The organism is Bacillus sp. FSL R10-2780 (assembly GCF_038006125.1).
Taxonomy (GTDB): domain Bacteria; phylum Bacillota; class Bacilli; order Bacillales; family Bacillaceae_G; genus Bacillus_A; species Bacillus_A cereus_U.
Genome location: NZ_JBBOUQ010000004.1, coordinates 1 through 57,671, shown reverse-complemented (window position 1 = coordinate 57,671; position 57,671 = coordinate 1). Strand labels below are relative to the sequence as shown.

The window sequence follows — 57,671 nt, the reverse complement described above, 5'->3', positions numbered from 1 at the left end:
TTATCTAGATGCATTTTAAAAAAAGGTGCTCAAAAAGCCAGCATAACTGACTTTTTTGAGCACCTTCTTTTTTATTATTCAATTTCAAAATCAACAATTAAGTAAGCGAGTATAACGACGAAGAAAATACTAACGGACGGCGCTGTTAATACGTGGCCGGACATAAAGCCGATTCCGAGTGATAGTACAACGGTGCTAGCTAATAGCATATATTTCACAGTTAATATTTTCTTGAAGTTTGTGATGATGCGAATGAATAATTTAATACCGAAGTATAGAAGTGGTATTAAGTAAATAAGGAAACCGACGATTCCGAATGCAAAGAATAGGTCGTGGAAGTCCATTTCGATTAATTTAATTTTAACCGTATAGTTACCAGCATAGCCCATTCCGAATAATTTTTGTGATAGTGGTGCGTCTTTATAGTATTGTTTGTATACTTTTAAAAACTTATCGCGATCACTGTAAATTAAACTTTTGACCTCAGAGTCTGTTAGCTCACCTTTTGCATGTTTTTTTGCTTCGCCGGGGTCTTCTTTAATTACTTTTCCTTCTTTTCTATCCTTTTCTTCTTGTACTGATTTTTTGTATTCGTATATTTGCATGTGGATGCCCATATTTTTCGCGATAGGAGTATGTGGTGTAAGTACAATTAAACCTCCTAGTACAATAGCGGCAACAACTGTATTTACGAGATATGTGAATCCTTTTCCTTCTTTTTTGCGATGAATCATATATTCAATGAATGAGAATAACAGTGCCACGCCAAGCGTTAGAACAATTGCACCATATCCTACTTTCGTTCCGACCATAATACTTGCATACATCGCAAGTATTGTTGGAATCCAGTAATAGATTTTCGAGAAAGAAGTTGTTTTATGAATCGAATAGAGCACTACGATTGGGAACATAATTGCAAAAATAGAACTTAAATCATTTCCAGCAAAGAACCAACCTCTTGAGCCAATCTTTGAGTAAGGGTAGCTTGGGAAATCTGTACCAGTTTGCATTGCAACAATCAGTGTGATGCTTAAAATTAAAGTTGTATATAAGAAATATGTAATGATTTTATGCAACGTATATTCTTTATTTTTCAACTCTTTAAAGACGATAATATATCCAAACAGTAGCACAATTGGATATATGCTCTTTAAAATAAATTTCACTTCTTCGCCAAATGAAACTGGAGATTTAATCATCATATTATTTGCAAGACCAATTGCTAGTACGATCCCGAGTAGGCATAAATAGAGAATGTACTTTTTCGCTCCAGGTTGTTCTCTATGAAGAAGTAGATAACCTAATGCAAGAAGCATAAAGGCGAAACGGACTACGATTCCAACTGTTGCGCTCATGTGTAATACATAGATTGAAAAAGACGTTAATAGATCTAAAATTGGTTGAAACACAATGAATAGCAATAGGAAATGCGGGAAGTAGTTATCCGTTTGTTTCAACTTATTAACCATATATTCCTCCATGTCTTCATTCCTTTAGTTCAATACCCAAGAGATGGGGATAAAAGCCTTATTTACATAATAAGGCGAATGAATTTCAATATTTGTTTTTTTGCATCAAACTTAAGAATACACCATTTCATTGTAATGGTAAATAGATGAAAAGCATTGATAAACCGACTTTAATTTCTATATTTTTTAACGAAATTGTATGTTTTATACGGAGATATATACAAATTACGAGAAAATTAGACAGAAAATTAAGAAAAAAGAAGGATTTTTAATATGCTTTCTATAATTATATAAGTATAATCTTTATGTGGAAAAGAGGGGTATATAATGGAAGTAACAAGTAAAACAGAATCTGTTGTTGTGAAATATGAAGGGCGCGTAGCAACGGTTATGGTCAATCGTCCAGAGGTTTTAAATGCATTAGATGAACCAACGTTAAAAGAGTTATTACAAAAGTTGAAAGAAGTGGCGGAAAGTTCTGTTCACGTTGTTGTTTTATGCGGAAGTGGCCGTGGTTTTTCTGCGGGTGGAGATATTAAATCAATGCTTTCAAGTAATGATGAAAGTAAGTTTGAAGGCATCATGAATACAATTTCTGAAATCGTTGTGACGTTATATACGATGCCGAAGCTTGTTATTAGTGCAATTCATGGGCCGACTGCTGGGCTTGGATTAAGTATTGCATTAACAGCTGATTATGTCATGGCAGATATATCATCAGTTATTGCGATGAACTTTATTGGAATCGCTTTAATTCCAGATGGTGGTGGCCATTTCTTCCTTCAAAAGCGCGTCGGTGAAAATATGACGAAGAAGATCATTTGGGAAGGGAAGAAATTATCAGCGACAGAAGCGCTAGATATCGGTTTAATTGATGAAGTAATCGGTGAGGATTTCCAAACGGCTGTGGAGCAAAAAATTAATGAATGGTTACAAAAACCGATTAAGGCGATGATCCAAACGAAACAAATTTTATGTGAAGTGAATCGCTCTAATTTAGAACAAACGCTGCAGCTTGAAAAACGCGGTCAATATGCGATGAGACAAACAGCGGATCATAAAGAAGGTATTGCTGCTTTTCTAGAAAAACGTTTACCAGCATTTAAAGGGGAATAAAGTGAAACTTTAATCCGTGGGTATTTGTTTATCCCCCGCGGATTATTAGTCTTACTGCTTGTTAATTCGAGATAAAGGGAAGAAAGTGCTAACACATTTTAGTATAATTGTGTTAGCACTTTTTTTAGGAGTAATAAATGAAGAAAATTATCGGTGTTATCGTTATGATTTTACTTACATATTATGCTTTGCATAGTACACCATCTCTTGCGGTACGGACTGCATTATTCTTTGAAGGACATCCAACTGTTGCTTTCTCTGGTGAAGTGAAGAAAGAACGGGATGTGAAAAAAGAGGCGATTCCTGATGAGTATCAAACCTTATACGGCGATAAGAAAGAAGAACCAGAGCATTACTTCTTTCCGGTAGTAAGGGCGCACGGATCAGGAATTGATATGTTAAGTGCTTGTGTGAAAAAAGAGTGGTTTTTCTATAAAGCAGAGCTTGGGTGTTATTAAAAGTGGGAGGAAAAGTGATGTCAACTTATAACAGATTAGTAAGAGATCGTGTCCCGGAGAAAATTTTAATGTCTGGAAAAACATATACAGCACAAAAATTAACAGGACAAGCTTACATACAAGCGTTAGCGAAAATTGGTACAGAAGAAATTCGTGAATTTGCTTCGATGAAAGAGCGTGAACATGCGCTAGATTCACTTGCAGATGCACTTGAAGTTATTGTTTCATTAGCGCGCGCAGAAGGTGCAACAATTGAAGATATAGAGCGTATTCGTAAGCAGAAAGAAGAAGAGCGCGGCGGATTTACAAGAGGGATTTATTTGATGGACGTTTCGGAAGAGTAGTTTTATAGTAAAAGCACAGCGTTAATGCTGTGCTTTTTTGTCATTAAGATTAGGGTAAAGTGAATTTTATTGCAATTTAGAAAATTAAACTATATTAGTAGAGGTTTTATAGTAATTTCTGTATACTAAATAGTAGAAAAAGCGAGGGGGAAACGACAGTGGCACATCATGCGAAAGAAACGATGGAATTGATTAAAGAGCTTGTCTCTATTCCGAGTCCATCTGGGAATACGACGAAAATTATTAATTTTATTGAAAACTATGTAAGTGAGTGGAATGTAGAGACGAAGCGTAATAATAAAGGCGCTCTTATTTTAACGGTTAAAGGGAAGAATGATGAGCAGCATCGTTTATTAACTGCACACGTTGATACGTTAGGTGCAATGGTGAAAGAAATTAAGCCTGATGGCCGTCTTAGTCTATCTATGATTGGTGGATTTCGCTGGAACTCTGTAGAAGGGGAATATTGCGAAATTGAAACGTCAAGCGGTAAGACGTATACAGGTACAATTTTAATGCATCAAACTTCTGTCCACGTGTACAAAGATGCAGGGGAAGCGAAGCGCGATGAGAAAAACATTGAAGTTCGTATCGATGAGCGTGTGTTTTCAGCAGATGAAGTACGTGGGTTAGGAATAGAAGTAGGAGACTTCGTTTCATTTGATCCACGCGTTCAAATTACAAAGAGTGGATACATAAAATCACGTCATTTAGACGATAAGGTAAGTGTAGCAATTCTATTAAAACTAATTAAAAGATTGCAAGATGAAAAGGTAACATTGCCATATACAACACATTTCTTAATTTCTAATAATGAAGAAATTGGGTACGGTGGAAACTCAAATATTCCAGAAGAAACGGTAGAATATTTAGCAGTTGATATGGGAGCGTTAGGTGATGGACAAGCATCTGATGAATATACAGTATCCATTTGTGCGAAAGACTCTAGCGGTCCATACCATTACGCTTTACGTAAACATTTAGTTGAATTGGCGAAAGCGAACGCTATTGAATATAAAGTGGATATTTATCCATATTACGGATCAGATGCATCAGCTGCGATTCGCGCCGGATTTGATGTGAAACATGCGTTAATTGGAGCTGGTATTGATTCTTCTCACGCATTTGAGCGTACGCACGAAAGCTCGATTGCACATACAGAAGCGCTTGTTTATGCATATGTAATGTCTAATTTAATTGGAGAATAATTTCATAGCAAATAGAGAGGGCTGATTGAAAATATTATTTTTAATCAGCTTTTCATTTTGGGGACAAGATGAAGAAACTATTGATAGGCAGTATCGTTGTAAGTTTAGCGTTAAGTGGATGTTCTCAAGAAAGTTCAGGGGGAATTTTTTATATTCATAAAGGGAAAGTACTCGAAGTGAAAATTGGCGAAGGTGATCTAGGTATTGCAGGAACTTGTTTTAAAGCTTTAGATAAAGGGAAGTTTCTTATTGGAAATTAGGATAACGGAGAAGGAATACGGTACTTTTCGACTTTCCAAACAAATCTTGAGACGGGAAAAGCAGAAAGGATCGATCAGATAAAGCTTCCTTTGGAGGAAGGGAATATATATGTTAAAGAAAATTTTAAATAATACATTAGGAAAAGCGATTAGAGTAATATGTACTAATCGCTTTTTTATATACATTCATTATCAGTTATATATATGCGGTTTTTGTTATGTGAAGGGAAAACGTATTTACTATACATATATAATGTTATAAACTATGAAAGGATTAATTATTAGTTAATATTTTATAGTTAGTTTCGTGGGAATAATTGTATAAATATGAAGTTTCGAGAGGAGATTTATTTTTCATGAAGTACAAAGCAATAGTCGCAGGTATATTAGCAGCAAATTTACTAGCACATCCAATTAGTAGTTTAGCAGAAACGAAGAAATTTCCCGATGTTTCAGACAATGCGTGGTCAAAAGACGCAATTTATTATTTAGTAGAGAGAAATGTAATTAATGGTATGCCAGATGGTAACTTTATGCCACAAGGAAATTTAACACGTGCTCAGGCGGCAAAGATTATCGCAACAGCAATTGGCGTTAAAGTGGATCCAAACGTGAAGCCATCTTTTAATGATTCAAAAAATCATTGGGCAGCTCAATATATTGCAGCGATTGAAAAGAAGGATATTATTAAAGGACGAGGACCAGGAGTATTTGATCCTGAAGGGCAAGTAACTCGCGCTGAAATGGCGGCTATGCTTGTAAGGGCATATGAATTGAAAAGCCAAGTAACAGGACCAGTTCCCACAAAATTCGCTGATTTAGAAAATCATTGGGGTAAAGAAGAAGTAAATATTTTAGTAGAATTAAAACTTTCTTTAGGTACAGGTGACGGCTGGAAACCAGATAATTCTATTACGCGTGAACAGGCAGCTCAGCTTACTGCTCAAACAGATAAATTTGGAAAGAATAGTAATCGTCCAGTAGAAACAAAGAAAATATATATGGATAGAAAATTCATTACATATCACGGACCATCATTAACATCTGGGATTAGTGCAAATCAGCATGATCCACAAATGGTTGAAGTAAAAGAAGAGCGAGATGGATGGATCAAAATTGCAACAAGTAACGGTGATAAATGGACACCTTTAGTAGAGAAAACAGAAGCTATTAATGAAGGATTCACTACATATGCAGGGGCTTCCCATACTTCTAAAGTACTAGGTACATATGGAGCACAACAAGTAACTGTTATTGAAGAAAGCGGTAGCTGGATTCGCATTCGTACAAATAGTGGTTTCCAATGGGTTGATAAAAATCAATTGAACCCAGTGAAACAAGGGAACTTCTTAGAAGGAAAAGCGATTATTATTGATCCGGGGCATGGCGGGGTTGATCCAGGGCATTCTGGTGTGAAAATGGATGAAAGTGCTATCGTATTAGATACATCTTTACGCGTACAAAAACTATTTGAACAAAAGACACCATTTACTGTTTTATTAACACGTGATGATGATACACGTCCAGGAAATACCCCTGGTGAATCTTTGAAAAAACGTATAGAATTTGCGCAAGAAAATAAAGGTGATATTTTTGTAAGTATTCATGCGAACGGATTTAATGAACAAGTAGAAGGAACGGAAACATTCTACTACAAATCAGCAACAAATCCAAACTCAGAAGAGAGCCGTGTACTAGCAGAAAAAGTACAAAAACGTTTAGTACAAGCACTTCAATCAAATGATAGAGGTGTAAAAACAGAAGACTTCTATGTAGTGAAATACAATACAATGCCTGCTATTTTAGCTGAACTAGGTTTCATCGATGCTAAAGGCGAAGGTGAAAAACTAGCTACTGAAAAATGGAGACAACGTGCAGCAGAAGCTATTTACGCTGGTATTCTAGATTACTACGAAGCGATGGGTAATGACGTATCTTCTTACCGTTAATAAATAGAGAGAATGATAGAAGAGATTGCTGAGAGGCAGTCTCTTTTATTTATTAAATGAATTATAAAGGTTTCTCTTTATTTCGGGCATGTGATATCATTTAATTTTATATAAATAGTATTCGAGTAATTGTAATCATAACAATTTAAAATGATAAAGGATGATCATAGATTGAATAATCATAGTAAAACACCTGCATGTATATATACGTATGCGTTTCGCGAAGAGGAGCGTGCTTTATGTTACTTGGAAATGCGCTCGTTCTTTGGGATGGAGTCTCACGTTAATATTTTGAAAAGTGAAGTCAAGATTGCTCCGAGTAGAAGTCCGTTTATTAAAGAGCGCGTTGAGGTTATGTATGAAGGAGACGACTTAGAAAGCATCTTGAAACAAGTGGAACAAATTGACTTGGCGGGAGCGACGTTCAAAGTCATCTTCGTTAAAATTAATGACCTTGTTGGAGAAAATAAAATTGAATATGGGGACAGACGCCTTATTGAACGAGACCTTGGCATGCATATTGAAGGAGAAGCGGATGTTCGTAATCCAGAGCGTGTATTCGGGATTGTTCCTCTTGGAGGACGCTGGTACTTCGGACACTATGTAGAAAGTGATCCGGTTTGGTATCATCATATAAAAAAACCGCATAGCTATTCGACATCACTGAGCACACGTGTTGCTAGAGCTGTCGCAAATATCGCTGTGCCAAACCCAGATGGAGTGCGAGCAATTGACCCGTGCTGCGGTATTGGAACAGTAGTAGTAGAAGCACTTTCTATGGGGATTAACATCGTTGGTAGAGATATAAATCCACTTGTAGTTCTTGGAACGAGAAAAAACATCGCACATTTCGGGTTTGAAGGAACAGTAACAAAAGGCCCAATTGAAGAAATTACTGAGAACTACGACGTCGCAATTATCGATATGCCGTACGACCTATTTACGCACGCAACACCAGAAGATCAACTCTCGATTCTTTCAAGTGCGCGCCGCATTGCAAAAAAAGTAGTCGTTGTCACGATGGAAACAATGGACGACATGATTCATGAAGCGGGATTTGAAATTACAGACCGCTGTATCACAAGAAAAGGATCATTTTCTAGACAAATTCTTGTTTGTGAATAGGAAAGGTCACCCGTTTATTAAATTAATAAATTACAGGATAGTTAGTCCATTATGAGGCTGATTATCCTTTTTTATTTACATAATGAATGAAATAAATAAAGGATGTGGAAAGACGAGAAACTAAATGCATTGGACAACCCTTACTGGACGTGTCGTGCTAAGGGTAATTGTCCATTAGCAGTAGAGCCCCCTTGCTTTACAACAAACGACGGAAAACCTTGTTTTGACTTAGCAGTTGGTATGACAAGATTTGATGTAAAAAAATATGAGCTGCATATAGAAAGTGCAACCAAAATGATTGAAGCTTCAAAGGAATATGGTCGCCAAGATATGGTCGAAGCAAACGAAAAGAACTTAGAAAGATACAAAAACATTTACGAAACGATTAAAAACGGAAATGTCATTTTTGGACGTTTTGAACGTGTGAAGAGACAGTTAGAGGGCAAGAAAAGGAAAGGTGTTAAACATGGATAATTTTAATCGTGAAGAGCAATTGAGGCAGCTACACGAAAAAAGAAATCAAACAACTAAAATTAAAGTTGAGGAAGCTATTAAACGCTTATTTAACAACAAATACAAAAACTCCATTTTGAATAAAGATTGATCAAAATGGAGTTACTCTTTTTAGCTAAGTATGAGATTTTTATAAAAAAGTTTGATTATTTTACTGAGCCTTAATGAATAATATTTCAAGAATACCAATAAAAAGCATAATCAGTCATAACTGAAGAATCACCCAACTGATGTAACATAGCTGAAATATTCCCTCTATGATAGGTTCCATGATTCACAACGTGTAAGACCATTTCAGATATACTTGTTTCTCTTAATCCTGCCCATGGATTATCCAACATTATTCTCTTTTCCATATCTTCCTGTCTGTTCAAAAAGGTTTTAAACCGGGATGTTAAAGTGTGAAATTCCGTTTCTAAGTCTTCAATGGGCAGTTTCTCAATCTTTTCTTGAATTTGAAATGAAGATTGCATTGCTTCGTTCATACTCTGACCCTCGAGGGTATTAAGCCATCCATATTCCACCAAATAGAGATGCGATAAAACCTTTGAAACAGAAGAAAAGACACTTTTCATTTCCTTTTGATATTTCTCAGGAGAAAGTGTCTTAAGATGATCAATAATCCGTTGATTTGCCCATACATGATAGCTATATAGATTTTCTACATGATTGGCCATACAATCGCCTCCTTATCATCACGTTTTTTAATGTTATTTATCAGAATGAATTATTCCTTTAAATATTATTACTTATCTGATGAGATCTTCAACTAACCTGCCCCGTTAGTTGAAGTACATTTCTTCACAATGTTTATCGTTAGATTAAAATAAATATCCAACAAGAAAACATCAAACTTTATTATAAATAATCAATCTTTTTTACAAAGCTACACTTGTGACAAAAAAGCTTATTTTATCGTTTTGGGGTAATTCTGAATTCTTAAGTTGATGGGCATGCCTGTTTGGGTGACCTTTTTTTAGTTTGTATCAATGTGTGATTAGTTGGTAGTTTAGATGGGTGATTTGCCGGGATTTGTTGAATAGACGATATATCTCGAGAGTAATTTTGTTAGTAAATTACTCTTCTTTCGTTGTCTCTTGTTGTGCGATTAATAAATTGCGTAATACGTGTGCGCGGTAACTTTCTAGTTTTCGTCCTTCATGATAGCGAACACCTAATTTTTTAAGCTCAGCTACGTACCAGCCCTTTGTTCCGTAATACATTGGATCACTTCCTTTTTTCTTTTGAACAGTATATGTGGCGAGGTAAGAGAATTTTCTTTTTTTATTCATGAAATTTGCGAAAACGAACATTGAATATTCAGTCTTATTGTATTATGATTAACTTATTATCGGATGACAGTGATTAGCCTCTCTGTAAGCCCGGGTTTACTTTTGTTCAATTGAATAGCGGAGCTTCTTTCCACTTGAACTTCCTTAGCAGGAGGACGAGCCATACGGATAGAGACAGTAAAATCCAATGTAAATGTGTACATTGTTTTTCTGGCTCTTTTTATTTTTTAGTCAAAGTAGGAGGGGATTTTTAGAAAGCGTTGTCAATGGAGTATGGTGCACGTTCACGCTAATGGAGGGGCTGGTGAATTGTTTGGCTAAAGAGAAAAAGGAGTTACAGAAGGATTTAAAAACTCGGCATATAACAATGATTTCAATCGGCGGGGTTATCGGTGGTGGTTTGTTTGTAGGAAGTGGAACGATTATTCAATCGACGGGTCCAGCAGCGATTTTGTCCTATATTATCGGCGCTTTAATGGTTGTGCTCGTGATGCGGATGTTAGGAGAGATGGCAGCGGAAAATCCTGATAGCGGTTCTTTTGCAACGTATGCGAACAAAGCAATTGGGCCGTGGGCAGGGTATACGATTGGGTGGTTATATTGGTTTAACTGGGTCATTATTATCGCAATTGAAGCGGTGCTTTTAGGCGTGATGATTAACAATTGGTTCCCGTCGGTTCCAGCATGGCTGGCGAGTTTATGTATGGTCCTTTTAATGACGATGACGAATGTATATTCAGTAAAACTCTACGGTGAGTTTGAATATTGGTTAGCGTTTATTAAAGTTGTGGCGATTGTTGCGTTTTTAATTTTAGGAGTTTCGATGTTTTTTGGATTTGTTCCAGGAGTGGAGAGACCGAGTCTCGCTATGGTTACGGAAAATGGAGGCTTCTTCCCGAATGGAATTGTTCCTGTCTTACTGAGCGTTGTATTTATTTCTTTCTCTTTATCGGGAAGCGAAGTCGCCGCGATTGCAGCCGGGGAATCGGAAAATCCAGAGAAGAATGTTATACGAGCTATTAATAGTGTAGTATGGCGCCTTATGCTTTTCTTCGTAGGTTCGGTAACGATTTTAGTTATGTTTATTCCGTGGACGGATAAGGAGTTATTAAAACTTCCGTATGCAAGTTTATTTAATATGGCAGGGGTACCTGCAGCCGCAGAAATTATGAACGGTGTTGTATTTTTATCACTACTTTCCGTTATGAACTCAGGTATATATACGAGTTCGCGTATGTTATTTTCACTTGCTAAAAAAGGCGATGCTCCGGCTAGTTTCTCACGGTTAAATAGTAGAGGGACACCGGTTGTAGCGATCTATGCAAGTATCGTATTTGCATTTATTTGCGCGATGTTGAAATTTATATCTCCTGATAAACTGTTTGCGTTTTTAGCGAATAGTTCAGGCGGGGTAACGATGCTTATGTATATGTTCGTTGCCGTTTCACATGTCAAGTTAAGACGAGAAAGGGAAAGAGAAGGGGCTGGAAAGCTGAAAGTGAAAATGTGGTTATTCCCTTATCTCACATATGCAACGCTTTTAATGATTATTACGATATTTGTTTCACAAGCATTTATAGAAGATATGCGTATGCAGTTTTACATGACATTATTAGCTACGATTCTAGTAATAATAAGTTATTTTTTAAGAGTTAGAAAGTTCGATAAGCAAAAGTTGAATGATTTTACGATTATAAAAGATTCGGAAGTTAGCATAGAAAAAGAATAAGAAAAGGGGTAATGTTCCATGTTGAAAGAGAAGAAAGATATTACAACTACAAAATCTAGCATATTACATGAAAGAAGAAAAAATGCGGTGCCAGAAGGGCCTTACAATATTACAGAGTTGTATGTGCAATCAGCAAAAGGAGCGATTATTACTGATATAGATGGTAATGAGTTAATCGATTTTGCGGGCGGAATTGGTATGCAAAACGTCGGGCATTGTCATCCGAAAGTAGTAAAGGCGATTCAAGATCAAGTGGAATCTTCTATTCATAGTTGTTTTCACGTAGCGCCTTATGAAAGTTATATTGCATTAGCTGAAAGACTGAATGAGTTAACGCCAGGTGATTTTAAGAAAAAAACGATGTTTGCGAATAGTGGTGCAGAAGCAGTAGAAAATGCGGTGAAGATTGCGAGAAAAGCTACTGGAAGAAGCGCGATTGTTTCGTTTGAGCGTGCATATCACGGACGTACACTTTTGACGATGTCACTGACAAGTAAAGTGAAACCGTACAAGCATGGATTTGGGCCGTTTGTATCAGAAGTATACAAATTACCATATCCGTACTATTACCGCGCTGAAGAAGGAATGACACCAGAAGAAGTAGACGCGCAAATTTTAGCGTATTTCGAACGCTTTATGTTAGAGGAAGTAGCAAGTGATAATATCGCTGCGATTATTTTGGAACCGCTTCAAGGAGAAGGTGGATTTATCGTTCCGACGACTACGTTCATGCAAGGTGTTCGAAATATTTGTGATAAATATGGAATTATTATGATTGCGGATGAAATTCAAACTGGTTTCGCTCGTACGGGTAGCTTATTTGCAATGGATCATTTCGGCGTAGCTCCTGATTTAATGACTTTTTCAAAATCAATCGCTGCTGGAATGCCGCTGAGCGCGATAACAGGAAGAGCGGATTTGATGGATGCACCTGGGCCAGGTCAATTAGGTGGTACTTTCTCAGGAAGTCCGGCTGCTTGCACGGCTGCATTAGCTGTTTTAGATGTAATCGAAGAAGAGAATTTAGTAAATCGTGCTGTAGAAATTGGCGAGCGCATGATGGAAGTGTTTAATAGCTGGAAAGATAAATACGAACTAATTGGTGATGTCAGAGGCCTTGGTGCTATGACTGCAATTGAGCTTGTAAAAGATAAAGAGACGAAAGAGCCAGCAGCAGAAGAGGTTAAAGCGATTATGAAGGAAACGCATAGTAAAGGGGTCATTACGATAAGCGCTGGTATTTATAGTAATGTACTTCGCTTCTTGCCGCCTCTCGTTATAACAGATGAACAGCTTGAAGAAGGGCTTACTATTTTAGAAGCTGCTATTGCGAAACTATCAAAATAAAAACGGTGGGGGCAGGGGAATGAGGTTTTTCAATTATATAAACGGTGAGTGGAGAGAACCTTCTACGAATGCATACGTGAAAAATTATAATCCGCATAACGGGGAAGTACTAGGTGAATTCCCGTTTAGTTCAGTAGAAGATACACGAGTAGCAATCGCATCAGCGAAAGAAGCGTTTCATAAATGGCAAAAGTTATCGTTTCAAGAAAGAGCGAGCTATTTATGGAAAGCGGCAGCTATTTTAAAAGAAAAGGTAAATGAAGTTGGCCGGGATGTAACAAGCGAAGAAGGAAAGACGATTGCGGAAGGAATAGGAGAGACGAAGCGGGCGATTAGCATTCTTGAATATTATGCAGGGGAAGCAAATCAGCCGATCGGAGAGCTCATCCCGTCTGCTAATGAAAGTACAATGCTCTATAGTAAACGTGTAGCAGTAGGACCAGTCGGATTAATTACGCCGTGGAACTTTCCGATTGCAATTCCAGCGTGGAAAATGGCGCCGGCACTTATTTACGGAAATACGATTGTCATTAAGCCGGCCGAAGTTACGCCAAAATCGGTGTACCATCTTGTAAACGCCTTTCATGAGGCAGGCATTCCAGCAGGCGTTATAAATTGTGTATTCGGAAAAGGCTCTGAAGTTGGAGCAGAATTAACGGGAAATCCGGATATAAAAGCGGTATCCTTTACTGGTTCTAATTACGTTGGAAACATCATTCAAAAAGCAGCGGTTGAAACTCAGAAAAAAGTACAATTAGAAATGGGCGGAAAAAATCCGTTAGTTGTATTAAAAGATGCCGATATTGAAAAGGCGGTAAGTATTGCGATAAAAGGTGCGTTTATGTCAACAGGGCAAAAATGTACTGCAACAAGTAGAGTAATAGTCGAAGAGGACATTTATGAAGCGTTCAAGGGTCGACTGTTGCAGCGCACGGAAGCTCTTACAGTTGGGAACCCGCTAGAACCGGATACATTTATGGGCCCATGTGTTTCCAAGGGGCAGCAGCAATCTATTTTATCGATGATTGAAGTAGGAAAAGGAGAGGCTTCTTTACTGTATGGAGGCAGCGTGCCAGGCGAATCTGAACTGCAGCGAGGCTGTTATGTTTTACCGACTATTTTTGAAAATGTCGATAAAGATGCACGCATTGCGAGAGAAGAAATTTTCGGTCCAGTTATATGTTTATTTAAAGTGAATAGTTATGAAGAAGCAGTTTCTTTAGCGAATGATACAGAATACGGACTAAGTGCATCGATTTGCACGAATAATTTAAGTTTATCGCAAAGGTTTATTGATGATATGGAAGTCGGAATGGTACACGTGAATTCAGAAACTGCAGGAGCAGAACCACAAGTTCCGTTTGGCGGAATGAAAAACTCTAGTGCTGGACCGCGTGAACAAGGAAAAGCGGCGAAAGAATTTTATACAAGAATAAAGACAGTATACGTAGATCAAGTATAAGCGATAAAAAACATAGTAACGGAGGATGAAATATGCGTAAAGGGACATTTTTTATGGCAGGACATTCGAGACTTCCGAAAGGGATGGCTGTTCGCAGTATGTACGAGACACTAACAATTACAATTGAGGCAGATCATAAATATCATGTCATTATTGAAGCGTCATGTACGCTTGCGACAGAGCATGGTAGAGACTTCGTCGCTCAAATGTTGAGAGGACATAGTTTGCAAGATGGTATTGAAGAAATCGTTCAAGATATTATGGACCATTATCAAGGAAAAGCGCAAAATGCTATCGTTAGTGCGGTAAAGGATTTACATCGCCAATACGTAAGTTATGTAAATGATGAACAGCCCAGAGGAGAGTACGAGGAAACAACACCATAAAAACTGTCTAGTTTATCCCGCATTAACGCGCAGTAAGATCCCCACCTCACAAACGTAGCTGGAGATCAACTGCCCGTAAATGCCCGATTGGTGAAACTAATAATCAGTGAGGATGAACTACGTCCCCACTGATCAAAGTTTCACTTTATCACCGTAAACGAGAGCCAGTTGTATTTCCGTTAACGCGGGATACGACTGGCTTTTTATATTGAGGAGGCAAGGAATATGAAAAAGTTAAATGAAGTTCAAGTTGTAAAACAAGAGACGAAAAAAAGAGGATGTGCGGAAAGTAAGAGGATTTGTAAAATGTGTAAAGTATGTCGAGAAAATAATAAAAAACGAATTGACAGTTAGAATATTATGAATTATTATTTAATTAATAAGATCCATACGAGAAATTAGCCTTCTCTATATTCGATCTTGCTTTCCTGTTTTACAAATATTTTCATACAAACTGTCTATTATTATTGTACTTTAAGAGATTAAAGAACACTCGTAATTATGAGCCAGTTGTACGTTTCTACGATTTTATGTCGTGGATGCGTATGACTGGCTTTTTCGATGTTAGGGCAGTAAGACCGAATCTCAGCATAAGAAGATAAGGATAACTGTCTGTAAAAAACGTCAATAAGTTCTTCATATTTAAATTAGGGAGGAATTGAAATGTCGATTATTACAGAACAAAGTACGAAGATGAAATTTGCAAAGAAATATGAGGGATATGAGATTGTTCCTCATCCAGAGCATAAGCGTTTATACCATATTGTGTTAAATCAGCAATTGCTTAAGCAGTTTTTTGAAGAGGTAAAAGAGCATTCAGAGCAGTCATTACAATACATTCCTTATTCTCGGTTTAATCTTGCTGATGGAATGAGAAAGATTTTTGGGCAATCATTTATGGATAACATTCGCGGCATTGTTCATGACCGTGAAACGGGCGGATTTACAATTGGGGTACAAGGTGAAACGGCAGATCCAGCAGACTACGTGAAATTTGCAACAGCGTTAACACATTTAATCGGGGAGCCAAACTTTGATGCAATGACAGGAACGTATTATGCTAGATTTAATGTGAAAGATACAGATAGCAGTGATTCTTACCTTCGTCAAGCATACCGATTGTTTACACTTCATACAGACGGTACATTCGTTGATGAACCGACAGATTGGCTTCTTATGATGAAAATTGAAGAGCAAAATGCAGTAGGAGGGGAATCCCGTTTACTACATTTAGACGATTGGGAAGATCTTCAGAAATTTAGAAATCATTCGCTCGCATCTGTTAAAGTTACGTATAAAGCACCACCAAGTAAAAATGCGCAAGAAATCGTCTATCGTGAAACGTTTTTTGATGTGAATAACGCACCATGTATTTGCTTTATTGATCAGTTCGCTTATCCAGATAATATTGAACAAGCAAACTATCTGAAAGACTTATCATATTCTGTTGAAAACTCACCAGCAACACATGCATTGAAATTACCAATTGGTGACTTAGTTCTGTTAAACAATTTATTTTGGATGCACGGAAGAGCTGCGTTTGAGAAAAATAAAGATTTATATAGAGAACTAATGCGTCAACGTGGTTGTTTTTCTAAATAATATGTACGGCGGGTCTCTCAAGGAGACCTGCCTTTTATACTATTAAGGGGGAAGTAGGATGTATGACTTTATAATTATTGGCGGAGGAATTGTTGGGCTTTCAACTGGAATGGCTTTAACGAAAAAATTCCCTCGTGCGAAAATCGCGATCATTGAAAAAGAAAAGGAACTTGCACATCATCAAACTGGACATAATAGCGGAGTAATTCACTCTGGAATTTACTATAAACCAGGGAGTTATAAAGCGAAGTTTGCCAAAGAAGGAAATGCAGCTATGGTTCAATTTTGTAAAGAAAATGACATCGCTTATGACATGTGCGGAAAAGTAATTGTCGCTACAGAAAAGGACGAACTTCCTCTTTTACATAACTTATATGAAAGAGGCTTACAAAACGATTTACATATTGAAAAAATAGGTAAGGAAGAATTAGCTGAAATTGAACCTCATGTAAAGGGACTTGGCGCAATCCGTGTTCCTTCTTGCGGGATTGCTGACTATAGAGGAGTAAGTTATGCATTTGCCCGCTTGATTCAAGAAAGCGGTGGGGAAGTACATTTTGGAACAACCGCAGAGCGTATTACTGAGAAGAAAGACGCTGTAACAATTGAGACGAATCAAGGTGTATTTAAAGCGAAATTTCTCATTAACTGCGCTGGATTACATAGCGATCGTATTGCGAAAAAGACAGGAATATTAACGGATATGAAAATTGTTCCGTTTCGTGGTGAATATTACGAACTTGTCCCAGAAAAACGCCATCTTGTAAAACATTTAATCTATCCAGTTCCAAATCCAGAATTCCCATTTCTAGGTGTTCATTTCACAAGAATGATAAACGGAGACGTACATGCAGGACCAAATGCAGTATTAAGCTTTAAGCGAGAAGGCTATACGAAAACGGACTTTGATATTAAAGACTTCATGGAAACAATGACATACACAGGCTTTTGGAAAATGGCGATGCCAAATATGAAAGAAGGCATAAAAGAAATGGTGCGCTCATTTAGTAAACAATCATTCCTAAAAAGCTTGCAGCACCTAATACCAGAACTTACAGAGAAAGATATCGTGCCAACCCATGCAGGTGTAAGGGCACAGGCTATATTATCAAACGGAAATATGGTTGATGATTTCTGCATTATCCCTGGCATCAATTCTTTGCATATTTGCAACGCACCATCTCCGGCCGCAACGGCTAGTATAAAGATTGGTGAGGAAATTGCTAAGCAAGTGCCGGATGTGGTGGCGGTTAGGGTTTGATGGATCCCCCGGGTTTCGGGGGATTTTTTTGTTGGGGTTAGGTGTGTGGGTTTGAAATAAAGTTACGATGTTGCTAAAAAAGATGCAAAAAACAAATAGAGCTACATCACTTTGTTAAGTTAAATTAAGTAGTCGCCCTTATAATAGAGAAGTCCGCGCTATTATAAGGACGAATTAGTGCATTCTTATTTCCTTCCACTCAAAATCATTGCATTTCCTAATACTTTTTTGTTCAATAAGAGTTTTGGTAACTCCATTTCTTCAGCAAGCTTGTAGCTATTCAATTCAGATACACCATGTTTCTTTAAGACATTTAAGAGCTCTTTTTCATCTCCAAATATTTTTTCATCCATAAATAAATCTAAGAAAACAAACTCGCCACCAGGTTTTAATACTCTTAATGCCTCATTAATTACTTCAGTTTTATTTTCTCTATCTTTTACTTCATGAAATGTTAGACAGCTTACAATTATATCAAATTCATCATCAGTAAAAGGGAGTTCTGCAGCACTTGCTTTCAGAAAATCAATTCTATCAGAGACCCCTTCTATTTTCAGCATTCTGTTGGCATTGGGATTTGGAATATTCCCAATTTCCGCCCCAATAATCAATTCCAGTTAGAAAGGACTTAGGAAAAGTCTTTGCCAGTTTAATAATCAGTGAACCACTACCGGTTCCTATATCTAGTATTTTTCCTTTTTCATCCCAATTCACTTTGGCAACAATTAAATCATGTATTTTTGACTGATAATTCCCCCCAACTGCTGCAAATTGGTAAACTGAATAAGAAAGTATAAATGCTATATAAATAAAAGGTAACGCAAAAATACCTGACAGGATTCGCAAATATAAATTAACAGGTAATAATGTTACTAAGAGAAGAATGAGTGAAATAACCAAAAAAATAATTAGTTTGTAAATTCGTATCCAAGTTTGATATTTCGTTTTTGCTTTCAACATATTAGCCATCCTTAAATAACCTATCTTTTGTTTGCTATAATTATATAGGAAAGCAATAATCCTGTCTTATAGTTTTAAGTACATTACTTCATAATGTTCATCTGTTTTAACATTAATATCCAATTATTTCAGAAGAGATCCTCCACAATCTGGCCCGTTTGTTGCAAAAGAAAAGGAGGTGCTACAGCACCTCCCAAGAACGAATATGTGGCTTGAATTCCACAATGAATCTTATGCACTATGAATAAATGACTTTTTTATTGGCTTATGAACACATACACTACTGATTAACGCTCTACTTCATAAGTAATCCCATACTTTTTCAGCTTCTTATATAAGTTAGCCCGGGACATGCCTAACTTTTTCGCAGCGATGCTTTTGTTTCCGTACGTGTCTTCGAGAGCTTGTATAATTCTGGTTTTTTCTAAGTTCTTTTTCTCATCAGTGAGTGAACGCTCTGTATGATGAACAGATTTTTGCGAAGGCAATAGCTGCAAAATATTTGCTTCCCGTATTTCTTTCCCGTCATGAAGGACAATTAATCTTTCTATTATATTGCGTAGTTCGCGAATATTACCCGGCCAAAAATATGTATGTAGCCTGTTCATTGCTTCTTGATGAACGAATGGAGCGGGCTTGTTATATTTAAAAGAAAATTCCTTTAAGAAATGATGAGTTAAAAAGGAAATATCGTCTGTTCGCTCTCGCAGCGGCGGGATGTGCGCCGTAAAAACATTTAATCTATAAAACAAATCAGATCGAAACGTTCCGCTGAGCACCATGTCTTCTAAAATACGATTCGTTGCAGCAATAATTCTTACGTTTATTTTTTTCGGCGTTTGCCCACCAATTCGGTAAATTTCTTTTTCTTGTAAAGCGCGAAGTAGCTTCACTTGCATATCAAGCGGGAGCTCGCCTACTTCATCTAAAAATAAAGTACCGCCATTTGCTAATTCTAACTTTCCTGCCTTTCCGCCCTTAGCGGCTCCAGTATATGCTCCGGATTCATAACCAAATAACTCACTTTCAAATAGGGCGGCAGGAATAGCGCCGCAATTAATCGGGATAAAAGATTGCTTACTTCTCAGGCTTGCTTCGTGAATAGCCTGGGCAAATAGCTCCTTCCCAACACCGCTTTCTCCTGTAATTAAAATCGTCGCATCGGTTTTCGCTACCTTTTTCATGTTGTGGATTATGTGCTGAAGTGTTGCGTTACTTCCTTTAATCGTGCTGAAGGGGTCATCTTGTTGATGCTGAATCATTTGCTTTAATTGTTGTAATTCTTCAGAAGTAGAGGATAATTTTTCATTTAACTTAATCGTTACGGTAATATCTCTTTCTACAGACATAGAACCAACTAATTCGTTGTCGTCGTTATAAATAGGAGTCGTACTAATTAATACGTGCTTATCTGGCCGAGGAAGATGATAAATATCCCGGACCGGTTGCCCGCTCTTAAGAACTTTTAAATTCATAATATCTTCTTTTGAAAAAAACTCTTGCACATTCTTTCCGATAATATCTTCCTTTTTAATGTCATACATTTTTTCTGCTGCCTCATTCCAGTACAACATAACGCCCTTCGTATTTACGATAGAAATCGCTTCTTCCACGTAAGAGAGGAGTGTATGCAACGTTGGAACTGCAAAGTTATCGAATTGTTTCATAACGTGGCCTCCAAAAGAATTTATCCCGTAATAATGAGTAGGGGATTTATAAAAAAGTAGACAGTGGTATACAGATTTGTTGCCAAAAGGATACACCTTTTTCTGAAAAATGTAAACAAATTAACGCTCTACACTTTGGCATGATAATTGCAATAAAAATAGTATCAATATATAGAGGAGAGATAGAAATGAAGATTAGTAAAATATACACAACAATTGATGCTCACGTAGCTGGGGAACCACTTCGAATTATTACGGGCGGAGTGCCAGTGATAAAGGGAGAAACACAACTAGAAAGACGCGCCTACTGCATGGAACATTTGGATCATCTTCGTGAGATTCTTATGTATGAACCGAGAGGACATCACGGAATGTACGGTTGTATCATTACTCCGCCTGCAAGTGCTCATGCTGATTTTGGCGTTTTATTTATGCACAATGAAGGCTGGAGTACGATGTGTGGTCACGGCATTATTGCTGTTATTACAGTTGGAATTGAAACAGGTATGTTTGAAGTGACAGGTGAAAAACAAAAATTCATTATTGATAGCCCTGCTGGGGAAGTTATTGCGTACGCAAAATATAACGGAAGCGAAGTTGAGTCAGTATCATTCGAAAACGTTCCTTCGTTCGTATATAAAAAAGACGTTCCTATCAAAATAGATGACTATGAATTTCAAGTAGATATTGCATTTGGCGGCGCATTTTATGCGGTAGTAGATAGTAAAGAATTTGGGTTGAAAGTTGATTTCAAAGATTTATCTGCCATTCAAACGTGGGGCGGTAAAATTAAGCACTATATCGAGAGCCAAATGGAAGTAAAACATCCACTTGAAGAAGGTTTAAAAGGAATATATGGCGTTATTTTTTCAGATGAACCGAAAGGAAAAGACGCTACTTTACGAAATGTAACGATCTTCGCTGATGGGCAAGTAGACCGTTCCCCTTGCGGCACAGGAACTTCCGCAAGAATCGCGACTCTTTTTGAAAAAGATGCCTTACAAAAAGGAGAGATTTTCATCCACGAATGCATTACTGACGGCCAATTTGAGGGAGAAGTATTGTCGGTAACAGAAGTAGATAAATATGAAGCTGTCGTTCCGAAAGTAACGGGGAATGCATTTATTACAGGATTCCATCAGTTTGTTGTAGATCCGAGGGATGATTTGAATCGGGGGTTTTTGTTAGCTTAATGTTTTCTTAAGGGGAGGGACCTTTGGATGAAGTGGTGGCGAAAACAAAATTTACCTGTGAAAATTTTGATAGGGGCATTAATCGGTATTGCTTTAGGGATAGCATTTGGACCGAAAGTAGCTGTTTTAAAGCCGATTGGGGATATATTTATTCGTTTATTACAAATGATTATTGTTCCTTTAACTTTTTTAAGTATCGTCTCAGGTATCGCGCAACTTGAAAATCCGAAAATGTTACGAGCGATTGGCGGCAGAATTTTTATTTACTATGCAGTTACAGCGGTATTAGCGACAAGCATTGGCGTAGTGATCGCTTTTATTATCAACCCTGGTAAAGGAGTAGAAGGTCTTCTTGCGAATGGGCAGAACTTTAAAGAAGAGAAGTTTAGTTTTGTAGATAATATCGTGCAATGGTTTCCTTCTAACGTCATTCAAGCAGCCTCAGAAACGAGTATGCTTCAAATTATTATCTTTGCTATTTTTGTCGGGGTGGCACTTATTCTTCTTGGGGATCAAGCGAAAGGAATTCGTAAATTAGTGCATGAAGGATCAGGAGTCATGATTAAAATTGCAGAGCTCGTTATCGGATTTGCCCCATACGGAATTATGGCGTTAATTGCTCATGTAGTTGGCACATTTGGAGCTGACATGCTTACTGCGGTCGTTAGCTATGTAGTAGCTGATTATTTATCATTGCTACTCATTGTGTTCATTATGTACCCAATTGTACTGAAAGTTTTCGGGAAGATAAGCCCAATTCATTTCTACAAACAAGTGAGTCCAGCTATGCTCGTAGCTGCTAGTACGACATCAAGTAGCGCAACGCTTCCAGTAACGATGGAAGTTGCGCAAAAAAGACTTCGTATACCTGAATCGGTAGCTGGTTTCACCATTCCACTTGGAGCTACTGTTAATATGAACGGACTATCAGCAGCGCTCGGTGTTTTAGCGGTCTTCGCATTAAACGTATATGGTATTCCAATTACATTTGGGCTTATTATGCAAACTGTATTTTTAGGAATCGTCCTTGCGGCGGGCTGTGCTGGTGTAAAAGGTGCGGACGTTATTACCGCGACTATTTTACTTTCTACACTAGGGCTCCCGCTAACAATTATCCCGATTATTGCGGCGGTTTCTCCGCTCGTTGATATGGGCCACACAGTTGTAAATATTACGGGTGATTTAGTAGGGGCGCAGGTCGTGAATGAAAATATCACATCTAGTGAAGAAAAGAATTTAGAAAAGGGTGAACAAATATGCTAGTCATAAGCGCGAACGAACAAAAAAACTTAGTAAATATGAATGAAGTTATTGAATACGCGGCGCTTGCTTTAAAAGAATTTTCAGCAGAAAGAACGATTACACCAATTCGCGGCTCATTACCATTTGCGAACGAGCAAAATACCGCATTAATTATGCCTTCAGTAGCGGAAGGACTTGAAGCACTCGGCTTAAAAGTAGTAACGGTAGCTCCTCATAATAAAAAGATAGGAAAGAAAACGATAAACGGGATCGTTATGCTATCAGACTTTCAAACGGGAGAACCGCTCGCACTTTTAGAAGGATCCTACTTAACGATGATTCGAACAGGCGCCTTATCAGGTGTAGCGACAAAGCATTTAGCTCGTCATAATGCAAAAAACTTGTGCATCATCGGTACAGGGGAACAAGCGAAAGGAATTGCGGAAGCTGTACTCGCTGTTAGGGATATCGAAAAAATCATACTGTATAACCGAACGGAAGAAAAAGCCTATGCATTCGCGCAATATATACAAGAGAAATTTAACAAACCGGCTTACGTCTACAGAGATCCAAATGAAGCAATAAGCGAAGCAGATATTATCGTCACAACAACGAATGCATCCACACCAGTCTTCTCAGAAAAATTACAAAAGGGCGTCCACATAAACGCCGTCGGTTCATTCAGACCGAGCATGCAAGAACTACCATCTCACGCCATCGCTAACGCAAACAAAGTAGTAGTCGAATCAAAAGAAGCAGCGCTAGAAGAAACCGGTGACCTCCAAGTACCGATAAAAGAAGGTCTATTCGAAGCTAGCAATCTCCACGCCGAACTTGGTCAAATTATAAACGGGGAAAAAGCTGGTAGAGAGAACGATGAAGAGATTACTATTTTCAAATCAGTTGGTTTGGCGGTAGTAGATATTATCGTTGCGAAGTATTTGTATGAAAAAGCGGTGGAGCGTGGAGTTGGTACTACGATTCAGTTGTGAGGCTGCCTTTTGGTGGTCTTTTTTTGTTTGAATTTGTTGCTAGTTTTAGTGGTAGTTTCTGCGGAATTTGTCGTAAGAAAGTTACAAGTTCCTTGTTAAATATTTATATATAAATTATAAAAAGCAGTATATAATCGATAAGGATGAAAACGGTTTATGAAAACAATTAAGAAAGGAATATAAAGTATGGAGGAATGGATAGCGAGTCAGAAAGAAACCACCCATCATAAAATAGCGATAACATTATTTCCTATCATTCTATTTTTAGGGTATATCCATCCAGGATTATTTGGTTTTGGACTATTTTTATTTTTTATTATTACATCATTTAAGTTATTGAAGAAAATGTTATTTTTCATGATCATATTAGGCATAATAGCGGCAATTCTTCCATTTTTAGCACCAATTATTTTTATTGTTATGCTCGTTCTCTTTTTTATGAGAATTCAGTTTGTGCTAAAAAATTGGAGGCCTTTCTTAGCTGGATTGCTTGTATATGGAATCGCGGCTATTTTATTAGCCAGAATGAGTTTCGATCCTACTAGTGCGTCTTTAGCCTACGATTCTTCACCTAGTAAAGTAATGGAGTCTATTATCGTTTCGGTGTTAGGCTTTATTGGTATAAGAGCAACGTTAATTTGGTTGTATGGACATAGTTATAGTAGTTATGCAGCTCTTGGAATTATGGGAAGTGTACCTCTTATTATTATTTCTTTCATTTTGCCATTTTTAAAAATGCATGTTGGTGGAGATGTTTATGTCGCAGAACCTGGAGTGGTTGATGGGCACGCTGTGACAGGAGAAACAGTTGTACATTCTTCAGAGGCGCATATAGCTAAGGGAACGAATGTGCAACCATATGTAAGAACAGCGCCAGACGGAGATGTAACGAATAACTTATCGTATCACGGTCCAGATGCAAAGCCAGTCAATCCAGAAATGGTAGCGGTGAAAGCTCATGTAAGAACGGCGCCAGACGGAGACGTAACGAATAACTTATCGTATCACGGTCCAGATGCAAAGCCAGTCAATCCAGAAATGGTAGCGGTGAAAGGCCATGTAAGAACGGCACCAGACGGAGATGTAACGAATAACTTATCGTATCATGGTCCAGATGCAAATCTTGTAAATGTAGAAGCGCAAGGAAATGATCATGTAAAAGTTACTTCAGATACTAAAGGTTCTTCACAATGGGGAAGCATGACTCCAGAACAAAAAGAAACCGCTTTGAATGTATTTAGTGGAACATTAGTTGGACAAGGCATGATAGATAAATTGTTAAAACGTGTGGATCCGAAGAAAGGACGGAATCGTTTTTGTGGACATTGTGGTAAGGAAAGGTCTGGGAACGAACGATTTTGTGTCTCATGTGGAGGTAGCCTGGAAGAGGATGAACAAGCTACAAAACAAATGGATAATAGGAAGAAAGGGAACTTTATTCTATTCAGCATTATCGGAGCAATCATTGTCATAACAGCGATACTTATGATGAAAAATTCATTTTTCTCAGAGGATGATAAAGTAGCAACTTCGGTAGAAACTAGTGAATATAGCGAAGAAGAAAACACACAACTAAGCACCGCATCATTATCAGATATAGATGGTTATTGGGTAGATAAAAGTGATCCAAGTTATGTCGGGATTCATGTAATTGATGATAAAAAGGGCGAAATAACACTCTATAACGGCGAAGAAAACGTTACATACTTATTTAAAGAACAAGATATTGATGAGAAGAAAATTAGCTTACGCATCTATGAAGTGGAATCTAATTTAGAAACATTCACACGGTTTAATGTTCGTGTAAATGTAATAGATGACGAAGAGATTGAGTTAATCAGGCTAGGGCATGAAGAAGAGAACCTTTCACTTACACGAATGACGAAGGAAGAGTTTATGAATTACTATGAGCCTGTTGATGAGAAAAAAGCGTATACAGGACAAAGTGATAAACGTGAACAATCTATTCGTACGAATACAACGATACCATTCAGACAGGTAGAAGGCGATTGGATTAATACTACCGGTGGATATAATATAGCTTTTGTATTAGATGAAGGAGATAAAAGCGGTGAATTAATTATCGAAAGGGAACAGCCAGGCGGCCGTCTTCCGCAACATAAATTCTATATAAGTTCTGAACCGAAGAGTGGAGATAATACATATATTATCTCGGTCAAACAAAATTCAGGTGAATACCAAAACGTAGAATTAACACTGACGGAGGATCGATTGCGAATGAAGATGGATGGACAGGAGAGTTTTTATCGGAGAGGATAGATGCGATGTTGTCTCAAAAGGTGTAAATTAGTTTTTACTATCATATATATAAGAGAATCGTCCCTTTATTTAATTTGGTTGTGGTGATTCTTATATGTACAACGAAATTCAAAAAGCTGCACCTCTAACAATTAGAGGTGCAACTTTTTTACCATTCTCGCCATTCTTCTGTGATGTCTTCTTCGGATTCTAAGCCAGCTATCCGTGCTGCTGTATCGATAAATTCATAGAGATCTTCTCTTTCCATTGTTTCGATAAAATAGTCATGTTCGACATTTAATTCATTTATTTTAATAACTACCTCTTTAACGACTTGCATTATTTCGACTTCGGTTGGGTTCTCTCCCAATTGCTCTAAATTGTTAATGTAAGTGTCGAGCACTTTATTTGTTGCACTTATATTTTCTTCGGTGAAAAACTCCCCATCTTCATCATTCTCAATCCATGGGGTTGTTGGTTTGTTTTTTTTCAATTCATCAAATGTCATGATAACCTCCTAAAAATGTTTTTTTATCTTTAATCTCATTCTACATTTTCAATTATATATAACAACCATTTTAGAGAAATCTCCTGTAGGCTGCTAGTTTTTCAACTCATTTTGCGAGGCTACCTTTTCGTGGTCTTTTTATTTTCTCCTCCGCATAAATATATTTTATCGCAAGAATTCATTAATAGATTTCAAACTTTCTATCTTTGCGAAAAAGTATCCTGAAAAAGTAGCTAGTTTAACTTTTTCGGGTGGATATTGTAATGTTCCATCAGAATTTCAAGCGAATCTATCGCAACTTTTAACGTGGAAGAGTGAATATACAAATCAAAGTTGGTTAAAGCAATATGCAATGCTTCAAAATCCAAATAGAAAAGAAATACCTGAAGACTCGCAATCTATTTTCTATAAATATGGACAATTATTACATCCGAATGTATTCGAAAAAGCAGTTTGTCTCGTTCAGTAGAGTCGCGTCAAGATAAGCGCCCTCTTTTATCTGACTTAAGAGAGACGGGACAAATTGAGCAAGATGCGGATGTGATTATGCTTATGTATCGTGAGGATTATTACGATAAGGAAACGATACAGAAAGAGATGACGGAGATTCATGTGGCGAAGCATCGGAATGGACCTGTGGGCAGTTTTAAACTAAGATTTTTGAAGGAGTTTGGGCGATTTGTGGAGGGGGAATAGTGAAAAGACTTGAGTATCACTTTGCAAATAACAAAGAATAAAGCATAAGTGTTCTATTTCATTAACTTATGCTTTATTTTTTGATTCTCTGAATATGTTTCTTATTTTTCCATAAAGAAGGATTTTCTCTCTGTAGTAATCCATTTCTCCAAATCGTCTTGGCTACGTCGGACAAGTCGATTCACTAAGACATCATGCCATATATAATCTTCTAATAGGTATATATGAACTGGGTCATCTGTATAAAAAGCAACATTACGCTCCTCAAGTGATGGTCCATAAATCATCTCTTTAGAATCTATCGATAAAATAAACCAATGTTCTGTAGACAGGGTTTCTGTATAAGGTGTTATACGATGGGCTTCTAGATTTTTAATGGGATTTTCAACATGCAGGGTAATACCTTGTACTGTAACTTTATCAGCTACCTCAGATAGTTCCTCTTTTAACGCTTCATACATCTCATCCCACATTGAAATGACAATACGTTTTTGGGCTTTTTTTATTAATGCCTGACAGTAGCTAATTATTGTTTTATTGTCTTTTAAAGTAATCACTCGATTATCCGTTTTTTCCTCGAAAGTTTCTAGTTTTTTTAATGAATCACTGATTCCTTCATAAGTAGACTGCCATTCTGATTGAGCCTTCTGTAAAAAGATTTCAACAGGTAGAGGTGAATAGCGAGTGGTGTCATTTATTTCTTCTTTCATGACAATTCCTTTTTCTACAAGGTTACCCAAAACCTCATAAATTCGCGCTCTTGGGATACCTGAATCCTTACTTACTTGGTAGGCTGTAACAGGCCCTTGTTTAACAAGAGATACATAAGATTTAGCTTCATATTCATTAAAACCAATTTTTTTAAGCTGTTGCACTATGTAGTCCACTTTTTTCTTCCTCCGATGTTTGCTTTTATATTTTAACGTTACAATAACTGTTTACATTTAGCAAATTATTAGTTACTATTCGAATAGTGACTAAAGGGGAGGCTACTAGTATGGATTTTTATTTAGACCCATCAGTATTAATTATTTTGATTGCTTTTGGATTTTTAGCTGCATTTATTGATTCAGTTGTAGGTGGTGGAGGACTCATTGCCTTACCCGCTTTATTATTTACAGGACTGAATCCAGCAAGTGCAGTAGCTACGAATAAACTAGCGTCGACAATGGGGTGTGCAACTAGTAATATTGTGTTTTATCGTTCTGGTAATCTTGATTTGAAATCGGCGTTTAAATTATTTCCACTCACTTTCATAGGTTCCATAATAGGGGCATGGATCGTTCATTTAATGAACCCAGAAGTACTGAAGCCATTGATGCTGATCATGCTTGGTGCGGTTGCTATTTATACGATATTCAAAAAGGATTGGGGTAGTATTTCCACTCATAAAAAATTGTCTGGTCGACACGTCATTATTTTTACTTTTTTTGTTTTTGCTATTGGTTTTTATGATGGATTTCTAGGTCCTGGCACAGGTTCGTTTTTAATGTTTTCTCTTTTATTTATTGGGTATGATTTTTTAAAAGCAGCAGGTAATGCGAAGCTTCTTAATTTAGGAAGTAATGTTGGTGCATTGTTGATGTTTATGTATGTAGGGCAAGTAAACTATGTGTATGGTTTTATAATGGGGATTGCTCAAATTGCTGGAGGGATTGTTGGCTCCAAATTTGCTATAAAAAAAGGAAGCGGGTATGTTCGTGCTCTTTTCATTACAGTAACTTGTTTATTGTTGGCGAAAAATCTGTATGACTATATTCAGTAAGTAATTTTGAACATTTTTTAGATGCTACCTTATTCGAAGATAGCATCTAAAAAAAGGCTCATTTAAAAGAAAATTTAAGTTAAGAGAATGAAAATAATACAAACGAATATTTTCAGGGTATGTTTATCTACCTTAGAGAAATAACTATTCCACATTCTTCTTATAACCAACCCGCAACAACCCCTTAAAATCCACCTCAGCAATCAACACACTTAACAATATAAGCGTCGCCCCTAAATACCCTTTCCCTGTGAGCGTTTCACCTGTGAAGAAGAAGGCAAATCCTGCTGAAAAGACAGGTTCTAATGAAAAGATAAGACCTGTATGTGTGGGCGTCGTGTATTGCTGGGCGATAACTTGCACAATGAATGCGACTGCGGTGCAAAATATGCTTAAGGCTAAGATGATTAGCCATGAGTCGATAGTGCCAGGAAGTTTTGGGGTTTCCATCACTAATGAAAAAATAAGACTAAATAGGCCGACAAAACCGAGTTGTACTACCCCAAGTGCAATTGAATTCACATGTTTTGTTACGCTTCCAGTAATGATGACGTGAATCGCATAAAATAAGGCAGACAGTATGCAAAATATATCGCCGTTACCGATCTTGAATTCACTAGTTAATGTTAGTAATCCGATTCCTATTATCGTTAACACAATTCCTAATATAACTTTCTTTTCAGGAATGTGTTTTAAAAATATAGCTGATAATATTGGAATGAAAATGACTGTGAGACATAGTAAGAAACCTGCATTAGATACACTTGTATACTTAGTACCAAACGTCGCGAAAATGTAAACGATAAATAAAACAGAAGCCAATATAAATGCATATTTTACAGTTTTAAAATCGATCTTGAATAAATGTTTGTAAAATATTAAACCTGATAAAAGAAAGGCAATAATAAATCGTAATGCGATTAAATTGTATTCTTCTATGTCATCAAGTCCAAGCTTTGTAAGTAGGATGGATGCACCCCAAAAAAATGTAACTAGTAGTAGCATTAAATCAGCTTTTAATTGAATTTTCATTTCTATTCCCTCATTATGTATAATTTATAATACCCGTGGCCTCATTGTTTATTTTAATATTAATTCTGAATATTTGGAATGAAAATTTATCGACGCTTTTTTCTCCATCAAATGGTGTGAAATCAAAAACGAAATCATACCAATTGATGTACGATGTGATGAAGCCTTTTAATCCTCTTTTGAAGCGATTTTCTGAGCAGCTTGGAAGTGTGATGGTGCGAGTTGGAAAAGATGGATATTCCCATTCGATTGTTGAAAGCTCGGATTTGAAGAAGCTCGGTATGTAATAGTATGTATATAAAAAAACGCCTATTTCATATGGGCGTTTTTTGATGTTGCAGTTATTCCTTTTCAAACTGAAAAATATTCCGATTAATGAGTTGATGGAAGTGTTTATCCATTTCTGCTGCAGAAACTTTTCTTTCGTTTTGAAACCACCACGCACTTAATGTTGTGATTACCCCTGAATAGAATTCGGTAATTAAATCGTTTGGTATCGTATGATTTTTGCACAGTCGATTTAGCGCTTCCGTTTCCTGCTTCCTTGTGTCATGACTTAAATAATGTACACGGCTAATAAATTGTTCATCAGACATTTGCGCCTCAAACATTTTACAGATTTCTTCATGATGCAGGAATTGTTCCATCACTTGAAATGGTTTGCTTAATCGATCTAAAAGCGGTATTTCAGCAATCATTTCGCCATATCGTTTAAATCCAAATGCTAATAGAGCATCTTTATCTTCGAAATGTTTATAAAAGGTTGTTCGGTGTACCATCGCGAGATCGCATATTTGGTTAATGGTGATGGTACTATATTTCTGTTTGGATTGTGTCATTAATTCAAATAAGGAATCCCATAGTAATTTATGTGTACGTCTAATACGTAAATCAAGTTGTTTTTCATTATCGTTCATCTACAATTCTCCTTTTTTGTAGATTAAATATACAAAGGCTGAAAATTGATTCTCCCTTTTTAATCTACATATGTATATTATATTACATGTGTTCTGGTTTATATAAAGCATTTTAAGTGGAAAACAGGAGGAGAATCAATACATGAATATAACAACTAAGAGCCCTGCAAGTGGCAAAGTTGATACTTCTAATATGAAACATACCCCGATTTTAATTGCATTACTTTTAGGGGCAATGGTTGCATTATTAAACGAAACATTACTTGGTAATGCGTTAACGGTATTAATGAAAGAATTTGGCGTAACAGCTTCAACAATCCAATGGCTTTCTACAGCATACATGTTAGTAGTGGGTGTGCTGGTACCGATTACAGCATTACTTCAGCAATGGCTCACAACGAGACAAATGTTCTTGATCGCTATGGTAACGTTTTTAGTCGGTACATTAATTGCGGGATTTGCACCGACATTTTCCGTTTTATTAGTCGGCCGTATCGTCCAAGCAGTAGCGACGGGGTTAATTTCACCGTTATTAATGAATACGATTTTAATTATTTGTCCACCCGAAAAACGTGGTGCCACGATGGGGTTAATCGCACTTGTGATGATGTCAGCTCCAGCAATTGGTCCTACATTATCTGGAGTAATCGTTGATTCATTGAATTGGCGCTGGTTATTTTACATTGTTATTCCTATCGTGATCATTTCAATTATGATTGGAATGAAATACATTCAAAATGTTACAGAGTTAACAAGGCCAAAAGTAGATTATCCATCAATTCTTTTATCGACGTTAGGATTTGGCGGGATTGTGTATAGCTTTAGTGCATCAGGTGATTCAGGATGGTCGGATGCGAAAGTGTATGGTGCTTTAATTGTTGGGCTTATATCACTATTCATTTTTGTCATTCGACAATTAAAAATCGATAATCCAATTTTAGAATTACGTGCATTTAAAGTTCCGATGTTTACAATATCAGTTGGATTAATCGTCATTGTGATGATGTCGTTATTTTCAACGATGACTTTATTACCGATGTTCCTGCAAACAGTTTTACTCGTTACAGCCTTTAAATCAGGACTAATAATGCTTCCGGGAAGTATTATTAGCGCCATAATGGGACCAATCGCAGGTAAACTATTTGATAAATTTAGTCCGAAAGTTATTATCGTTCCGGGCATTGTGTTAGTAGGAATCGCGATGTTCTTATTTAAAGGCATTACTCCTGATACATCAATGGTACAAATTATTGTCATGCATAGCGTATTAATGGTTGGACTCATGTTTGTAATGACAGCACAAACATACGGTTTAAATCAATTAACACCAGATTTATATCCGCACGGAACAGCACTGTTTAATACGTTACAGCAAGTAGCTGGCGCAATTGGTACAGCTATCTTTATTTCGAAAATGTCTTCAGGAACAACTAAGTATATGGAAAGCTCTGCAAATCCAATGGATCCAGTAGAGAGGTTAAACGGTTTAACATCCGGATTCCAAGGTGCATTTACACTAGGGTTAATCTTTATCGTTATTGCTTTTATCGTATCTTTATTCTTAAAAGAAGAGAAAGAGGGAGTAGAAGCAGCGGGGGTTTTACAGAAAGAGAATTAAGAAGTTGTAGGTTCATGTAAAAAGACATCTTCACGAGTGGGAGATGTCTTTTTATTGGTACTGTGTTTAAAAAGGAGCCGTCACCTAGTCCAAAAAAATCGACTTATGGGACAGCTCCTTTTAAGTTTTAGGGACTAAAGACGCTTCAATAATGTATCGATCTGGGGCGTCACCGATGTAATTAAAAGGATAACATGTTGTTAATGTTAATGTCGGTGTATCTTTCTCTACAATAACGGTACGATCTTCCGCGTCTGTTATCCAATGTTTGTTAATGTTGTATGTATAGGTATTATTTTCGTATTCTACAATAAGTTGGTCATTTTCTTTTAGCTGATCTAGTTCGGTAAATACAGTATCTCGATGGCCACTTAAAACGGTATGGCCATTTCCAGATGGTGCAGTCGTTAATTCACTTACAAACATGCCCACACCTTTTTTTAGTACTTTATCGTCAACTCCCCAATATATGGAGTATTTCTTTTGTATTTTAGGAATGATTAAATATGCTACTTGTTGTCCTAATTGATGATTTACTTCTGAAGACGGAATTTGCACAATTTCTTCGTGGGTTTGAGGAGTTTCTATTGTATCGTTCTTGTCTTCAGGAGGTGCTGTGATTGGTGTTTGAGTTTCGTATTTCTTTATTTCACTAGATGCTAAAGATTCGGCGGAGCTTCTAGCACTATACCATTCTATAAAACAATAAGAAAAAATCGAAATTCCAATTATAAATAAACATAAGCCTATCCATTGGTTTATTTTCATTTCCATCACTCCATTTTAAAAGGACAGGAGAATCCTGTCCTTTAAAGGAATTATTTTACGCGTTTGTTTTTTTACGACGGAACATTAATACAGATCCAATTGCAGCTAAACCTAAGCTTGCTAACATCATTGTAACACCATTTGATGCTGTGTTTGGCAATTTTTCGCCTTGTTTTTTGTTTTCTTGTTTCACAGCTGTATTTGTGTCTTTCTTTGTTTCTTTTGCAGTTGTTTGAGTTTTAGTTTGTTCTTGCTTTTTGTTTTCTTGTTTAGCAGGTTCTTGCTTAGTATTTTCTTGTTTAGTTTGTTCTTGTGGTTTGTTTTCTTCTTGTTTAGTAGTTTGTTTACTAGCTATAAATTGGTCATAATCCCCTTTTTTCACTTCACAAGGTAAGCCATCGTTGTCACGGTCTAGATCGTGAGGATCGTTAGTTGCGCTATATCCATTGCTATGCCAGAACTCCATAACTTCTTGTTTGTTGTTGAAGTGACCGCAGTTCTTATCGTTTGGATTTTTTGCTGCAAATGCAGAAGAACTGTACCCCACAGTTAAAAGTGTGAACGCTGTTGCTGAAACTAATAATTTTTTCATGAATTTCTCCCTTTTCCCAATATTATGTAGTACATTGAAATATTTTACATTCTAATATTCAAAAATACAATAGGGAAAATCAAGAAATGTAAGATTTTTTAAAAATATATATTTTTGTAACGTCATACGGTAACAATTGTCTCTAAACGTAAAATTTCTCGAAAATGTCTTCAGGAACAACTAAGTATATGGAAATCTCAGCAAATCCAATGGACCCAGTAGAGGAGTTAAACGGTTTAACATCGGGATTCCAAGGGTCGTTTACATTCGGATTAATCTGTATCGTTATTCTTAAAAGAACATAAAAGCAACGGGGATTTTATGCTTTTTTAAGAAATTGTAGATTCATATAAAAAAGACATCTTTACGAGATGTCTTTTTACATTTCTTTCGTTATATCATACTGCAACAATTGCTGTTGATCATAAAATTTTTCAAAAATAATGCCCATTACATAGAAGAACAATAGACCAAAGCAAATGTGAATGAGTGTAAAGGTAGCTCCAAATGAAGAAAATTCATACACCATAATTGGTAATTTTGCAGTTGTCCAAACGCCTAAGAAAAATACGATGTATCTAATACTTGCGCCTTTTTTTAATAGTAGTGCTGTAATCGGAAAGGCAACATAGAGGGGACCAGCTGCAATTCCGCCTAATAATAGAGAAAATAAGATGCCATATATGCCGGACTTTTCTCCCATGTATTTCATTAGCGTTTCTTTCTTCACCCACTGATCAAGTAACCCTACAAATACTAGGACAGGGGGGAGTAGAAACAGCATATCTAAAATGCTATTCCCCGTTAATTGTAATGCGCTCCATCCTAAAGATTGGTTTATAAAAGTTAATAAGAGGAGCCCAAACAGTAATATGAAAAAGAAGCGATATCTTTTTAGTTCATTCATACCATCACCACCCAAATGATATATGAGAATAGGAGTGACATGAGTAATGCAGATGCATTACGAGCGTAAGCAAAGCTTCGTCCGAATATCTTTTGTTCCATTGGCAAGGTTGTCATTCCTACTGACATTAATGTAGACATGAGTGCCGCAACTTGAGGAAGCCCTGCGCCGTGCTGTATTAACGTATTACCAAGTGGGAACACGACAAAGCTTGGAATGAGTGCCACAGATCCGAGTATTGCTGAATAAATAATACCTAAAAATCCGGACTGTTCTCCAATGATAGAAGAGATGAAGGACGGTGTTAAGATAGAAAGTGATAGTCCGACGAAAAGCATAATGGAGAGCATGGCAGGGAGGAGGTTTCGAAATATTTTCCATGATTTTAATAGGGCAGCTTTCGTTTTATTCCGATCCTTCATAAAAGAAATCCCCGTAAGAACAATGGCCAAAGTGTAAAGGATAGCGCCATTAATCATGATTAGATTCCTTTAAGTCTTTATATTTGTCTAAGAAAAATGATAAGTTTTTCATTTTTTCCTCAATATCCATTTGAAAATCTGCTAATTGTTCTTTTCCGGCTGTAGTAATTTTGTACATCTTTCTCGGCTTATCTGGAACTGATGTACTTACATAAGATTCAATAGCACCTTCGTTTTCTAATTTCTTCAGCGTGCGGTAAAGGATGGCACTATCGATTGGATTGACCGGAAGTTCTTCTTCACATTTCTGAAGTAGCTGCCCGCCATAGTTATCACCTTCTGCTAAAAATAACAAAAGAAATGCACCTGTGTGTCTTCCTGTATGTTTCATGAATATACCTCCTAGAGTGAATTGGAATATATACTGTTAATGACAGTATACTGTTGTTAACAGTATATGGTGCATGAAGTGCTATGTCAATTTTAAAATGTTGATTAGTGCAAAGAATAATCCCTGTTCTAATCTTTCTAAATAACAAAATAAAAGCCTACTGTTTTCTTGTGACAGTGGCTTTCATAGTTGGCAAACCACTATATTGCGCTTTGATAATATTTTTGGAATTTAGGAAAAAACCAACGTTTCTCGCGACACAAACTTTGGGACCATCCATGCAGTATGTACCAGCAGCAGTATGCTTGTTAAATGCAAAATAATTGTAAAGCATAAAGTAAGAATATAGAGTGTTTTCTACTACAATGGATAAAACTATATTATCCATTTAACTTAAAGGAAGGCGAGATGAGTTTATGAAGAAAACAGTTTGGTTATTATGTTTTTGTTTTTTTATTGCCTGTTTGACTTTTAAAAGTCCTGTAACTTACGCTAAAGAAGGACAGGAGTTTACATTTATCGTAGATTAACCAGCACTTTTGCATTTTTTAAAAGTAACTTCACAAGAATATACGAATGCTATGAAAAAAGGGGTAACTTTAGCCACGTTTGCATCTAGAAGAGGAATAAGTGAATCGAAATTAATTCATTATTTCGCAATTCAACAACAAAAACAAATGGATTTGGCATTAAAAAAGGGGCAAATCGATCAGGAAATGTACGAAAGCTTACTAATTGATATGAATCACGGGATGTCTAAAGCTATAAACCATAACCCTCAGGCCTTTAAATAAAATATATTTCGGGTATTAAGTGGGTATAATTTATGTCAACACATCATCAGAAACTATAGGACAACATTCAAACTACTAAAAAGATGTGTCTCTGTATTGTTAAAGCCCCTTCAAATCTCTTCAGATTTGAAGGGGCTTTTAGTTCAGGTTCTATTACTACACAGACTCCAATGACCAATAGAAAAGCTGTTTTTTCTAGCCTTTTTAAAAGATTTTAACTTAATTTTTTAATATTTAGTGCTGCGCCACTTTCAACTAGATTACAAAGAGCTAGAGAACGTCCAAAAAGACTTGTATTTCTTAATGAAAAAGTTGAGTTAGCTGGTACTCTTAAAATAGCTGTTCCTGAAAATTGGTCACATGCTTCTCCGGTATTAGTTATTGTACCAAAAGATGTTTGGAAATTAGGAACTGGCACTCCGTTCAGGATAGCAGTTACTTGTTGTTCTGAACCTGTGCTTGTTATATTAGCGGTTGTAATTACATAGTTAATTTCATAATCTCCAGCTACTGGAATGGATATCGTAGTAGGAGGAAGTAGAACAATTCTTCCTGCGCTAGCTACACTTTGATTGTTAAATGGAATGTTCTCTCCATTAGGTACCGTAACAAATGTATTTTGCCAGAAGTTACGATAAGCTGGTGAAAAAGCTAGAGTCGGGGGAACAGCAGGTGGAAGAGCAGGCAAAATCCCATGACAGCAGCATCCCTTCGATTTTGAAAAATATGAGTTCAAAATGATTCACCCCCTTTTTTGAAAATTAATATAATTATTTATATTCAAATCAATTCACTTATCTTGTATACTTGTCCATGCTTGTTTAATAAAAATTAACGCATTATCCGAAAGAAGTCGCCTTCCTCAAATGTGTGAAGGACGATAATCCAACGGTAGGTGGGAGATGAACAAAACCCCCACTGATTAAAGTTTCACTTTATGTATAATAGAAATAGAAAAAAGTTCTTTTGATTAATAGGGTAAAGCTTTTCGTAAAGATATAGTTTTTTTGAATGTCATAAGGCCCTTTATACAGGCTATTTACCTATATGGAGAAATTTTCAAAAACGATTTTTATTAAGAAATACATATATTGGATTAGTACACAGAGTGCCCGTCTTCGTGTACTTTTTTATTGTGAATAAGGAGAATGTGTTCCTGCAGCGTCTAAAGAGAATGGCTATATTCGTATTTTGACCAGTTATCGTGTGAAAACGACCGATTATCGAAAATCCATTTACAGTAACTTAAATAGCTTTTATATTTAGAGCGAGCGAAAGGGAAGTGGTGAAGTGAAGTTTGAAGTGTCGATTGACCCATCTTATAAAGAACCGAAAATTATCATTCTTACAGATAAAATGACAGATGAGATATCTGATATTATGAAACGGCTGTCAGAGGTTTTGTAGTTAACATCCCTCACTTATCAATAGTCAAAAATGAATAGAATTCTCGTTTTGGGGTTGATCTAAAACCTTAGCTTGATGGGCATGTGGCGGTCCCACATATGTTAGTTGCATATTGAGAAATAAAAAAAGACACTCTCAAGAGTGCCTCTTATTAGCAGCCGATTCCGCCGCCCCAACAGCTAGCTCCAACGATGATTAATAAGATAAAGAGCACAACAAGTAAGGCGAATCCACCGCCAAAACCACAGCCTCCACCACAACTACCACCATAGCCCATATTAACGCCTCCTTCCATAAAGTCCATATATTAATGGATTTATTTCACTTTATGTTTTTACGGATAAACTTGAGCAGGTCCTTTTGAAAAATAAAAGTACTCGGTATTTTAAGAGAGTTGACGACCTTATTTTTGTCACGAGTATTACGCTTATTACATATGGTATTTTATTCTGTGCATTGGGGGAAAGGAGATCGTTATGGCTAATTCTGAGATGATATTACGTTTACTTACGGATTTAAAGATTGAGCAGCAAGCATTAAGAGAGCAGTTGGAGAAAATGCAAACAGCTTTGACTATTCTTGAAGAAAAATCAACTACTCCTGAAGAAAAACCAGCTGTTACAAAGCAACGCGGACATTCTGGGTTTCCAACATCTTTTCGTGATTGGAGAGCATCTTCTCAAAAGAATTAAGGAATCTTGTTATAGTGAGTTATACAAAATCACAAATGAAAAAGTACAGTTTACTGTAGTTAATACAGAGGCTGTACTTTTTGTTATGTTAGTATAAGTTGTGATAGGCGGTTTGTATTTTCTTTGACTATTCCACCTTTAACTCGATCCCTTTATCCAACATATCTCCATTAATTTTCAAAGTTAATCCTTGCGTCTTTTTCGGTACATCGAATACAATGTTCCCTTCCAAATTTTCACTAGGATTAAGAACACCAAATTTAAATGTAGCGGTATTTGCAGCTTTAAGTACTAATTGAAATTCATTAGAAATGTGATATTCTCTTCCGGTACCGTCAATTAATTTAAAGTTGTTGCTATTTAGTGTAATGGGTTCCTCGTGACCATTATGTACTCTGACGTCTAATACTTTAAATACACCTTGTGCTTTAACTTCTCCATTACCTATAACATCTAATGAATCGACAGAGCCTATTGATATGTATACACCAGAAGAATCTTCATGGGTGGGAAGCTCTTTTTGAGGATCCTTGTTGCTAAGCTCATCATTTTTTGTTTCTTTAGAAGTCTCCTGTTCGTTTTTCGTGTTACTGCTAGATGTATCATGTGAACTGCAAGCTGATAATCCAAACAAGAATGTGCTACATAATAATGTTGTTAATAACTTTTTGTTCATATTGTGTTCCTCCAAAATAGAAGTACTTTTATGGGTGCCATAATGATTTGATAAATCTATATTTTTCTTTATATGTATTAAATGGTGCACCTTATTATATTGGTTTTGGAATTAAAAGGAAACTTGATGTAAATAAAAAAGACACTGTGAAGTGTCTTTTTTATTTAAGTTATGCGCATTACTTAATAAGACGTTAGTTACTCATCCTGAACATGAGTAACTATGTAGGGTGATTTAATTATAACATTTTAACCAGTAATGGGTCTATATGGAATTTGTTTGATGATTATGTTTGGTTATTCAAAATTACAAATATAAAAAAGCACCGATGCTTGGAATGATGAATCGATTTGCAGCCGCGATACTTGGTGCGATTATTATGTATGAAATTGAACACCATGATTTCATGTGGACATTTGCAGCTGGAATTATGGGTGGGTATTTCTTGATTATAATTAATTTAGGATATTACAGCATGAGAGATGCGAAGAAATAAAGTGCTGTGTAAATAACTAATTTGGATGACTTGAATGTATAAACCTAAAAACTTTCCTTTATGGAGAGCTTTTTATTACAAAGAAAAGACACTCATATAAGAGTGTCTTTTCCAATAGTTTTTTAGCAGAAGCAAGAAGCTCCAACAATGATCAATAAAATAAACAATACAACTAATAAAGCAAAGCCGCCGCCACAACTACTACAACTACCACCAAATCCCATAATAGTTCCTCCTTTAATAAGAGGGGAAAACAAGGGTACACTCATGTATTTTAACGGATTCAAATTACTTTATGTTTTTTACGCAATAATTGAGCAGGTCCTTTTGAAAATAAAGAAAAGACACCCTAAGGTGCCTTTCTCCGACTTGAACCATCTTAATTTTAATAATATTGGACTCCCGTCCGAATATTATTTTACCATGTTAAGTTGTTTTTGGAAATATGCTATATCGATAATTACAATCATACCATTAATAAGAACCCCATAAATGATAAACCATTCCACTAACAAAAAACAATAATCCTAAAAACAAAACAATTAAAGCAAGTACTCCATTTTGATTATGTTCCATAAAACTAGCTCCTTTTAGATTTATTTTTATCCCGCTATTTGTGGGCAGTTTATCTCCCACCTCAAAATTCAGGTGAAGCAAAGAAGTTAGGTGGGAGATAAACTGCCCGTAAACGCCCGATTGGTGAAGGCTAATAATCAGTGGGGGGGTGAACAAAACCCCCACTGATTAAAGTTTCACTTTATATACAAAAAAGCCTTTAGTCGTAATTATGGCTAAAGGCTTTGAGCATTATACTTGTCACTTTATAAAATCTTATGAGAAGAATTTATAATGTTTTTTTATCAAATTTGAAACTGAAAATGTACTAGCTTGATAATGAAGCCTGGCTATTTGAATTGAAAAATTTTAGTTTTACTATAATTAATAGAAATGAGAGTAGTGTGAATATAAATCCACTCCAAATAAGCTGGTGAATACCTAGGTTTGAAATGAACCAGCCTCCAATAGTTGTTCCTAGAGTAATTCCGAGATTTGAGAACGAAACGAATAGACTATTACCAAATTCAGGTGCTTCTTTTGCTTCGCTTATTAACCATGTTTGGCCAACAATTAATCCACCAGCATGTACGATTCCCCAAATGAATACGATAAAAATCATTGGAACAAGGTAGGAACCTAAATAATAAACCAATATGTAAACAACAGAATATAGAATAGGGAATGATATTACGGTATTTATTATGCTTTTTTGCAGGAGACCACCAAATAAATGATTACCTAAAATCATAACTATACCAAATATGAATAGCATGATACTGATGAGAGATCCATTCATGGAAGTTACTTTTGCAAGGTACTCGGCGAAGTAGCTGTATACGGAAAACATGGCTGCAAAAAGGAATGTGACGGTTAAAATATTTAACCATAATCCAGGTTTGCCGAGTATACGAATTTGTTTGCCGAAAGACATTTTTTCTTTAACAGGCATAGAAGGAAGTAGGATTAGTATTCCAATGAATGCAAGTGTGTTAACGAACGCTCCGAATAAGAAAGCAATTTCGAGTGAAAATTGGTCTGCAAGGTAAGAGGTTAATGGTACACCTAAAGCAAAGCCAACAGTAATTCCCATGAAAACTTTTGTAACTGCTTGACCGCTCTTTTCTGGAGGGACAAGTTTAGCAGCTGTTACAAGAGCGATTGAAAAGAAGAGTGGATGAAGCGCTGCCGGTAAAATACGAAAAATAAGCATGATTTCAAATTGTGTTGTATAAGCGTAGATTATATTTGAAATAACAAATATGAAAATTGCTGTTAATAAAATTATTTTGCGATTAATACTAGAGACGAGCAGAATTAAAAACGGACCAGAAATAGCAACAACTAGTGCAAATATACTCACTAAAAATCCAGCTTGTGTAGTTGAAATTCCGAATTTTTGAGTGATTTGTGGTAATACGCCGACAATACCCATCTCGGTAGTAATAATTCCGAACACACCTATTGCGAGTGTCAGAATAAGTAAAGGATTTACTCTTTTCATTTATAAAACTCTCCATTCGTATCAGTATTTTGAAAGTAAATTCATTAACAAAGAAGCATTATTACAAGCATGATTGGATGCCAATATTATCAGGACTATGTAATTCGAAATACAATAACAGATATCTAAATAACTAGATATGATATGTTAAAAAATTTTCTCCTTTCTATGTTTCTTGCTTTTATAGGTAGTGCAATTTTATAAAAAAGTAATTGGACACCTGTAAAAAGCAGAATGTGTGAAAGCTAATAATCAATTGATATGCAGATTGATTATTAGCTTTCATTTTATAATTCGTTTTGGACGTATTCAGAAAACTCTCGTATTGTTTTTTCATTTCGGCGATAGTATGTCCATTTTCCAATTCGGTCAGATTCTAGTAAGCCTGCTTTTTTCATAGTTAATAAATAACTAGAAATAACCGATTGGGCTAAGCCAGTTTTAAGCTGGATATCTCCTACACATACTCCAACTTGAAAGTTAAGGCCTTGTTCTAGATAAGGCTTTTCATCGAAATGGTTTTCTGGATTTTTCAACCATGATAAAATTTGACATCTTGTTTCATTTGACAATGCTTTATAAATTAATAAAGGTTCCATAAGGATATTATATCTACTTTTATAGATTTGTAAATGGGATTTGGTGATTTTGAGGGAAGAAGGTATATGTGATCCCCTTAAGTAGGAAGGAGGTGCTCTGGATCTATACCCTTTGTAAAGGACATTCTAAAAAAGTTAGGCAACCTCAAGAAGATGATTTCTGTATGCCAACAGGAGTCATCTTCTTTAAATTCCATTGATAGCAAGAATGATTATAGTACGTCATATATGGGGTAGCGTCAGGAAAATGCGCATTTACAACGATAAGCATTTTGATACAAGTCTTATGAGACACTATGAAGTCTAATTTAAAGGTGATTTGATTATGTACCAATAGGCTTTACTCTATTGAGATTGTGAAGTTACCTTATTAAACTAACGGGTGATTTTTTGGAGGGAAATATTGGGGATGTAGATTTTTTAAAACAAGTAGTAAAAAGACTTTGCAACTAATAAAATAATAAGGTTTACTTCAGTAAAATAAGGTATAGTATATTTGTTGAATAGATTCTCTTTAAAGACAAGAAAAGTAGGTGAACAAAGTGGGAAAATATCAATTGGATTACAAAGGTCAGGCAGCTGTGGCAAAGTTTCATGAAAAACAGACGCCTGCCAAATTTGATAAAAAGCAGCAACTTGAAAAATTGCGTGCGGAGTATTTGAAAAAGAAGCAAAAACAAACAGATAAATAATATGTTACGTTTTTCTCGATTTTCTGTATATGGTGCAAACACAAGAAAATAGGTAAGTTATTCATCATTCAAATATATACAGGCTATTTTTTCAAACCTCTTACTTATGCAACTAACGCATGCGTTAGTTCATTAAGAATAACTAAAGAAGTCGATTCCTTGAGATGGAAATCGGCTTTTTTAATAAGTGACATTTCCTTAGCGTCAGGAAAATGCGGATTTACAACGTTAAGGAGTTTACAATATTAAAAAGTCCGATTTCTCGGTATTAAGAAATTGGACTTTTTTCGTTACTTCGGAAAGGCGCCCTTTTATTGAATAAGAATTTTCTTTAAATCGCAGCGTGAATGCTGTGTTATATGACGTACCCGATTTCTTCGAGTTACTTTACACTGCTTTTCTGTTTCAATTTTCACTTCAGTAATGTATATTTCATTAAAAGCTGTTTATAAAACATCACTTACTTATTTGTTACCGAGTTGTTCCGCCAAACCGATTAGAAGTCCTTCGGTTCCACGAATGTAGCAGAGACGATACGAGTCCTCGTACTGAACAACTTCGCCAACGAGCTGAGCACCATACTTAGTAATAAGTCTGGATACCATTTCGTCAATGTCTTCAACGGTGAACATGACGCGTAGATAACCGAGGGCGTTTACAGGAGCAGTCCGGTGATCTGCTATAGTAGGTGGGGTGAGAAATCGCGAAAGTTCAATTCGGCTGTGGCCATCTGGGGTAACCATCACAGCAATCTCTACGCACTGAGAACCGAGTCCCGTTACATGGCCAGCCCATTCACCTTCGACAGTGGCTCGCCCTTCGAGGTTCAAGCCAATCTCCTCGAAGAAAGAGATTGCGTCATCAAGGGATTCTACAACAATGCCAACGTTGTCCATTCTTAGTAATTTGTTTTTTGCCATAGTTTTATCTCCTTATGTGTAAAAATTTATTATCTGATCATCTTCATAATTATTCTGTTACAAATTCCTTCCAAACAAAAAACACTTTGTCGCAATTCATGATAACAAAGAAAAGTCACAGTATAGGAAAATGTGAAATTGGGTTTTCGGGTATGTCATATAGCATCTTGTTAACGAACAACACTTCGTAAACCCTCTACTATTGGAATATTCGCGAACCTTATTTCGTGAATGCCATCATGTTCAAATAGTTTCAAAAATTCGATACCGTAGTTGCTATACGATAAAACAACTTCGACTTCCCCACAAAATATTCCTGCCCTGTACTCCATTAAATGGTCCTTTAAGGAATAAGGAATGATTATTTGTTCCCTTCCGATTTCGTTCAATTGCTGAAATTGCCTTGAAGGATTTTGCCTAGTCGAACTGACACGAATATAACCGATTTTCCGCAAAATATCACCTCGTTTTGAGACAAATCTTATGAGACACTCATAACTATGATTTTATATATGCTTCATCGGTTAAAGTACTACGAGGCTGTTTTTTATGTAGTTTGCTCACTTGTAGGTGTGATGTTAATTTATTATCCAGCTGTATTTGGAAGACCTATAATCCTCCAATGAGGTGATTAAGATACTGTCAGATAATATAAATATAGCAAATTAGTTCATAAAACAACTGGAAAAGGTTATAATGGTGCATTTAATGTATGGCATTTCCGTAAAGATACAGGGCATCATTATGTGTTGTGCTCAAGGGTATAAAGTTCAATATGGGGCGTGCTTCTAAAAGCTATTAAGATAGGTAGGTGTAAATGTGTTACGTGTTCAATTATCTCAATACTTACTAAAAGAGTCTCAATCTGCTCTTCATACAGATGGAAAACGAGTGTATATGTTAAATGATGAAGGGTTATCACCTTATCCTATCTATTTAAATTATCCTATTATGATGGGTGTGGGAACGAATTGGAATCAGCATAAAGGATTTGAAGAAATCATTAAAGGATTTATAGGCGTAATTAACAAATTTCCTATGTATATGTTATTTGAAACTTATTTGTGTAGGGACTTTATTGAAGGGTTTTTAGAAGAGAATAAATTCCCGTTTGAGCTGGTTTTTACTAATAAGAAAAGGGATACGAACTTTTTTAACGTGTTAATTACTAATAGTGATGATATAACTACACTTATGAAGTATTTCTTCCAATCAGCACAAGATTCCCTCTATACGGTATTAAGTTATTCAGCGGGCTGTAAGATTATCAGCAATAATACTGGGGAGATTGGATTAAAGGCTGATAGTTTCTATCCAAGCTTTTCATTTATGTATGATGCGCAAGAATTATTTGTTATTGGTGGGGAAGAAAAGTGGTCAGATATCCATTATATAAAAAGATTTTTCCATCTTGAGCAGATTACAGATGAGCTAACTATTGATTTAAGAAAATGAATTTAATGATGATGTGTGTTTTAATTATATAAGTCTTGGATCTAAGGAATTAAAGTTAGTTGAGCAACTTTGTGTAGCGGAAGGATTATGTGTATGTCACACCACACTAAAGACCGAAAGTGATAAAGTGTTGTGTAAATAACTAATTTGGATGACTTGAATGTATAAACCTAAAAACTTTCCTTTATGGAGAGCTTTTTTATTACAAAGAAAAGACACCCATATAAGAGTGTCTTTTCCGATAGTTTTTTAGCAGAAGCAAGAAGCTCCAACAATGATCAATAAAATAAACAATACTACTAATAAAGCAAATCCTCCAGAAAAACCGCAGCTTCCGCCACAACTACCACCAAATCCCATAATAGTTCCTCCTTTAATTAAGAGGGGAAAACAAGGGTACACTCATGTATTTTAACGGATTCAAATTACTTTATGTTTTTTACGCAATAATTGAGCAGGTCCTTTTGAAAATAAAGAAAAGACATCCTAAGGTGCCTTCCTCCGACTGGATAACGACATTTCATGTATTGGATTGTGGGAACTGGTGGATAAATTGCAAATTTGTTACCAACTACTCACTCCAACATCCGCCTTCAACCACTTCACCCAATCCAAATCTTCTACCTTAAGCAAACTTAACGAAACACCCTTCATATCTAAAGAAGTGAGAAGGGTACCAACCTTTACGAATTTAACTTGTAAGCCTTCCAGCTCACATAAACGGCGAATGTCGTTTGCGAAAATGTATTGTTCCATTAATGGTGTCGCACCGAGTCCGTTAATGAGGATGGCGAAGTTGTCTCCTTTTCTCCAGCGATAAATGCTTTTTAGTTTGTTCATAAGTTCGATGGCTAATATTTCAGAAGAGGATAGTGCTTCTTTGCGGTAACCTTTTTCGCCATGAATGCCGACGCCGTAAAACACTTCATCTTCGTTTAATGTGAATGAAGCTTTTCCTTGTACTGGATCATTTGCAGGTGAAAGGGCGACTCCTAATGTGTGTAAGTTTTTGATGACAGCTTGCCCAAGTGCTGTTAGTTCTTCTAAAGAGTGACCTTCAAGAGCGGCTGCACCTAATATTTTTTGAACGAAAATAGTGCCCGCTACGCCGCGTCTTCTTTTATTAAAAGAAGCATCATCTTCAATTGAAACGTCGTCATTTACGATGATGTGGTCAATTTGTCTTCCTTCTTCTTTGGCGATTTGTTCTGCAGCTAAAAAGTTTTCTACGTCATCTTTAAAGTTTTTAATGATGAATAAAATACTTTTATCTTTTGGTATGAGGCGAGTTGCCGCTGCAATTTGTTCGACTGTAGGCGGAGTGAAGATACTTCCGTTTACTGCCGCTGTAAGCATTTCTTTTCCTACATAACCTATATCAGCAGGTTCGTGTCCGCTACCACCGCCGCTTATAAGGACAACGTTTTGCTTCATTTTTTCGATATCTTTTACATAAATGATGTTATGTGTTTCGTCATAGTTTACTTTGTCGTTATGTTCAAAATAAAAGCCATGCAGCATATCTTGAACAATATTTTCTACATCATTCATAATCTTTTTCATTGCTTTTGCCACCTTATGATTACTTTGCTGATTGCTCAAGTAAAAGTAGTAATTGATTGTTTATCATATTTTTCATGAGAGAAGACATAATGGATGGATCTACTTCACATTTACTTTCAATCCAATCTTTTATCGTTCCAACGAAGCCGTGACTATAAAAGGAGGCAATCGTATTTTTTGTTTCAATAGAAAGAGTTAATCTACAGCTCATGGATAGTTCATCAATAATCTTCATATATAAGTTTTTCGTATGCTCAAATAAATAGTGATTAAACGAGTTTTGCTCAATGACTTTAAATGCATTTCGGTAAAACTTTTGATTTTCATAAAAGTAATCAAATAATAAATCGAAAATATTTTCCCATGTTTCATAGTCGAGAAAGTCTATAATGTTTTCTTTCGTTTCTTCTCTATAAATCCAGCTTAATAGTTCAAATTTATCTTTAAAATGATAATAAAAAGTTTGCCTACGCATTTGACAGTGTAACATAATATCGCTCACTGATATTTTATGAAACGACTCTGTTTCCATTAAATGTTTCAATGAATTCGCGATTATCTTTTTAGAAATTATAGAAGAGGTCATCTTAATCATCCCTAGAATGTTAGTAATATAAGGCTGTTTTCTCAAAGATTGTTGCTGTTAAAACTAAAAGGCAGATTTAATCTACAAAACGTGTAGAATACTTTGCTATAATCAACCCAGGATATATAATTATGGTTAATCGAAAGGAGGGATAATAATGAAACAAGTAGCTCTCCATCATTTGCACAAAGAGCATAATAAACGAATAGCAGAATGTCATAAAAACCACGAAATTGAAATTCAACGTGGTGAAAATGGGAACGGTTTGTTAGCTAAATGGGAAAGATTTTTTTATAACAAGGTAATTTACCCTCTAAAGAATGTGAAATAATACCTACCTATTAAATGAATTGTCATCCTTGTACAGTTCATTTTGTATCGCATTTTAAGTCAAATACGCATTAATCTTTTTTTCTTATTCAACTAAACTGCTCCGTTAGTTACATAACAATAAACCACGGAATCTACCTAAAAAGCATCTGATTAATGATGCTTTTTATCTTTTCTTAATGCTTCAACTGTGAAATAGTTAGATTTTTGACAAGCTGAAATAAGCATTTGCTCTACTCGATTTTCAAATGCTAAGTTTTTATGTAACTCAAGCCAACGATACCAGTAGAGGTAACTATCCAAATAATACGTATCTCCACATTATTGAACGCCTCCTGAAAATGCATTATATTCAACCATAATCAGTATTTTCAAGAGAGCAACAATCTATACGAAAATAGCCTAATATAAAAATCCTATCTATAAATGAGAGCGGTGTCTTTAGACAGATTGTCCTTTTTGTCCGTTTACTATAAAACGCTTTCATTTTAACATGAGTAGTAAGAAGAAGATTTCAAATATATCACAATATATTAAAGGAATTGAGGGAGAATCACAATGAAAAAGATTATAAACAAACCAGAAACATTAGTAATGGAAATGTGCAACGGAATGGTGATGGCTCATCCAGAGCTTGAGTTTTTGAAAAAATATAAAGTGATTAAGAAGAAAGAAATGAACGAAAATAAAGTAACGTTAATTAGCGGCGGTGGTAGTGGTCATGAGCCAGCACATGCAGGATTAGTTGGAAAAGGAATGTTAGATGCGGCAGTGTGCGGAGATGTGTTTGCTTCTCCTTCACAAATTCAGGTATATCAAGCGATTAAAGAGACGGCAAGTAAAAAAGGTACGTTATTAATTATTAAAAATTATAGCGGTGATATTATGAATTTCAAAAACGGTGCGCATTTAGCGACTGAAGATGGAATTGAAGTAGACTACGTAAAAGTGGACGATGATATTGCGGTAGAAGATAGTCTGTACACAGTAGGACGCCGCGGCGTTGCGGGAGTTATTTTCGTTCATAAAATTGCCGGCGCAGCAGCGGAAGCAGGTATGGATTTGGGAGCGGTGAAAGCTATCGCTGAAAAGGCAGCTGCTAACGTGCGTACAATCGGTTTAGCGTTAACTTCTTGTACAGTTCCAGCGAGCGGATCACCTACTTTTACACTTGCGGAAGACGAAATGGAATACGGCGTAGGTATTCACGGTGAACCAGGAATTAAGCGTGAAAAAATGCTGTCAGCTGATGAATTAGCTAACCGTATGACAAATGATTTAATGAAAGATTTAGGAGTAAAAGATGGCGAGGAAATCGCGCTTCTAGTAAATGGTTTTGGCGGAACACCACTGCAAGAACTTTACCTATTTAACAACGCAGTTACGAGAGAATTAGCTGCTAGAAACATTAAAATTAATAGAGTATTCGTCGGTAACTATATGACGAGTATTGATATGGCAGGTATGTCTTTAACAGTAATGAAATTAGATGACGAGCTAAAAACATTACTATCGAAAGAGTGTAATACACCAGCGTTTAAAGTAGATGGACCAGTTGAAAGTGTAGAGTATGTTAATGTGCTTGAAGATGTAGAAGAGAAGGAAGTTTCCTTTGAAATAGAAACAGCGGAAGAGCACGCTGTTATGAAAGATAATGTCATTACATTAAACAATATGGTTTATCTCGTTGATAAAATGAGTGACATCATTATTAAAAATGAAGTACCGTTCTGTGAGTTAGATACACATGCAGGTGACGGCGACTTCGGAATGAGTGTTGCAAAAGGATTTAAGCAATTAAAACGTGAGTGGAGTTCTATTTTAGGACAAGACAATGTAACGATCGGATCGTTCCTTGACGGTTGTTCTATGATTATTATGGAACATTGCGGCGGCGCTTCTGGTCCGATTTGGGGCGGTGCGTACCGCGCAGCTAGTAAAGCAGCAGGCGAAAAACGTGAGTTAACAATAGGAGAGTTCGCTGAAATGTTACAAGCAGCACTGCAAGGTATACAATCTATCGGTGAAAGATCGTTCGGAAGAGGAGCGGTAGTTGGTGATAAAACGCTTGTTGATGCACTTGCTCCATGTGTAGACTCTTGGTTAGATAGCGCTTCAAACGAAGTAGACGTAAAAACTGCCTTTGAAAAAGGAGCAGAAGCAGCGGTTAAAGGCGCAGAGTATACGAAAGAAATCGTCGCTCGCATGGGCCGCGCTGGTACAGTTGGTGAAAGAAGTTTAGGCTATCCTGATGCAGGTGCACATGCGCTTGGGGTTATCTTTACGGAGATTGCGGGTAGTTTGAAATAGAAATGAGAAGATCCCTTCTACCTTAAGGTAGAAGGGATCTTTTTATATTATTGATTGATATATAATTTTGCTAGATGCTTTCCCCAGAAAGATATGTATGTTTATAAATACTAAGATAATAGTGTTAAAAGAAGCAACGTGAGTTCCTATAAATATGGAATTCAGGTTGTTTAATTGTATTTTTGAAAACTGACTAATCGACAGGAAGCACTTCAAAAGGTGGTGTTTATTGTTTTGGGCTTCAAAATTATGGTTGGCCACCTTCTGAAGTGGTTTGAGTGGGATAAAGAGATTATTCCAGGTTCTGGTGCAAAGATAAAATAAAAGAGAATATAGCGCATATATTTCGAGCAGAATTGTATTTTATGCTGTTAGCCCAAACAATTGATGGATGAATTCTTTCTGATTTTGAACAGACTGATCCCGTAAATCAATCTGTTCTTTTTTAATCATATGCATAGCTTCTACTCCTGCAAGAATGGATGTAGCTGTGCCAAAAGACTTGAACCCTAACATAGAACGCACACGTTTCTTAATAAAACGATGATTTTGTTCCACTATATTATTGAGATATCTAACTTGTCTTAGCTTAATGCCTTCAGGCATATGATTTTCTTCTTTCAACGCTTGAATTGCTACAGGATAGGCAGGGTTCTTATCTACTGTTAACACGCGAGGTTTAGAAACGTACGAAAAAGCCAGGGCTTTCTTGAAAAAGCACTTGGCGGCTTGTTTATCTCTTGATTTACTTAGATGAAAATCAATGGTATTCCCTTTTGAATCAACGGCACGATATAAATACATCCATTGCCCTTTTACTTTAATATAGGTTTCATCGACTCTCCATGAATCATTGGTTGATTTTAGATGATGTCGTACTTTCTCTTCTAATTGAGGTCCATATTGATGAACCCAGCGCATAATCGTTGTGTGAGAAATGGATAATCCTCTTTCCTCCATCATTTCCACCAAGTTACGGAAACTCAAATTGTACCGTAGGTACCACCTTACTGTTAATAAGATTAGTTCAGGCTGATAATGTTTCCACTTGAATAGGTTTTGCTTTTCCATACTGATCAGGTCCTTTTTTAGAGTACTAGTATCAGTATGTCCAAGTTTCAGAGATTAGTTACATAAATCTTATAGTTTTTGCACCAGAACCCTATTTCTTCTGTGTTTAAATCAATGAATTTTAAAAAGGTTTCTGTGGGTATGCTATGAAAATATTAATTTAATTTTGGTTTAAGGTGAGCTTCGCAATTTCAATCCAGCCTTTTGATCTTTAGTGATACTCTTGAAAGAATTTTGTTACAGTTTTGAAAGAAAATTGAAAGATGTTTAAGATAAGATGGGTTTACTGATATTCGTTTTATGTTACAACAAGGGGGAACTACAATATGAAATTACGAAATCAATTATTATTGATGAATATATTAAGCACCAGTATTATGCTAATTGCTATTTGGTATAGCGAAATGAAAATGTTACTTAGACCAGAACAAACGCAATTATTTATAGGAATTGTAATCGTAGCAATGGCGTTTTCAACGATGATTTACTGGATATTAACACGCCCTATTACGGAATCGATTCAAAATTTAATTGCATTAACAAAACAATATAGTGATAGACAATTTGGAACGATGTATAGGATTGGGTATGGACCACAAGAGTTTAAAGAATTAGCGACTGCTTTTCAACAAATGGCTAAAAATTTAGAGGAAGGGTTTATTCAGTTAGAAGAAGGAGAGAAAGCGCGTACAGAGCTTATTGCGAATATTTCACATGATTTACGAACACCTATAGCTAGCATACAGTTGATGATAGAATCATTACAAGATGATGTAATTGAGAATCCCGAAATGAAGGCGCAGTGCTTAACGACAATCCATAAAGAAATACAAAGATTAAGTGGACTTATCAATGATTTATTTGATCTTTCTAAGTTGGAACTTGGACAAGAAGATTTTTATCCAAGTTTTACACATATGGATCGTATTCTATTAGAAGTGCTAGATTCGCATTCTATTTTATTAAAAGAAAAACAGATCCATTTACAATTACGCGTTTCTGATACATTGCCTAAACTCTGGATTATGCCTTGTAAGATAGCACGGGTTATCAGTAATTTGTTACATAATGCGATTCGATATTCTCCAGTATGTGGAGCAATCGAGTTAATTATAGAGGAAAATAAGCAGAAGCAGCATGTTCAATTCATTTTACGTGATGAAGGAAAAGGCATTGCTTATAGTGATCAACTGCGCATATTTGAACGCTTTTTTAGAACAGATCCATCAAGAAGTTCACAATCTGGAGGGTCCGGACTTGGATTAGCCATTGCACAATCGTTAATTGAAATGCACAAAGGTGAAATTGGTGTGCAAGATCGTTCAGATGGTAAACAAGGAAGTGAATTTTGGTTTACTCTTCCTGTTACCTCAGAAAAGAAATAAGGCTTTGAAAGACTTTTGTAACATTTATGAAAGGGATTTGAAAGGTATTTAAATTAAACTGAACTTCCGAAAATGAAATTCGGATGAAGTATGTAGATAAAAAACAAATAAAAAGCGAGGAATGACATTATGAATGGAAAAGCAACAAAAAGGGTAAAAAAGATCCTCCCTGTAGGAATTGGAAAGAAGGTAATCTCTGCAACAGCAGCACTAGGTATTCTTTTTTCTATGGCTCCTGTAGCAGAAAATAAGGCTAGCGCAGGGATAGGTGCAGTAGTAGATATAGGTATTACTGTATTAGGTGCTGTAGCAAACACTTATGAAACGCTTGGACTAGCCCCTGGGGATCGAGACCCAGGCACTCACATTGATGTATATGCAGAAAATGAAACTTACCAGGCTCCTAGTTTTACATCTGGGGAATTTAATATTTCCATGTATCATACACAAGGTGATTTGAATTTTATTAAACAAGTTAAAGTACGCTATCCAAATGGAAGAATTGAAACTCATCAACTAAAATCTGGGCAGCAGCTTAAAATTACTGACGCAGGAGCAATTATAGATTTAAACCCTAATGCAGCAAATGTCTCAGAACACGATCTTCTTTACATTACACAAGCACAATTAGATGAAGGAAAGACCGGAGTTGTGATAAATCAGGGCCAACATGCATTTGTAGAAAAAGCAGCTGGTAAAAACCCAAGATTTCTTGGTCCACTTTACAAAAAATATTCCGGTGACTCCTTTGGCGATTGGACGGTGATTGCTAGAAATTCAGATTACCTATTTGATCAGATAGCAAATAAATTATCAGATGAGCAAAAACGATTGATAACATTGACTTCAAAGCCAGTAGATAAAGATGTCCTTAACAACTATGTTAATAATGATCCTAAAGCTCGTGCAGATTTTTATGATCGATTATCTGATATATTGGCGGAGCGTACTAACGTCCTAGAGACATCTATGGCACTGCCATTCATTACACTAAATGACGGTAAACCTTATCAAATTATCCCTTATAAAAAAGGAACGAATAAAGTAATCGTAAAAACAGGTTCAAAATATCTTTCAGGAAAAGAAGGAAACGGACTTCAATATTCCGATTTGCTTGGCGATGATGAAGTGTTTGAACTTGTTCAGATAGGAAATTCTAACGATGGTAAATTTCAGTTCCGTTTGAATAACAAGAATGGAGTAAGTTTAGCTGGTAATCAGTATATTTCTGGATTCGCTACGGATTGGAGTTTCAAATCTGAAATTCGTTTCGATGATAAAAGCAACAATGAAATTAACAATTGGTTAATAGAGTGGTATCCGGGTAAAGAAAATGAGAGACAGAAGTATGATGAAGTACAGGCTATAGCTGATGAAAAAGATTCTACTAAATGGATTGCAAAAGATTCCTCTGGAAACGTGATAAAGAACAGTTGGATAAACCGAGGTGATGGGTATTCCTTTACAGATGCTGAAGGAGTCATTTTGACAGGCTGGCAAGAAATTAAGGGGAAGACTTATTATTTCTCAGCGCCTTATGGCTACATGGTTGCTGGAAATGGAAGTGATTCACAGATTGAGAATAAATACTACTACTTTAATGATGATGGTGTTTTACAACGATCAACCTGGGAGGGAGATTCCTATGCCGATGCTTCTGGAGCATTCGTTAAAGAAGGTCTAAAAGAAGTAGATGGTAAAATTTATTACTTCCAAAATTACAATGTAAATAAAAAGGAAGTACGTATAGAAGATCGAGGGGTTATCCTTCACTTTTCCGACAAAGGTGTGCTTGAGAGAGTTTCTGATCTAAATGGAAAAGTTATAGACAGCGTTGTTAATGTTGAGTTGGACAACAAAATATTATCATTTAAGCATGACGGTTCGCTTTATAAAACAGGGCTCAACAAAAGTGAACAACTACTGGAATATTATAGTTTAGAAGATGGAATTTTCTATACCGGTTGGAAAATGATAGACGGTAAAAGATACTATTTCACAAATGGTCGCAATTACACGTTCAATGCTTATGAAAACATTGACGGAAAAAAATATTATTTTCATGAAGATGGATCAGTTAATCGCGCAGGATTTGAAAAAATCGATGGTAAGCTATACCATTTTGACAATAACGGCGTAGCACAAACGGGCTGGCAAACGATCGATAATAAATATTATTACTTCGATGAAAATGGGGCAGCTAAAACAGGATGGTTCCAAGTTGGTGGTGGATATAGACCTTTCCCTCTTGCATACGGATACCTTTGGTATTGTGCTAGAGAAGATGGTTCCCTTTATTCAGACGGTTGGTTTAAAATTGATGGTAAAGATTATCACTTTGACCAGTGGGGACATAAAATGTAATAACATAATGATAGTTTGAAAAGTTAGCCTATACGTATAAAAATGGGTCATGACATGGACTGAGTTTATTTTCCATGTTATGATCCATTTTAGTTTTTTTAGGTATACTCCCTATTATTGCTTGCCAATTCGATTCTTTGAGACTGAATAAAACATAGATATTTTTACTCAATTGAAATCATGCTATGAAGCCTTGAGAATTCTTTGCTGTACAAAAATGACCACCATTAAAAAATAAGACATAATTAAATTTGTATGATATCGGAGGTGTAACAAAATGAAACAACTACATATAAGATTATCTTTCATACAATTATTTCTTCTAGTTTTGAATCTATTTATATTTTCTTCAGCCCTGCCATTTTTACCTTGGTTTGTTGAAAATGCTTTTGGTTGGATAGGTATCTTGGCGGTTCTGGTGCAAAAACTATTTTATGAAACTAGATACCGTGATAAAATTCTAGTTGCTGTGTATCTAATCATAAAAAGTAAGTTTCTTTGTTAAAGAGTTTTGTAATCTTTATATTTTGGAAATAGTTCATACTTTTTAGAGAGAATGAAATTAATAGGTTTTTATAGTAAAAGTATTTGCGTAATTTTCAGATGAATATAGGGGGGGACTGTGAATGCCCGAACCATTAAAGAAAAATAGTCGCTATATGGTTGGATTGGACAGTCTAAGGGGCCTAGCCATACTAGGTGTCATTTTGTATCATATCAATTTTAATTGGATGCCCGGTGGATTTTTAGGTGTCACTGTATTCTTTGTACTTTCCGGTTATTTAATTACAGATATTCTGGCTATAGAATGGAAGAATAATAAGAGAATTGACCTGAAGAAATTCTGGCTCAGTAGGGCAAGGAGATTACTTCCTGGAATGCTTATCATGCTCATCGTCACCTTAGCATGGATTACAATTTTTCATAGTTCTTTACTTGTAAAAATGCGAGGAGACTCACTAGCTGCTTTATTATATTTTAGTAATTGGTGGTATATTTATCATAAATTATCTTATTTTGATAGCTTTAGTCAGCTTTCCCCGCTAAATCACTTTTGGTCGTTAGCTGTTGAGGAACAATTTTATGTGGTCTGGCCATTCGTTATTAGTTTGGGGTTTTATTACATAAAAAAACAATCACGCATGATCTTATTTATTTGTCTAGGAGCGATTGCTTCCGCTTTAGCAATGGCAATCCTATATGAGCCAGGCTCTGACCCGAGTAGAATTTATTACGGTACTGATACACGGGCTTTTTCTTTACTAATTGGAGCGGCACTTGCCTTAATTTGGCCAAGCAGTAGGCTTGCGAATAAAATTATTCCGCAAGCACGTCTAATTCTTGATGTCATTGGGGGACTTGCTCTTATCATCATTCTCATTATGTTTTGGAAGACGAATCAATATGAGCCGTTTCTATACCGTGGGGGAATGGTTCTTTTATCACTGGCTACTGCCTTGTTAGTCGCTAACCTCGCTCATCCGGCTAGCAGAATCGCACAATTTTTGAGATTTAGACCACTGCGTTGGATGGGGGTACGATCATATGGGATATATCTTTGGCATTATCCGATTATTACATTGACGACTCCGAAGGTAAATGCTGGGGAGTTTTCGTCTACAAGAGCAATTCTTCAATTTCTTCTTATTATAATTGTTGCACAAATTTCGTGGAAGTTTATTGAAAATCCAATACGAAAAGGCGCATTGAAGAATATTCGGATTAAGAACTTGAAAATAAGAAACTTAACTTTAAGTGGTAAGTTAGCTTTAATATGTGCAGTATGCATTTCTTCGATAGCTACTTTTGGATTAACAACAGCTAGTAAAGAAAAGGAGAATCCTCAAAAAGAAAAGGTGGAAGCAGTGCAAGAAGAACAGGCTAAACATCCAGTTGCAGTTTGGGAAAAACCAGCCGATGAACCACCTCAAAATAAAGAAGAACAAAAAGAAGAGAATCCCGCACAGCCTAAAGATCCTCTAACAGTTACAGCTGTAGGAGACTCAATCATGATTGATATTGCTCCGTATTTAAAAAGTGCTTTTCCTAATATTAGGATTGATGCGAAAATAGGAAGGCAAATGTCACAGGCAATCTCTGCTGTGGAACAGCTAAAGAATGAGGGGAACTTAGGAAGTCATGTCATTATTGGATTAGGTACAAATGGAGCCTTTACCAAGGAGCAATTAGCATCATTAATTGAAGTAATCGGGAATGAACGTAAAATTATATTAATCAATACGAGGGTACCACGTCCGTGGGAATCGCTGGTGAATGAGAAGTTAAAAGAAGCAGCATCATCTTACAAAAATGTGGTGTTAGTTGATTGGTATTCAGCAAGTGCTGGAAATAAGGCGTACTTTGAACCAGATGGCGTACATTTAACGAAAACAGGTGCAGAAGCATATGCTGCTCTTGTAGCAAAAGAAGTGAATCAATAGGGGTACGGAAACGACTCTGGCGCAAAGATTTACAAACATAAACGTGGCTCAAGGGCATATGGCTTGAATTTAAATTAGTAATGCATTTATAGGAAAAGGTGAAGGAACATATTGGTCCTTCACCTTTTTTATTTTTTATAAAAAGATTTCAAAACTTTTAGTTTTTGGGGTTCTGGTGCAAAGATTGTATTTATTTGAAAGAGGTATATAGATGCCTAATGGAATCTATTCTTATGCAGCCATTCCGAATAGTTGATGAATAAACTTCACTTCATTTTGGACAGACTTGTCCCGTAAAATAAGTTGGCCTTTTTTAATGATATGCATCGCTTCTATTCCTGAAAGAATAGATTTAGCTGTACGAAAAGATTTCAATCCTAG

At 36.2% G+C, this 57,671-nt stretch carries 54 protein-coding genes and 9 pseudogenes; 34 read left to right on the top strand and 29 right to left on the bottom strand.

All coding sequences use genetic code 11. The features are described from left to right. Positions 1-74: 74 nt before the first annotated feature. The gene (locus NSQ47_RS27525; protein ID WP_341038877.1) at positions 75-1,469 is read right to left on the bottom strand and encodes an O-antigen ligase family protein; all 1,395 of its coding nucleotides are present in this window, start codon (positions 1,467-1,469) and stop codon (positions 75-77) included. A 327-nt stretch (positions 1,470-1,796) separates the two neighbouring features. Here NSQ47_RS27525 and NSQ47_RS27520 point away from each other — a divergent pair, with 327 nt between their 5' ends. The 8 genes and pseudogenes from NSQ47_RS27520 to NSQ47_RS27485 form a co-directional block, all read left to right on the top strand. Then, the gene (locus NSQ47_RS27520; RefSeq protein WP_341038875.1) at positions 1,797-2,585 is read left to right on the top strand and encodes an enoyl-CoA hydratase; all 789 of its coding nucleotides are present in this window, start codon (positions 1,797-1,799) and stop codon (positions 2,583-2,585) included. Between the two features lie 137 nt (positions 2,586-2,722). Beyond that, positions 2,723-3,043 carry a hypothetical protein gene (locus tag NSQ47_RS27515; RefSeq protein WP_070141060.1) on the top strand — a complete coding sequence of 107 codons (321 nt, stop codon included), beginning with the start codon at positions 2,723-2,725 and terminating at the stop codon, positions 3,041-3,043. A gap of 17 nt (positions 3,044-3,060) precedes the next feature. Beyond that, positions 3,061-3,387: a nucleoside triphosphate pyrophosphohydrolase gene (locus NSQ47_RS27510; RefSeq protein WP_002159106.1), complete on the top strand. Its 327-nt coding sequence runs from the start codon at positions 3,061-3,063 to the stop codon at positions 3,385-3,387. 158 nt (positions 3,388-3,545) lie between these two features. Next, positions 3,546-4,595 carry a M42 family metallopeptidase gene (locus tag NSQ47_RS27505; protein ID WP_131231741.1) on the top strand — a complete coding sequence of 350 codons (1,050 nt, stop codon included), beginning with the start codon at positions 3,546-3,548 and terminating at the stop codon, positions 4,593-4,595. Positions 4,596-4,663: 68 nt separating this feature from the next. Beyond that, on the top strand, positions 4,664-4,855 hold the full coding sequence (locus NSQ47_RS28305) for a hypothetical protein (RefSeq protein ID WP_207391259.1): 192 nt from the start codon (positions 4,664-4,666) through the stop codon (positions 4,853-4,855). A gap of 356 nt (positions 4,856-5,211) precedes the next feature. Further along, positions 5,212-6,804, top strand: a complete 1,593-nt coding sequence (locus NSQ47_RS27495) for an N-acetylmuramoyl-L-alanine amidase (RefSeq protein ID WP_341038869.1) — start codon at positions 5,212-5,214, stop codon at positions 6,802-6,804. A gap of 171 nt (positions 6,805-6,975) precedes the next feature. Next, positions 6,976-7,929, top strand: a complete 954-nt coding sequence (locus NSQ47_RS27490) for a TRM11 family SAM-dependent methyltransferase (RefSeq protein WP_002159101.1) — start codon at positions 6,976-6,978, stop codon at positions 7,927-7,929. A 102-nt stretch (positions 7,930-8,031) separates the two neighbouring features. Then, positions 8,032-8,403: pseudogene (locus NSQ47_RS27485) on the top strand (tyrosine-type recombinase/integrase); the annotation flags it as partial. Between the two features lie 215 nt (positions 8,404-8,618). Here NSQ47_RS27485 and NSQ47_RS27475 read toward each other — a convergent pair. Both NSQ47_RS27475 and NSQ47_RS27470 read right to left on the bottom strand, forming a co-directional pair. Continuing rightward, entirely contained in the window at positions 8,619-9,119 is a 501-nt protein-coding gene (locus NSQ47_RS27475) for a DinB family protein (RefSeq protein WP_078173986.1), read from the bottom strand. A gap of 399 nt (positions 9,120-9,518) precedes the next feature. Beyond that, complete coding sequence (locus NSQ47_RS27470) at positions 9,519-9,734, bottom strand: YflJ family protein (RefSeq protein ID WP_033710642.1); 216 nt, start codon at positions 9,732-9,734, stop codon at positions 9,519-9,521. A gap of 304 nt (positions 9,735-10,038) precedes the next feature. Here NSQ47_RS27470 and NSQ47_RS27465 point away from each other — a divergent pair, with 304 nt between their 5' ends. The 7 genes from NSQ47_RS27465 (at position 10,039) to lhgO (ending at position 17,521) form a co-directional block, all read left to right on the top strand. Next, the gene (locus NSQ47_RS27465; protein WP_341038865.1) at positions 10,039-11,463 is read left to right on the top strand and encodes an amino acid permease; all 1,425 of its coding nucleotides are present in this window, start codon (positions 10,039-10,041) and stop codon (positions 11,461-11,463) included. An 18-nt stretch (positions 11,464-11,481) separates the two neighbouring features. Next, positions 11,482-12,810 (top strand): 4-aminobutyrate--2-oxoglutarate transaminase, encoded by a 1,329-nt coding sequence (gene gabT / locus NSQ47_RS27460; protein ID WP_341038862.1) that lies wholly within the window; start codon positions 11,482-11,484, stop codon positions 12,808-12,810. A 19-nt stretch (positions 12,811-12,829) separates the two neighbouring features. After that, complete coding sequence (locus NSQ47_RS27455) at positions 12,830-14,272, top strand: aldehyde dehydrogenase family protein (RefSeq protein WP_341038860.1); 1,443 nt, start codon at positions 12,830-12,832, stop codon at positions 14,270-14,272. A 32-nt stretch (positions 14,273-14,304) separates the two neighbouring features. Continuing rightward, positions 14,305-14,658 carry a DUF3870 domain-containing protein gene (locus tag NSQ47_RS27450; RefSeq protein WP_002159096.1) on the top strand — a complete coding sequence of 118 codons (354 nt, stop codon included), beginning with the start codon at positions 14,305-14,307 and terminating at the stop codon, positions 14,656-14,658. A 225-nt stretch (positions 14,659-14,883) separates the two neighbouring features. Continuing rightward, on the top strand, positions 14,884-15,012 hold the full coding sequence (locus NSQ47_RS27445; RefSeq protein ID WP_265176587.1) for a hypothetical protein: 129 nt from the start codon (positions 14,884-14,886) through the stop codon (positions 15,010-15,012). A gap of 309 nt (positions 15,013-15,321) precedes the next feature. Further along, positions 15,322-16,260, top strand: coding sequence for a glutarate dioxygenase GlaH (gene glaH, locus NSQ47_RS27440; protein WP_002114772.1), 939 nt, complete (start codon positions 15,322-15,324; stop codon positions 16,258-16,260). Positions 16,261-16,318: 58 nt separating this feature from the next. Beyond that, on the top strand, positions 16,319-17,521 hold the full coding sequence (gene lhgO / locus NSQ47_RS27435; protein WP_341038855.1) for an L-2-hydroxyglutarate oxidase: 1,203 nt from the start codon (positions 16,319-16,321) through the stop codon (positions 17,519-17,521). 185 nt (positions 17,522-17,706) lie between these two features. On the opposite strand, the pseudogene NSQ47_RS27430 reads toward lhgO, so the two are convergent. Both NSQ47_RS27430 and NSQ47_RS27425 read right to left on the bottom strand, forming a co-directional pair. Next, a pseudogene (locus NSQ47_RS27430) lies at positions 17,707-18,481 on the bottom strand (class I SAM-dependent methyltransferase). A gap of 287 nt (positions 18,482-18,768) precedes the next feature. After that, positions 18,769-20,148 (bottom strand): sigma-54 interaction domain-containing protein, encoded by a 1,380-nt coding sequence (locus NSQ47_RS27425; protein ID WP_341038853.1) that lies wholly within the window; start codon positions 20,146-20,148, stop codon positions 18,769-18,771. Between the two features lie 140 nt (positions 20,149-20,288). Here NSQ47_RS27425 and NSQ47_RS27420 point away from each other — a divergent pair, with 140 nt between their 5' ends. The 4 genes from NSQ47_RS27420 to NSQ47_RS27405 all read left to right on the top strand — a co-directional run bounded on the left by NSQ47_RS27420 (position 20,289) and on the right by NSQ47_RS27405 (position 25,855). Further along, positions 20,289-21,341 (top strand): proline racemase family protein, encoded by a 1,053-nt coding sequence (locus NSQ47_RS27420; protein WP_341038851.1) that lies wholly within the window; start codon positions 20,289-20,291, stop codon positions 21,339-21,341. A 27-nt stretch (positions 21,342-21,368) separates the two neighbouring features. After that, positions 21,369-22,604 (top strand): dicarboxylate/amino acid:cation symporter, encoded by a 1,236-nt coding sequence (locus NSQ47_RS27415; RefSeq protein WP_199661085.1) that lies wholly within the window; start codon positions 21,369-21,371, stop codon positions 22,602-22,604. Next, positions 22,598-23,575: an ornithine cyclodeaminase family protein gene (locus NSQ47_RS27410; RefSeq protein WP_341038848.1), complete on the top strand. Its 978-nt coding sequence runs from the start codon at positions 22,598-22,600 to the stop codon at positions 23,573-23,575. The genes NSQ47_RS27415 and NSQ47_RS27410 overlap by 7 nt, the downstream gene beginning before the upstream one ends. A 186-nt stretch (positions 23,576-23,761) precedes the next feature. Beyond that, on the top strand, positions 23,762-25,855 hold the full coding sequence (locus NSQ47_RS27405; protein ID WP_341038846.1) for a hypothetical protein: 2,094 nt from the start codon (positions 23,762-23,764) through the stop codon (positions 25,853-25,855). A 148-nt stretch (positions 25,856-26,003) separates the two neighbouring features. Here NSQ47_RS27405 and NSQ47_RS27400 read toward each other — a convergent pair whose 3' ends face one another. Further along, a complete protein-coding gene (locus NSQ47_RS27400; RefSeq protein WP_341038845.1) occupies positions 26,004-26,342 on the bottom strand; it encodes a hypothetical protein in 339 nt (112 codons plus the stop codon). A gap of 447 nt (positions 26,343-26,789) precedes the next feature. Between NSQ47_RS27400 and NSQ47_RS27395 the strand changes: the two are divergent. After that, positions 26,790-27,038 (top strand): annotated as a pseudogene (locus NSQ47_RS27395) (DnaB-like helicase C-terminal domain-containing protein); the annotation flags it as partial. Positions 27,039-27,139: 101 nt separating this feature from the next. Here NSQ47_RS27395 and NSQ47_RS27390 read toward each other — a convergent pair. Further along, positions 27,140-27,925, bottom strand: coding sequence for a TrmB family transcriptional regulator (locus tag NSQ47_RS27390; protein ID WP_341038844.1), 786 nt, complete (start codon positions 27,923-27,925; stop codon positions 27,140-27,142). Positions 27,926-28,035: 110 nt separating this feature from the next. Between NSQ47_RS27390 and NSQ47_RS27385 the strand changes: the two genes are divergently transcribed. Continuing rightward, a complete protein-coding gene (locus tag NSQ47_RS27385; RefSeq protein ID WP_063217487.1) occupies positions 28,036-28,803 on the top strand; it encodes a TSUP family transporter in 768 nt (255 codons plus the stop codon). A 144-nt stretch (positions 28,804-28,947) separates the two neighbouring features. On the opposite strand, the gene NSQ47_RS27380 is transcribed toward NSQ47_RS27385, so the two are convergent. Both NSQ47_RS27380 and NSQ47_RS27375 read right to left on the bottom strand, forming a co-directional pair. Continuing rightward, positions 28,948-29,835: a DMT family transporter gene (locus NSQ47_RS27380; protein ID WP_341038842.1), complete on the bottom strand. Its 888-nt coding sequence runs from the start codon at positions 29,833-29,835 to the stop codon at positions 28,948-28,950. 341 nt (positions 29,836-30,176) lie between these two features. Next, entirely contained in the window at positions 30,177-30,752 is a 576-nt protein-coding gene (locus NSQ47_RS27375) for a TetR/AcrR family transcriptional regulator (protein WP_341038841.1), read from the bottom strand. A 142-nt stretch (positions 30,753-30,894) separates the two neighbouring features. On the opposite strand from NSQ47_RS27375, the gene NSQ47_RS27370 reads away from it, so the two are divergent. Then, on the top strand, positions 30,895-32,370 hold the full coding sequence (locus NSQ47_RS27370) for an MDR family MFS transporter (protein ID WP_341038839.1): 1,476 nt from the start codon (positions 30,895-30,897) through the stop codon (positions 32,368-32,370). A 120-nt stretch (positions 32,371-32,490) separates the two neighbouring features. Here the strand turns inward: NSQ47_RS27370 and NSQ47_RS27365 are convergent, their stop codons facing one another. The 5 genes from NSQ47_RS27365 to NSQ47_RS27345 all read right to left on the bottom strand — a co-directional run bounded on the left by NSQ47_RS27365 (position 32,491) and on the right by NSQ47_RS27345 (position 35,450). Beyond that, a complete protein-coding gene (locus tag NSQ47_RS27365; protein ID WP_341038838.1) occupies positions 32,491-33,138 on the bottom strand; it encodes a class D sortase in 648 nt (215 codons plus the stop codon). Positions 33,139-33,193: 55 nt separating this feature from the next. Then, positions 33,194-33,730, bottom strand: a complete 537-nt coding sequence (locus NSQ47_RS27360) for an excalibur calcium-binding domain-containing protein (protein WP_341038837.1) — start codon at positions 33,728-33,730, stop codon at positions 33,194-33,196. Between the two features lie 379 nt (positions 33,731-34,109). Next, positions 34,110-34,637, bottom strand: coding sequence for a permease (locus NSQ47_RS27355; protein ID WP_341038835.1), 528 nt, complete (start codon positions 34,635-34,637; stop codon positions 34,110-34,112). Further along, positions 34,634-35,116, bottom strand: coding sequence for a hypothetical protein (locus tag NSQ47_RS27350; RefSeq protein WP_070146237.1), 483 nt, complete (start codon positions 35,114-35,116; stop codon positions 34,634-34,636). Before NSQ47_RS27350 ends, NSQ47_RS27355 begins: the two co-directional genes overlap by 4 nt. Beyond that, a complete protein-coding gene (locus NSQ47_RS27345; protein ID WP_002159060.1) occupies positions 35,109-35,450 on the bottom strand; it encodes a PadR family transcriptional regulator in 342 nt (113 codons plus the stop codon). The genes NSQ47_RS27350 and NSQ47_RS27345 overlap by 8 nt, the downstream gene beginning before the upstream one ends. Before the next feature lie 581 nt (positions 35,451-36,031). On the opposite strand from NSQ47_RS27345, the gene NSQ47_RS27340 reads away from it, so the two are divergent. Then, on the top strand, positions 36,032-36,244 hold the full coding sequence (locus NSQ47_RS27340; protein WP_341038834.1) for a hypothetical protein: 213 nt from the start codon (positions 36,032-36,034) through the stop codon (positions 36,242-36,244). A gap of 214 nt (positions 36,245-36,458) precedes the next feature. Here NSQ47_RS27340 and NSQ47_RS27335 read toward each other — a convergent pair whose 3' ends face one another. After that, positions 36,459-36,980, bottom strand: coding sequence for a BclA C-terminal domain-containing protein (locus NSQ47_RS27335; protein WP_341038832.1), 522 nt, complete (start codon positions 36,978-36,980; stop codon positions 36,459-36,461). Positions 36,981-37,802: 822 nt separating this feature from the next. Then, positions 37,803-37,928 carry a YjcZ family sporulation protein gene (locus NSQ47_RS27330; protein WP_000540378.1) on the bottom strand — a complete coding sequence of 42 codons (126 nt, stop codon included), beginning with the start codon at positions 37,926-37,928 and terminating at the stop codon, positions 37,803-37,805. A 199-nt stretch (positions 37,929-38,127) separates the two neighbouring features. Here NSQ47_RS27330 and NSQ47_RS27325 point away from each other — a divergent pair, with 199 nt between their 5' ends. Beyond that, positions 38,128-38,343 (top strand): hypothetical protein, encoded by a 216-nt coding sequence (locus tag NSQ47_RS27325; protein WP_002159059.1) that lies wholly within the window; start codon positions 38,128-38,130, stop codon positions 38,341-38,343. Between the two features lie 127 nt (positions 38,344-38,470). Here the strand turns inward: NSQ47_RS27325 and NSQ47_RS27320 are convergent, their stop codons facing one another. After that, positions 38,471-39,019 carry a DUF4352 domain-containing protein gene (locus NSQ47_RS27320; RefSeq protein WP_002159058.1) on the bottom strand — a complete coding sequence of 183 codons (549 nt, stop codon included), beginning with the start codon at positions 39,017-39,019 and terminating at the stop codon, positions 38,471-38,473. Between the two features lie 310 nt (positions 39,020-39,329). Here NSQ47_RS27320 and NSQ47_RS27315 point away from each other — a divergent pair. Further along, a pseudogene (locus NSQ47_RS27315) lies at positions 39,330-39,515 on the top strand (ATP synthase I); the annotation flags it as partial. 122 nt (positions 39,516-39,637) lie between these two features. On the opposite strand, the gene NSQ47_RS27310 reads toward NSQ47_RS27315, so the two are convergent. The 4 genes and pseudogenes from NSQ47_RS27310 to NSQ47_RS27295 all read right to left on the bottom strand — a co-directional run. Continuing rightward, a complete protein-coding gene (locus NSQ47_RS27310) occupies positions 39,638-39,739 on the bottom strand; it encodes a YjcZ family sporulation protein (RefSeq protein WP_000505688.1) in 102 nt (33 codons plus the stop codon). Positions 39,740-40,398: 659 nt separating this feature from the next. After that, positions 40,399-41,574, bottom strand: coding sequence for an MFS transporter (locus tag NSQ47_RS27305; protein ID WP_341038828.1), 1,176 nt, complete (start codon positions 41,572-41,574; stop codon positions 40,399-40,401). A 287-nt stretch (positions 41,575-41,861) separates the two neighbouring features. After that, on the bottom strand, positions 41,862-42,173 hold the full coding sequence (locus NSQ47_RS27300; RefSeq protein ID WP_002159054.1) for an ArsR/SmtB family transcription factor: 312 nt from the start codon (positions 42,171-42,173) through the stop codon (positions 41,862-41,864). A 135-nt stretch (positions 42,174-42,308) separates the two neighbouring features. Then, positions 42,309-42,402 (bottom strand): annotated as a pseudogene (locus NSQ47_RS27295) (IS3 family transposase); the annotation flags it as partial. Positions 42,403-42,715: 313 nt separating this feature from the next. On the opposite strand from NSQ47_RS27295, the gene NSQ47_RS27290 reads away from it, so the two are divergent. Then, positions 42,716-42,865 (top strand): hypothetical protein, encoded by a 150-nt coding sequence (locus tag NSQ47_RS27290; protein WP_002069316.1) that lies wholly within the window; start codon positions 42,716-42,718, stop codon positions 42,863-42,865. 464 nt (positions 42,866-43,329) lie between these two features. Here the strand turns inward: NSQ47_RS27290 and NSQ47_RS27285 are convergent, their stop codons facing one another. Next, complete coding sequence (locus tag NSQ47_RS27285; RefSeq protein WP_002159053.1) at positions 43,330-43,785, bottom strand: VOC family protein; 456 nt, start codon at positions 43,783-43,785, stop codon at positions 43,330-43,332. A gap of 362 nt (positions 43,786-44,147) precedes the next feature. Beyond that, positions 44,148-44,240: pseudogene (locus NSQ47_RS27280) on the bottom strand (resolvase); the annotation flags it as partial. 78 nt (positions 44,241-44,318) lie between these two features. On the opposite strand from NSQ47_RS27280, the pseudogene NSQ47_RS27275 reads away from it, so the two are divergent. Together NSQ47_RS27275 and NSQ47_RS27270 are read left to right on the top strand one after the other, a co-directional pair. Next, a pseudogene (locus tag NSQ47_RS27275) lies at positions 44,319-44,411 on the top strand (VanZ family protein); the annotation flags it as partial. A 193-nt stretch (positions 44,412-44,604) separates the two neighbouring features. Beyond that, complete coding sequence (locus NSQ47_RS27270) at positions 44,605-45,240, top strand: hypothetical protein (protein ID WP_341038825.1); 636 nt, start codon at positions 44,605-44,607, stop codon at positions 45,238-45,240. A 249-nt stretch (positions 45,241-45,489) separates the two neighbouring features. On the opposite strand, the gene NSQ47_RS27265 is transcribed toward NSQ47_RS27270, so the two are convergent. The 3 genes from NSQ47_RS27265 to dhaS all read right to left on the bottom strand — a co-directional run bounded on the left by NSQ47_RS27265 (position 45,490) and on the right by dhaS (position 47,389). Then, positions 45,490-45,600, bottom strand: a complete 111-nt coding sequence (locus NSQ47_RS27265) for a YjcZ family sporulation protein (protein ID WP_000505686.1) — start codon at positions 45,598-45,600, stop codon at positions 45,490-45,492. Positions 45,601-45,804: 204 nt separating this feature from the next. After that, a complete protein-coding gene (gene dhaQ / locus NSQ47_RS27260) occupies positions 45,805-46,803 on the bottom strand; it encodes a DhaKLM operon coactivator DhaQ (protein ID WP_341038823.1) in 999 nt (332 codons plus the stop codon). Between the two features lie 19 nt (positions 46,804-46,822). Continuing rightward, positions 46,823-47,389 (bottom strand): dihydroxyacetone kinase transcriptional activator DhaS, encoded by a 567-nt coding sequence (gene dhaS / locus NSQ47_RS27255; protein ID WP_002202924.1) that lies wholly within the window; start codon positions 47,387-47,389, stop codon positions 46,823-46,825. A 157-nt stretch (positions 47,390-47,546) separates the two neighbouring features. Here dhaS and NSQ47_RS27250 point away from each other — a divergent pair, with 157 nt between their 5' ends. After that, positions 47,547-47,720: a hypothetical protein gene (locus NSQ47_RS27250; RefSeq protein WP_165762884.1), complete on the top strand. Its 174-nt coding sequence runs from the start codon at positions 47,547-47,549 to the stop codon at positions 47,718-47,720. Positions 47,721-47,872: 152 nt separating this feature from the next. Here NSQ47_RS27250 and NSQ47_RS27245 read toward each other — a convergent pair. Continuing rightward, positions 47,873-48,031, bottom strand: a pseudogene (locus NSQ47_RS27245) (IS1595 family transposase); the annotation flags it as partial. 246 nt (positions 48,032-48,277) lie between these two features. On the opposite strand from NSQ47_RS27245, the gene dhaK reads away from it, so the two are divergent. Next, positions 48,278-50,029 (top strand): dihydroxyacetone kinase subunit DhaK, encoded by a 1,752-nt coding sequence (gene dhaK / locus NSQ47_RS27240; protein WP_341038820.1) that lies wholly within the window; start codon positions 48,278-48,280, stop codon positions 50,027-50,029. 363 nt (positions 50,030-50,392) lie between these two features. Here dhaK and NSQ47_RS27235 read toward each other — a convergent pair whose 3' ends face one another. Then, positions 50,393-51,100: an IS6 family transposase gene (locus tag NSQ47_RS27235; RefSeq protein ID WP_341038818.1), complete on the bottom strand. Its 708-nt coding sequence runs from the start codon at positions 51,098-51,100 to the stop codon at positions 50,393-50,395. A gap of 326 nt (positions 51,101-51,426) precedes the next feature. On the opposite strand from NSQ47_RS27235, the gene NSQ47_RS27230 reads away from it, so the two are divergent. From NSQ47_RS27230 to NSQ47_RS27215, 4 genes are all read left to right on the top strand, one after another. Further along, entirely contained in the window at positions 51,427-52,485 is a 1,059-nt protein-coding gene (locus tag NSQ47_RS27230) for a sensor histidine kinase (protein WP_002201526.1), read from the top strand. 129 nt (positions 52,486-52,614) lie between these two features. Beyond that, positions 52,615-54,849 (top strand): N-acetylmuramoyl-L-alanine amidase family protein, encoded by a 2,235-nt coding sequence (locus NSQ47_RS27225; protein WP_088045976.1) that lies wholly within the window; start codon positions 52,615-52,617, stop codon positions 54,847-54,849. A 277-nt stretch (positions 54,850-55,126) separates the two neighbouring features. Further along, positions 55,127-55,354, top strand: coding sequence for a hypothetical protein (locus tag NSQ47_RS27220; RefSeq protein WP_002201524.1), 228 nt, complete (start codon positions 55,127-55,129; stop codon positions 55,352-55,354). Between the two features lie 121 nt (positions 55,355-55,475). Next, positions 55,476-57,290 (top strand): acyltransferase family protein, encoded by a 1,815-nt coding sequence (locus NSQ47_RS27215; protein ID WP_033715676.1) that lies wholly within the window; start codon positions 55,476-55,478, stop codon positions 57,288-57,290. Positions 57,291-57,521: 231 nt separating this feature from the next. Here the strand turns inward: NSQ47_RS27215 and NSQ47_RS27210 are convergent. Continuing rightward, positions 57,522-57,671: pseudogene (locus NSQ47_RS27210) on the bottom strand (IS6 family transposase); the annotation flags it as partial.

Bases quoted from the DNA above. Each gene is read 5' to 3' on its own strand.
- NSQ47_RS27525 (WP_341038877.1), bottom strand. From the start codon at position 1,469: ATGGTTAATAAGTTGAAACAAACGGATAACTACTTCCCGCATTTCCTA.
- NSQ47_RS27520 (WP_341038875.1), top strand. From the start codon at position 1,797: ATGGAAGTAACAAGTAAAACAGAATCTGTTGTTGTGAAATATGAAGGG.
- NSQ47_RS27515 (WP_070141060.1), top strand. From the start codon at position 2,723: ATGAAGAAAATTATCGGTGTTATCGTTATGATTTTACTTACATATTAT.
- NSQ47_RS27510 (WP_002159106.1), top strand. From the start codon at position 3,061: ATGTCAACTTATAACAGATTAGTAAGAGATCGTGTCCCGGAGAAAATT.
- NSQ47_RS28305 (WP_207391259.1), top strand. From the start codon at position 4,664: ATGAAGAAACTATTGATAGGCAGTATCGTTGTAAGTTTAGCGTTAAGT.
- NSQ47_RS27495 (WP_341038869.1), top strand. From the start codon at position 5,212: ATGAAGTACAAAGCAATAGTCGCAGGTATATTAGCAGCAAATTTACTA.
- NSQ47_RS27475 (WP_078173986.1), bottom strand. From the start codon at position 9,119: ATGGCCAATCATGTAGAAAATCTATATAGCTATCATGTATGGGCAAAT.
- NSQ47_RS27470 (WP_033710642.1), bottom strand. From the start codon at position 9,734: ATGAATAAAAAAAGAAAATTCTCTTACCTCGCCACATATACTGTTCAA.
- gabT (WP_341038862.1), top strand. From the start codon at position 11,482: ATGTTGAAAGAGAAGAAAGATATTACAACTACAAAATCTAGCATATTA.
- NSQ47_RS27455 (WP_341038860.1), top strand. From the start codon at position 12,830: ATGAGGTTTTTCAATTATATAAACGGTGAGTGGAGAGAACCTTCTACG.
- NSQ47_RS27450 (WP_002159096.1), top strand. From the start codon at position 14,305: ATGCGTAAAGGGACATTTTTTATGGCAGGACATTCGAGACTTCCGAAA.
- NSQ47_RS27445 (WP_265176587.1), top strand. From the start codon at position 14,884: ATGAAAAAGTTAAATGAAGTTCAAGTTGTAAAACAAGAGACGAAAAAA.
- glaH (WP_002114772.1), top strand. From the start codon at position 15,322: ATGTCGATTATTACAGAACAAAGTACGAAGATGAAATTTGCAAAGAAA.
- lhgO (WP_341038855.1), top strand. From the start codon at position 16,319: ATGTATGACTTTATAATTATTGGCGGAGGAATTGTTGGGCTTTCAACT.
- NSQ47_RS27425 (WP_341038853.1), bottom strand. From the start codon at position 20,148: ATGAAACAATTCGATAACTTTGCAGTTCCAACGTTGCATACACTCCTC.
- NSQ47_RS27420 (WP_341038851.1), top strand. From the start codon at position 20,289: ATGATAATTGCAATAAAAATAGTATCAATATATAGAGGAGAGATAGAA.
- NSQ47_RS27415 (WP_199661085.1), top strand. From the start codon at position 21,369: ATGAAGTGGTGGCGAAAACAAAATTTACCTGTGAAAATTTTGATAGGG.
- NSQ47_RS27410 (WP_341038848.1), top strand. From the start codon at position 22,598: ATGCTAGTCATAAGCGCGAACGAACAAAAAAACTTAGTAAATATGAAT.
- NSQ47_RS27405 (WP_341038846.1), top strand. From the start codon at position 23,762: ATGGAGGAATGGATAGCGAGTCAGAAAGAAACCACCCATCATAAAATA.
- NSQ47_RS27400 (WP_341038845.1), bottom strand. From the start codon at position 26,342: ATGACATTTGATGAATTGAAAAAAAACAAACCAACAACCCCATGGATT.
- NSQ47_RS27385 (WP_063217487.1), top strand. From the start codon at position 28,036: ATGGATTTTTATTTAGACCCATCAGTATTAATTATTTTGATTGCTTTT.
- NSQ47_RS27380 (WP_341038842.1), bottom strand. From the start codon at position 29,835: ATGAAAATTCAATTAAAAGCTGATTTAATGCTACTACTAGTTACATTT.
- NSQ47_RS27375 (WP_341038841.1), bottom strand. From the start codon at position 30,752: ATGAACGATAATGAAAAACAACTTGATTTACGTATTAGACGTACACAT.
- NSQ47_RS27370 (WP_341038839.1), top strand. From the start codon at position 30,895: ATGAATATAACAACTAAGAGCCCTGCAAGTGGCAAAGTTGATACTTCT.
- NSQ47_RS27365 (WP_341038838.1), bottom strand. From the start codon at position 33,138: ATGAAAATAAACCAATGGATAGGCTTATGTTTATTTATAATTGGAATT.
- NSQ47_RS27360 (WP_341038837.1), bottom strand. From the start codon at position 33,730: ATGAAAAAATTATTAGTTTCAGCAACAGCGTTCACACTTTTAACTGTG.
- NSQ47_RS27355 (WP_341038835.1), bottom strand. From the start codon at position 34,637: ATGAATGAACTAAAAAGATATCGCTTCTTTTTCATATTACTGTTTGGG.
- NSQ47_RS27350 (WP_070146237.1), bottom strand. From the start codon at position 35,116: ATGATTAATGGCGCTATCCTTTACACTTTGGCCATTGTTCTTACGGGG.
- NSQ47_RS27345 (WP_002159060.1), bottom strand. From the start codon at position 35,450: ATGAAACATACAGGAAGACACACAGGTGCATTTCTTTTGTTATTTTTA.
- NSQ47_RS27340 (WP_341038834.1), top strand. From the start codon at position 36,032: ATGAAAAAAGGGGTAACTTTAGCCACGTTTGCATCTAGAAGAGGAATA.
- NSQ47_RS27330 (WP_000540378.1), bottom strand. From the start codon at position 37,928: ATGGGCTATGGTGGTAGTTGTGGTGGAGGCTGTGGTTTTGGCGGTGGA.
- NSQ47_RS27325 (WP_002159059.1), top strand. From the start codon at position 38,128: ATGGCTAATTCTGAGATGATATTACGTTTACTTACGGATTTAAAGATT.
- NSQ47_RS27320 (WP_002159058.1), bottom strand. From the start codon at position 39,019: ATGAACAAAAAGTTATTAACAACATTATTATGTAGCACATTCTTGTTT.
- NSQ47_RS27310 (WP_000505688.1), bottom strand. From the start codon at position 39,739: ATGGGATTTGGTGGTAGTTGTAGTAGTTGTGGCGGCGGCTTTGCTTTA.
- NSQ47_RS27305 (WP_341038828.1), bottom strand. From the start codon at position 41,574: ATGAAAAGAGTAAATCCTTTACTTATTCTGACACTCGCAATAGGTGTG.
- NSQ47_RS27300 (WP_002159054.1), bottom strand. From the start codon at position 42,173: ATGGAACCTTTATTAATTTATAAAGCATTGTCAAATGAAACAAGATGT.
- NSQ47_RS27285 (WP_002159053.1), bottom strand. From the start codon at position 43,785: ATGGCAAAAAACAAATTACTAAGAATGGACAACGTTGGCATTGTTGTA.
- NSQ47_RS27265 (WP_000505686.1), bottom strand. From the start codon at position 45,600: ATGGGATTTGGTGGTAGTTGTGGCGGAAGCTGCGGTTTTTCTGGAGGA.
- dhaQ (WP_341038823.1), bottom strand. From the start codon at position 46,803: ATGAAAAAGATTATGAATGATGTAGAAAATATTGTTCAAGATATGCTG.
- dhaS (WP_002202924.1), bottom strand. From the start codon at position 47,389: ATGACCTCTTCTATAATTTCTAAAAAGATAATCGCGAATTCATTGAAA.
- NSQ47_RS27250 (WP_165762884.1), top strand. From the start codon at position 47,547: ATGAAACAAGTAGCTCTCCATCATTTGCACAAAGAGCATAATAAACGA.
- dhaK (WP_341038820.1), top strand. From the start codon at position 48,278: ATGAAAAAGATTATAAACAAACCAGAAACATTAGTAATGGAAATGTGC.
- NSQ47_RS27235 (WP_341038818.1), bottom strand. From the start codon at position 51,100: ATGGAAAAGCAAAACCTATTCAAGTGGAAACATTATCAGCCTGAACTA.
- NSQ47_RS27230 (WP_002201526.1), top strand. From the start codon at position 51,427: ATGAAATTACGAAATCAATTATTATTGATGAATATATTAAGCACCAGT.
- NSQ47_RS27225 (WP_088045976.1), top strand. From the start codon at position 52,615: ATGAATGGAAAAGCAACAAAAAGGGTAAAAAAGATCCTCCCTGTAGGA.
- NSQ47_RS27220 (WP_002201524.1), top strand. From the start codon at position 55,127: ATGAAACAACTACATATAAGATTATCTTTCATACAATTATTTCTTCTA.
- NSQ47_RS27215 (WP_033715676.1), top strand. From the start codon at position 55,476: ATGCCCGAACCATTAAAGAAAAATAGTCGCTATATGGTTGGATTGGAC.